Here is a 56288-nt window from a genome sequence, read left to right as displayed (position 1 = left end):
GCCGTGCTCGACGCATTCGCCGCGCCGCCCGCTCCGCCCGAACCGCTCGACCCGGCGTCGCGATAGATCGGAATCGCCGGAGCAGGCAGGCCGCCGGCGCCGCCGTTCCCGCCGGTCGCGGCGGCGTCGGCCGCCGCTCCGCCGAAAAACGTGACGGTCGTCGCCCTTGCGGAGGCGGCCCCGCCGGCGCCGGCCGCGCCGGCCGTCCCATTCGTGGCGGCATTGCCGCCCGCGCCGCCGTTCCCGCCGGTCGCCGTCGCGGAATTGGTCGTCGCGTGGCCGCTCGGGAAGCGACCGCCGGCGAGGGCGGTCGCCGGCCCTCCGGGACCGCCCGGCTGTCCATCGGGGTTGCCCGGAGACGGAACGCCATTCGCGCCGTTCGCGCCATTGGCGCCGCTCACGATGACGACCTCCGCCCGGACCCCGACCTGGGGCCAGACCAGGACGAGCGGCAGCGCGGCGGTCGCCGCGAGATGCACGAGGAACGAACGGGAGCGCGTCTTGGTCATGGCGGCCTCCTCATCGGAACCCGGTCGTGAACCGATCGCGGGCCGAGCATGCGGGCGTCGGCGGGCGAACGGCCGCGCCGGCGCCGTCGTTCGGCGCGGCCCTCGTGACGGCGACCGGGCGATCAGTCGCCCGGCGTGGACAGAACGAACACATTCGACCGGCGAAGGGTCGACGATCTCAGGTATCCGGCATAGCCGAGCGCGGCGAACCCGAGCAGCATCATCGCCCAGGTCGCGGGTTCCGGGACGGGGGGATCCCGCACCGTGAAATCGAAGCCGAAGCCGTTGAGCGTGTCGTTGAAGGCGCCCGTGGTGATCGCGTACGCTACGTCGACCGTCTGGCTTCCGCGTCCAACGACGCCGAGATTGAGCGTGCGCGGCGAGAAGAAGCGCTCCGCCGCGCTCAGCGAGGTGAATGTTTCCGCCACCGCGACGCGCCCGTCGACCGTGACCTCGAAGCTCATGGCGCCGAGTCCGGTTCCGGCGACGGTCTGGCCGAGAATCGCCAGCGACAGCCTTTCCCGCGCGGCGGTGGTAAACGTGAAGTCCGCCGCGTCGGTGAAGGTCTGGTTCTCGCAGCACGCGGCCGCGCCCGACATCGCGCCGCCCCCGATGGCCGGACCGCCCGGCGTCAGCGCGGCGTTGGCGACCGCCTGACCGGCCACGAGCGGCGGGACGAGCGCCGCGGAGCCGCCGCCCGCCGTCGCGCCGGCCTCGGCGATGGGGTCGTCGGCGCCGGTCTCCGACACTCCCGCCTCGGCGGTGGCGGCGACGGAACCGTCGACGTTAGCCGCCGCGCCTTGCGCGGAGGCGACTCCAGACGGTCCGGCGGCAAGGAATTGGCCGCCGGATGCGCCGGCGGTCGCGGTCGCGGTCGACGACACCCGGCCTGAGCCATTCAAGGCGCCGTCGCTGACAGCGCTCGCGTTTCCGGCCGCGCCCGCGCTCCCTCCACCACCCCCGTCGCCGCCCGCGCCCCCGGTCGCGACCGTGGTCAGGACGAGCCGCGCCGCCGAACCGCCGCGAAGGGTCAGGGTCGAGGACGCCGCGCCGCCTGCGCCGGCATTGGCCATGTCGGCGCTGCCGCCTGCGCCTGCGATCGCCGTCTGCGTGAGAGACAACGTTCCCCGGGTCGATCCAGTCGCGGCGTTGTCGAGATCCGCCGCCGCGCCCGGGCCGCCAGGGGCGCCGTTACCAGCGCCGCCGGCCCCGCCCGTGAGGGACGCCGAAACCGCGACCGCGCCCGTTCCGGAGCTTCCCGACGCGACGGCCGTGCCCGACCCGCCCGCGCCGCCCGGAACCGAGGCGCTGGAATTTGCGCCGCCCGCGCCGCCCGTGGCGCTGGCGGACGACGTCACGGCGCCATTGCCGAGCGAGGACGCCGCGCTCGACGCATCGGCCGCGCCGCCTGCGCCACCCCCGCTGCCCCCGCTGAGCGCCGGAGGCGGCCCCCCGGTTGACGGAGCAGGCAGGCCGCCGGCGCCGCCGTTCCCGCCGGCCGCGGCTGCGTCGGCCGCCGCTCCGCCGAAAAACGTGACGGTCGTCGCGCTTGCGGAGGCGGCCCCGCCGGCGCCGCCCGCCCCGCCGGTTCCGTTCGTGGCGGCATTGCCGCCTGCGCCGCCGTTTCCGCCTGTCGCCGTGGCGGAATTGGTCGTCGCGCGGCCGGTCGGGAAGCGACCGCCTGCGAGGGCGGTCGCCGGCCCTCCGGGGCCGCCCGGCTGTCCGTCGGGGTTGCCCGGAGACGGAACGCCGTTTGCGCCGTTCGAGCCGTTGACGCCGTTCATAATGACGACCTCCGCCCGGAGCCCGACCTGGGGCCAGACGAGGACGAGCGGCAGCGCGGCGGTCGTCGCGAGTTGCACGAGGAACGAACCGGAGCGCGTCTTCGTCATGGCGGCCTCCTGATCGGAACCGGTCGTGAACCGATCGCGGGCCGAACAGGCGGGCGTCGGCGGGCGAACGCCGGCGCGGTCGTTCGGCGCGGCCCTGATGACGGCGGCCGGGCGATCAGTCGTTCGGCGTGGACGGAGCGAACGAATTCGACCGGCGAACGGTCGACGATCTCAGATAACCGGCGTAGCCGAGACCGGCGAACCCGAGCAGCATCATCGCCCAGGTCGCGGGTTCCGGGACGGGGGGATCCTGGACTCGGAAATCGAAGCCGAAGCCATTGAGATCGCTGTCGGCGCCGGTCGTGATGGCGTAGCTGACGTCGACCGTCTGGCTGCCGCGTCCGACGACGCCGAGTCCGAGCGTGCGCGGCGAGAAGAAGCGCTCCGCCGCGGTCAGCGACGTGAACGTTTCGTCGACCGCCACGCGCCCGTCGACCGTGACCTCGAAGCTCATGGCGCCGAGGCCGGTCCCGGCGGCGGTGTTGCCGAGAATCGCCAGCGACAGCCCTTCCCGGGCGCCGGTGGTGAAGGTGAAGTCCGCGGTGTCGGTGAAGGTCTGGTTCTGGCAGCACGCGGCCGCGCCCGACATTGCGCCGACCCCGATGGCCGGACCGCCCGGCGTCAGCATGGCGTTGGTGATCGCCTGACCGGCCACGAGCGGGACGAGCGCCGCGGAACCGGCGCCCACCGCCGCGCCCGCCTTGGCGACCGGGTCGTCGGCGCCGATCACGGACACGGAGGCTTGCGCCGCGGTGGCGACGGAACCAGCGGCGTTTCCCGCCCGGCTGTGCGCCGAGGCGGCGCCCGACGCTCCGCCGACCAGGGCCTGATAACCGGATGCGCCCGCGGTCGCGGTCGCGGTCGACGACACCTGGCCCGAGCCGCTCAGGGTCGCGTCGCTGTCGGCGCTCGCGTTTCCGGCCGCGCCCGCCGCCGATCCGGCCAGGCCCCATCCCGCCGCGCCGCCGGTCGCAGCCGTGACCACGGCGAGGCTCGCCGCCGGACTGCCGAGCACGCTCAGAGTCGAGGACGCCGCGCCGCCGGCGCCGCCTTTGCTCGCATAGGTGGCGTTGCCGCCCGCGCCTCCGATGGCCGTCTGCATGAGGGCCAACGCTCCCCGCGTGGATCCGCTCGCGGCGTTGACGAGCGTGGCCGCCGCGCCCCGGCCGCCGTTCGTCCCAAACCCGGCGCCGCCGGCGCCGCCCGTGAGGGACGCCGAAACCGCGACCGCGCCGGTTCCGGAGCGTCCCGAAGCGACGACCTTTCCCGACCCGCCCGCGCCGCCCGGAACCGAGGCGCGGCTGCTCGCGCCGCCCGCGCCGCCCGTGGCGTTGGCGGACGACGCGACGGCGCCCGCGCTCAGCGAGGACGCCGCAGCGGTCGCGTTCGCCGCCCCGCCTGCGCCGCCCGGGCCGCCGAGGCCGCTGAGGCTCGGGGGCTTCCCCTCGGGGTTGTGCGGCGGCGGCGCGCCGCCCGCGCCGCCCGCCCCGCCCGTGGCGGCGGCGGCCGCCACCGCTGGGGCGGAAACCGTGACGGCCTCCGCCGTCGCGTTCGCCGCGCCGCCCGCGCCGCCGGCGCCGCCGGTTCCGGTGTCGGCGGCGGCGCCGCCCTTCCCGCCGTTCCCGCCCGCAGCCGTCGCGGTGTTGGTCGCCGCGCCCAGGGTCGGCGACCGACTGCCGGCGCTCGCCGACGCCGCCCGGCCGGGTCCACCCGGCCGCCCGTCGGGGCGGCCCGGCGGGGCGACGCCATTGGCGCCGTTGGCGCCGTTCGCGCCGTGAACGGTGACCATGGCCGCCCGCGCCTCGGCTTGCGCGGCGACGAGGATCAGCGGCAGCGCAGCGGCCGCGGCGCAATGCGCCAGCAACGAACGGGAAAGCGCCTTCGACATGGCAGCCACCTCAACGGGAAGCGGTCTCTGGAAACCCGGGGCGGGCCGCCCGGCCCGTCGTCAAGCGCGAAGACAAGAATCCGCAGGGCCGGCTCCACGGAGCAGGCCACAGTCCCTTCCCGCTGGAAGGGGCGGTCAAAACGGCTTTGGGGCGTCGAAATCCGCGGGGTCTCGTGGGGACCGCCTGCCCGAATGGTCGCACGCGGGCTCGGGGCGGCCAATCCTCATACCGGCTAAAAAGACGGCGGCGGCCGACGCCCAAACGGGCGGGACCGCCCGAAAGGCGTATTCGGCCGCGCCGGCGCGCTCTGGTCGCCGACCGCGCCGGTTATGTCTTCTTCGCCCGGGCCTTGGGCGCGGTCCCGGCGGCCGGCGGCTTTGCCGCCTTCGCCTTGGCCGGGGCGGCCGGCTTGGCGGCGGCGGTCTTCGTCGCCGGCTTCGCCCCGGCCTTCGTCGTCTCCGCCTTCTTTTCCGGCGCCTTGCGCGCGACGGGCGCAGGCTTGCCCTCGCGCTCTGCGAGCAGTTCGAGCGCCTCGTCGAGCGCAATCGAGTCCGGCGACATCGACTTCGGGATGGTGGCGTTGACCTTGCCCCAGTTGACATAGGGGCCGAACCGGCCCTCGCGCACGGTCACCGGCCCGCCGCCCGGATGGTCGCCGACGAGGCGGCCCGACACGCCGCCGCCAGCGGCCTTGGCCTTGAGGTGGGCGATCGCTTCGTCCAGCGTCACGCTCGCGGGGTCGGTTCCCTTCGGCAAGGTGGCGTTGACCTTGCCGTGGCTGACGTAGGCGCCGTAGCGGCCCTGCCTGACGCTGACCGCGCCGCCGTCCGGGTGATCGCCGAGCGCGCGCCCGGCGCCCGCGCCGAAGCGCGACGCGCCGGCGCCGCTCTCCTTGGCGACGATGAGGTCGATGGCGCGGTTCGCGCCGATCTCCAGCACGTCGTCGTCGCGGCCGAGATTGGCGTAGGTCTTGCCATGCTGCACGTAGGCGCCGTAGCGGCCGATGCCGGCGAGGATCGGATCGCCGCTGGTGGGATGCTTCGCCACCTCGCGCGGCAGCGACAGGAGCTTGAGCGCCTTTTCGAGCGTCACGTCGTCGGGCTTCAGGCCCTTCGGCAGCGACGAGCGCTTCGGCTTCTCGCCCTCGCCCTGCTGCACGTATTCGCCGAAGCGGCCGTTGCGCAGGCTGATCTCGTCGCCGCTGTCGGGGTCCTGTCCGAGCACGCGCACGCCCGGCCGCTCGCCCTCGCCGCTCTCGGCGCCGGTCGGCGACAGCACGCGGGTGTACTTGCATTCGGGATAGTTGGCGCAGCCGATGAAGGCGCCGAACTTGCCGAGCTTCAATGACAATTGCCCCTTGCCGCACGACGGGCAGAGGCGCGGATCGACGCCCGCGCCCTTGTCGGGGAAGATGTGCGGGCCGAGAAGGGTGTTGAGGCTGTCGAGCACCTGGGTGGTGCGCAGGTCCTTGGTCTCGTCCACCGCTCCGGAAAAATCCTTCCAGAAGGCGCGCAACAGCTCCTTCCAGTCCATCTCGTGGTTCGACACCTGGTCGAGCTGCTCCTCGAGGCCGGCGGTGAAATCGTATTCGACATATTTGGAAAAGAACGATTCGAGGAAGGCCGTCACCAGCCGGCCCTTGTCCTCCGGGATCAGCCGTTTCTTCTCCAGCCGCACGTAGTCGCGGTCGCGCAGCGTCGCGAGCGTCGAGGCGTAGGTGGAGGGGCGGCCGATGCCGAGCTCCTCCATGCGCTTGATCAGCGTCGCCTCGGTGTAGCGCGGCGGCGGCTCGGTGAAGTGCTGGCTGGTGTCGATCCGGTCCTTTTCCAGTCGCTCGCCCTGGCGCATCGGCGGCAGGCGGGCGGAGTCCTCGTCCTCCTCGTCGTCGCGGCCCTCTTGATAGAGCGCGAGAAAGCCGGGGAAGCGGACGACCTGGCCGGTGGCGCGGAAGTCGAGCTTTCGCCCCGCCGCCTCGGCGAGGATGTCGACGGTGGTGCGTTCCAGTTCGGCGCTCTCCATCTGGCAGGCGATGGTGCGGGTCCAGATCAGTTCGTAGAGCTTCGCCTGCTCGGGCTCGAGATGACGGGCGACGTCGCGCGGGCGCCGCGTCATCTCGGTCGGGCGGATCGCCTCGTGCGCCTCCTGCGCGTTCTTGGCCTTGGCGGTGTATTTTCGCGGCGCGGAGGGGACGTAATTGTCGCCGAACTCCTTGGCGATCACCTTGCGCGCCGCCGCGACCGCCTCGGGGGCGAGGTCGACGCCGTCGGTGCGCATGTAGGTGATGAGGCCGACCGGGCCGTCGCCGACGTCGACGCCTTCATAGAGCCGCTGGGCGATCTGCATGGTGCGGGCCGGCGCCATGCCGAGCTTGCGCGAGGCCTCCTGCTGCAGGGTCGAGGTGGTGAACGGCGGCCAGGGGTGGCGCTTGAGCGGCTTCGATTCGATCGCGGCGACCGAGAACTTCGCCTGTTCGAGCGCGGCTTCGAAGGCGCGCGCCTCTTCGCCCGAGCCGATGTCGAGGCGGCTGATCTTCTTGCCGTCGGCGCCGACGAGGCGGGCCGAGAAAGCGGCCTGGGCCTCGGTCCTCAGATGGGCGACGATCGACCAGTATTCGCGCGCCACGAACTTCTCGATCTCGACCTCGCGGTCGCACACGAGGCGCAGCGCGACCGACTGCACACGGCCCGCCGAGCGGGCGCCGGGGAGCTTTCGCCATAGCACCGGAGACAACGTGAAGCCGACGAGATAGTCGAGCGCGCGGCGGGCGCGGTAGGCGTCGACCAGCGCCCCATCGATTTCGCGCGGGTTGCGCATCGCCTCCTGCACCGCGTCCTTGGTCACGGCGTTGAACACCACCCGGTCGACGCGCTTGTCCTTGAGCAGCCGCTTGTTCTTGAGGATCTCGTGGATATGCCACGAGATCGCCTCGCCCTCGCGGTCAGGGTCGGTGGCCAGGATCACCCGCTCGGCGTCCTTCACCGCGGCGCCGATGTCGCTCATCCGCTTGGCCGACTTGGCGTCGACTTCCCAGCGCATGGCGAAATCGTCTTCCGGGTCGACTGAGCCGTCCTTGGCCGTGAGGTCGCGCACGTGGCCATAGGAGGCGTAGACCCCGTAATCCTTGCCCAGGTATTTGTTGATGGTCTTCGCCTTGGCGGGCGATTCGACGATCACGACTTTCATTCAGGCGTCCTTCGGCGGCGCCGCCCATGCGGTCCGCCTTGTCGGTTCGGGCGCGGGATATGGAGAGGCGAGGGCGCCTTTGTCAAATGGGGGGAGGCGGCGAGGCGGCAATCCGGAACAGAATTGCTATGACGCCATCGGAATATCCGTCCGGGCGAAGTCCTCCCCCTTGAACAGCAACGGAGCGCCGAGCGTCTTGGCCTGCGCGTACGCGAAGCAATCGCCGAGGTTCAACGGCGCGGGATGACCGGTTCCCTTGCCAAATCGTGAAAAGCATCCAGCGCCGCATGCGCGGCGTTCCGATCGAGCGGCGACGCCTCGGCGCCGACCAACGCGATAAACTCCATGACGTCGGCTTCGGCCTCCGCGACGGAACAGAACCGTTTGCGCCGCAGCCCCGGCGCAGCCTCGTAGACCGCGATCGGCGATGTGACGGCCGAGTCGGCCTATTCCAGGGCCGCGATCAAGGCGCCGCACTCCGGCTCGCGAGACAGAATTGCGACGATCGCCGAAGCGTCGATAACGATCATCAATCCCCACTCAGATCGTCGGAGAACGCCTTGTCCGCCTCGAGTCCGGTCGGAGGGCGGCGGGCGATCCGCTCGAGAAGCGGGCGGAGACGTTCGGCGAGCGGCGCTTCGCTTTCGCTGCGGGCGATCTCGTTTTCCAACGCCCGCCGCACGGCGTCGGTCTTCGAGGTTTTCCGAAGGGCTGCGAGCTTGGTCGCCAGGTCGGCCACGCGCTGGTTGCGAATCTGAAGGGTCGGGGTGGATCTGCCCATGACGGATTGGAGATAGTGTCACGCTCTCAATACCGCAACAGGTTCGAATTGCGCGCCCTCGGCGGGCATGCGACACTCGCGCATCCCCACACATTCGCGAGATCGCCATGGCCCAGTCTTCCGACAAACCCGTCTGGCTCATCACCGGCTGCTCGACCGGCTTCGGCCGCGAATTGGCGACGATCCTGATCGGCCGCGGCTACCGCGTCGCGGCGACCGCGCGCGATCCCGAAAGGATCGCCGACCTCGTCGCCGGCCACGAGGCGAATGCGCTGGCGCTCAAGCTCGATGTCGACAACGCTACGGAAATCGCCGCCGCCGTCGCGGCGACGGCGCAAACATTCGGGCGGATCGACGTGCTCGTCAACAACGCCGGCTACGGCTACCTGTCGGCGGTCGAGGAGGGCGACGACGCGGACATCCGCGCCATGTTCGAGACCAACGTCTTCGGGCTGGCCGCCATCACCCGCGCCGTGCTGCCGCACATGCGGGCGCAGAAGTCGGGCGCGATCGTCAACGTCTCCTCGCAGGGCGGCTTCATCGGCTTCGCCGGGGTCGGCTATTACAACGCCACCAAATTCGCGGTCGAGGGCCTGTCGGAAGCGCTCGCCAAGGAGGTCGCGCCGTTCGGGATCAAGGTCCTGATCGTCGAGCCCGGGCCGTTCCGCACCGACTGGGCGGGCCGCTCGCTGAAAGTCCCCAAGGCGCCGATCGAGGCCTATGCGGAAACCGCGGTGGCGCGGCGCAACATGATCCGCGGCTACACCGGCTCGCAGCCGGGCGACCCGGTGCGGGCGGCCGAGGCGATCATCGCCACCGTCGAAAGCGCCGATCCGCCGCTCAGGCTGCCGCTCGGGTCGATCGCCTTCGAGGGCATGACGGCCGAGATCGAGTCGGTGCGGCGGGAGATCGCTTCCGTCGAGGCGATCGCCCGCGGCGCCGACTATCCGAAGGGCGCCTGAGCCCGCGCGCGCGATGCCCGACCCGTTCAATCTTCAGCGCTTCGTCGACGCGCAGGCGCCGGTCCACCAGACGGTTCTGCGCGAGCTGGCGGACGGCGAGAAGCGGTCGCACTGGATGTGGTTCGTGTTCCCGCAGATCGCGGGCCTGGGGTTCAGCCCGATGTCCGTCTTCTACGCGATTTCGTCGCTCGACGAGGCGAAGGCCTATCTCGCGCACCCCGTGCTCGGACCGCGGCTGGCGGAATGCGCCCGCCTCGTCCTCGGCGCCGAAGGCCGCAGCGCGCGGCGAATTTTCGGCGCCGTGGACGAGGCGAAGTTCCGCTCGTCGATGACGCTGTTCGCCCGCGCCGCGCCCGACGAGCCGGCGTTCGCGGCCTGCCTGCAAAAATACTTTTCCGGCGCGCCCGACGGGGCGACGGTGGAAAAACTGCAGGCCGACTGAGTGGCGCCGCGCGGACGGGGGCGGCGCGACGCCGCCTCTCCCGTCCTTGACCCGGTCAGGCGGCGCGGAGCCGAGCCCGCCCGCGCAGGACCTGTCCGCCGAAGCCGAGAAGGCCGGCGCCGAGGATCATCATCGCCCAGGTCGGGGCTTCCGGCGCGACCGCGTAGCCGCCGGTCACGTAGCGGATTGTTCCGCTGCCCGGGCAGGAGTAGCCCGCGCATTCCCAACTGCTGGCGCCGATGATGTCGTTTTCGTCGATCGCCGTCGTCAACGGATGCGCGAACGTCAGCGCCATCCCGCGGGCGTACTCATAGGGGCCCGCCAGCTGGAAGTACATCGTGTCGTCGGTCGGGTTGTTCGTGGTCACATAGTCGTACGTGTAGCCGCCGAGCGTCGCTCCAGCGGTTGTCGCCGCCTGTCCCCCGCCGCTGTAGTCATCCACATTGATCATGAAGCTGCCGGTCGCGGTCCCGCCGTCGTCGAAGGTGACGTTCTCGAGCGTCCACCAGACGTCGGCCCTGGCCTGCGAAGCCGCTCCGAACGCGAAGGCGGCCAGCGCGATCGTCGGCATGATCGTTGAATTCATGGATTTCCCCAGACGTCTCTCGCGTCGATCCCTCATCGACCGCGGGACATTGAGGCATCTTTATAACGTCGTCAACTTATCATACGCGCGGCCGTGGGGTTCAGAAGCCGGGAACCCCGCCGGGAGGAGATCCGGGTCCGGCCACGGGCCGCGACCGGTGCGCCCGTCCGCTTACATCCAGCGCCGGCTGCCCGGCGCCGGGCGTCTTTCCCGCCCGAGTTCGCGGCGCCGCCCGAGTTCGCCGCAGAGGGCGACCCACTCGCGCCGGATGAACACCGTCTCCGGGCTGGCCGGAGCGTTCGAGGCCCGCAAGTCCGGGGACTGTGCGAGGCGCGCGCGAGCAAGGACGCGGCGGGCCTGCCGACGCGGCGACGCCGGCGAGCGCGCATGGGGCGAGCGGATGGGCAGCCGCGGTGGCTGACCAACGCGCTGACTGCGGCGCCGGGATCAACGACCGCGGCCACAGCGCTCAGCGCGGCGATGCGGTCAGCGATCGCGTCGCCCGTGGCGGCGGTCGTTCAGGCCGCGAGCAATCGGAGCCGCCCCCGCATGGCCGTCCCGCCGAGCCCGAGCAAGCCCGCGCCGAGGATCATCATCGCCCAGGTCGGCGCCTCCGGCGCGGCGGCGTAGGGGCTGGACGACAGGTTCACGTAACGGATCGATGTCGGGTTGCCGGGGCAATTGTCGGCCGCGCTGACGCACTCCCAACCGCCGATGATCGGATCGTCGGCTGTCGCGGTGGTCAGGGCGTACTGGAACTGCAGCTCGAACACGCGCCCGTACGGATTGGCCGGGTTCGAGAACGACACCGTGTCGTCCGTGGGGTAGTTGACGCCGCCTCCCACATAGGTCACGCCGGACGTTATGGTTGATCCGGCGGTGGTCGTGACCGACACCGAACTCGCCGGCCAGTTCAGGATGTAGCCATAGATGTTGATGGCGAACTGGCCGCTGGACACCGTGCCGCCGTCGTCGAAAACGACATTGTCGAGCTGCCACCAGACGTCCGCCTCGGCCTGCGTCGACAGTCCCGCGGCGAGCGCCGCCAGCGCGCACGCCCCAATCAGCTTGGATTTCATGTCCCATCCCCTCGCGCGTTCCCTTTGCCGACCGTCTCGCAGGCAATCTCGGGTTGCAGTTACAAGTTGTATCAAGTTGCATACATAGTCAACTGGGAACACCCGAAATTCGACGCATTCGCCGACCGCGGGGGCGCGCGAGCGCACAGCGCCGCAGGGTCGGCGTCGCGACGCTCCGCCGCGCCCGGGATCGAGGCGCGGCTCGACCCCGCCGACATGACGCGGCGGGACATCGCGCAAGGTCGGCAAGAAGCGCACCGCCTTGTCGCGGGCGCACCCGGGTCAATCTGGCCTTCGGGCCTCGACCCGCACGCTCGAACGCGCCGGCGAGCGGCTCGGGGCGGACGCGACGCACATGGGTTGTCGCCCGCGGCGGCGAGGCGCTGATGCGGTCGCGCTGGATGGGGCAGGGTCCGTCTCGCCGCGGATCGCCCGGCTCGGCCTCGGTTCGACCGTTTCGTGCGGGCGGGCCGCAGCGCCGGGTCGCCTTCGCCGCAGGCAAAGACAATGAGCCGCCCGCGAACGGACGGCTTTGGAGTGGTGGAGCGCGAGGGCTTACAAGGCGGCGACCGCCGACCGGCGGGCGCGAGCGCCGGCGAACCCGAGGCCGGCGAAGCCGAGCGCCATCATCGCCCAGGTCGACGGTTCCGGCGCTCCCAGCGCCAGATCGTCGATCCCCAGGTTGCCGACCGGCCCGGTGAACACCACGGATTCGGCCACGCCGGAGAAGCGCAGGGAGACCGGGGCAAAAGCGTTGGGGTCGCTCGCCGGCAGGTCCAGCGACCCGAGAAGACTTCCCGTTCCATCGAGGCCCGCATAGACGCCGACATGTCCGGGGACATAGAGCCCCTGGGTGAAGGCCAGCCCGGCCGAAAATCCCGCGGCCACATCGATCGTCGCCGGGTCGGCGCTGTTGTAGGCCAGATTCGGCTGCGACGTCGCGCCGAAGCCTGAAGCTGTGGTCCAGCCGACGAAATCGACTCCCAGGTTCGGGCCGCTGGCGCCGGCGCTGTCCGTGCCGCCGTCATAGAAGTTGTCGACGTTCGCGTAGCTCGTGACGGCATCGAAGTTGATGAAAATCGAAGCCTGCGATGTTCCAGCGTAGACAATCGATGCAGCGATGGTCGACGCGGCGAAAATATGCTTCATCATTGTTGACTCCGTCCACGGCGAGGGCCGCTTTGCAAGCATGCACAAAAGAAATCCGCATGTAAAGAGCTGGTATACGCTGTCAGGAATCTTGCCGACTGATGGCGATCGCCACCCGCACCTGGCCGCCGCGACGCAATACCGTCGGCAGTCGGTGTGGACGGGAAAGGCGTGCGGTTCCTCGGTTGCCGCAGAGCTCATCGCCGCCTATAGGCTGGGGCTCCATGACCTCGACGCTTCCCGTCTTCACCCAGCGCCACCTGCTCGGCATCGAGCCGCTCTCTCGCCCCGAGATCGAGGCGCTGCTCGACCTCGCCGACGAGGCGGTGGCGATCTCGCGCCAGATCGAGAAGAAGCGCTCGACCTTGCGCGGCCGCACCCAGATCAACCTGTTCTTCGAGGCTTCGACCCGCACCCAGTCGTCGTTCGAACTCGCGGGCAAGCGGCTCGGGGCGGACGTGATGAACATGGCGGTCGCCGCCTCCAGCGTGAAAAAGGGCGAGACGCTGATCGACACGGCGATGACGCTCAACGCCATGCGCCCCGACATTCTGGTGGTCCGCCATCACGCCGCCGGCGCGGTCTCCCTGCTCGCGCGCAAGGTCGACTGCTCGGTGATCAACGCCGGCGACGGCGCGCACGAGCACCCGACCCAGGCGCTGCTCGACGCGCTCACCATCCGGCGCAACCTCGGGCGGATCGAGGGGCTGACGGTCGCCATCTGCGGCGACATCCTCCACTCGCGGGTCGCCCGCTCCAACATCCTGCTGCTCGGCAAGCTCGGCGCCCGCGTACGCGTCGTCGGCCCATCGACGCTGCTTCCGGCGGGGGTCGAGGCGATGGGCGTCGAGGTTTTCCGCGACATGCGCGCAGGCCTCGCGGACGCCGACGTCGTGATGATGCTGCGCCTGCAGCGCGAGCGCATGGCCGGCGCGTTCGTGCCGAGCGCCAAGGAATATTTCCGCTTCTTCGGCCTCGATCAGGAGAAGCTGTCGCGCGCCCGGCCCGGCGCGCTGGTCATGCATCCCGGGCCGATGAACCGCGGCGTCGAGATCGACACGGCCGTCGCCGACGGCGCCCAGTCGCTGATCCGCGAGCAGGTCGAGATGGGGGTCGCGGTGCGCATGGCCGTGCTCGAGGCGCTGGCCCGCAACCTGCCGAACGCCTGAGCGGGCCTATTCCACGGCTTCTGGCGCGCAGGGCCGCCGCCGGGGACGAACAGGTCGAACAGGACGGACTTCCCCGACCGGCGGGGCGTTTCCGCCACGGGAGCCGCCGCGGTTTCGACGGAATTCGCCTCGATCGGCTGCAGACCGGGAAGAGACAGTCGTCGGGTCGCGCGTATGGCTGAACGGGATGTTGGTTGGATCGGCGCCGCTGCGCCGTTCCCGATCCATAGGGACAGAAACCGGGCCGGACCAACGCCGGACCGCGCGAAAGCGCCCGCCGGGTCATCCGATCGCGCGGGCGGCGACGAAGCGGGCGATCGCCGGACCGAGAAACAAGACGAACAGGAATCGAGCCATTTGCATCGCCATGATGAACGGCATGTCGACCCGGGTCGATGCGGCGATGATGGCGACCGAATCGGCGCCGCCCGGGCTCATCGCCAGATAGGCGGTCAAGGCGTCGACATGAGCGGCATAGGCCAGCGGCGCAGCGAGCGCGGCGCAAATCGCGATCAGGCAGGCGATCGAGGCCGCCAGCGCCGGCAGAATCCTGGCCGCGTGGGCGAGCGCCGGCCTGTTGAAGCGCGCGCCGATGCTCCAGCCGATGCACAGATAGGCCGGCGCGAGGAGCCAGGGCGGCAGTTCGACGGCCATCACGCCGAGGCTCTGCAGCGCCGCCCCCGCGGCGAAGGCGACCAGCATCGGTCCGGCGGGTATCCGGAACGCCGCCCCCGCCGCCGCCGACAGCGCGGCGAGCGCGACGGTCGCGGCGAGCGAGGGCCAGGCGACCGGCGGGAACCAGACGACCGGCGCGGGCGCATGCGGCGTCGCGGCCGTCCACACGCCGGCGACCGCGGTCGCCGCCGCGGCGACCATGACCACGCGCAGATACTGCATCAGCGCGACGAGCCGCACGTCGGCTCCATAACCCTCGGCCATCAGCGTCATCGCGGTGGCGGCGCCGGGAAAGGCGCCCCACACCGCGGTCGTTCCCGGAAGCACCTTCAGGCGCGCGAGCAGCCATCCCAGTCCGGCGCTGGCCGCGATCACGGACAGGACTCCGGCGAGGAACAGCGGCCAGTCGCGCGCCATCTCCGTCACTGTCGAGGGCTCGATGACGCGCGCGATCAGGCAGCCGACGACCGCCTGCGCCGCGACGAACAGCGGCGCCGGGACAATCGCCTCGATGGCGAAGCCGCTCAGGAGGGCGGCGGCGGCGAGCGAGCCGAGCAGCAGCGCCGCCGGCAGGCGCAGGAGCTCCAGTCCGCCGACCAGAACCGCCGACAGCGCGACCAGCGCGGCCCAGTGCGCGGCCCGTCTCGCGCGCTGTCTCATGCGCCGTCTGCGCCGGCGCGCGGTCCGGTCATTGCGGCGCCGCGCCGAGGAGCGCCAGAATCTCGTCGGTCGTCGCGGTTTCGCCGAGCCGGGGGAAGATGCGCTGGACGCTGTTGTCGTGCGCTTCCGCCCGCATGTCGGTCATCGCGTCGGTCGCGAGCGTGACGTTGAAGCCCAGTTCGTAGGCCTGGCGGGCGGTCGATTCGACGCCGATGCTGGTGGAGACGCCGGCGATCACGACCTGGGTCACGCCCTCGCCGCGCAAGCGATCGAGAAGGTCGGTGTTGGTGAACGCGCCCCAGGTCCGCTTGGTCACCAGATGGTCCTGCGGCTGCCGGTTCAGTTCGGGAACGAGTTCCGTCCAATCGGCCGGGAGCGTCCCGGCGCGAAAACCCTGTTCCGTGCGGCCGGGCGCGGCGCCGGCCACGGTGACGAGCACGACCGGCGCCCTGCGGCTGCGGAACGCCTCGGCGAGGCGCGCCGCGCGCGCCACGACCGCGCCCGCCGCGGGCGCCATGGCGACGATGCCCTTTTGCAGGTCGATGACGATGAGCGCAGTCCTGGGGTCGAGCGTCGTTGCGGGCATGACGGTCTCCTTGTTTCGGAATGAGGGGGGCGCCCCGGCGTCGCGCCGGCGGGCGAGATCAGTCGTCGGCGATGATGTCCATCAGGGCGAGCGCGCGGGTCAGCGCCGCTCGCTCCTCGGCCGTGAGCGTGGCGCGCATGCGTTCGGCGAGCCAGTCTTCGCGGATGCGGCGGTTCGCCAGAACCTTATCCCGGCCCTTCGCGGTGACGGACAGAAGCGTCTGCCTGCCATCGCTCGGATCGGGCGCGCCGACGATCAATCCCGCCTCGGCCAGCGGTCCCACGATCGCGCCCATCGATTGCGACCGCATGTTTTCTTCGCGCGCGAGCGCCGTCAGGGTCGTCGGACCCTCGCGTTCGAGGCGCCCGAGCACACGCGCCTGCGACCAGCTCAAGCCGCCGGGCGGAGCCTTGCCGCGCAGCCTGCGCGTCAGCTTGCCCACGACGGCGCGAATCTGGCCTGCAAGGGCGGCGGCGTCGTCGAGGGGCTCGACTGTCGACGTGTGCGCGCGCATGGCGACGGAAAGCGTCCCGGGTTCAAATGGTAAGTGCAACTACGTAGGTAGACTACAGATATCGCCGCTGTCAAGCCGGCGACGCCGATCGTCACGAAGCCGAGGTCGCGATCTCGATTGCGTACTCGAGGGTCGACGACACGGCGGCGCCGTAGTAGCCGCCCTCGACCGGCATGGTCGCCGCCTGATCGGGCGCCGCGGCGAGGGCGAGGTGGCCGTCGGAGACCGTCACGCCATGCGTCGGATCGTAGGCGCGCCAGCCGAGGCCGGGCACGAACGCTTCCGGCCAGGCGTGCAGGTGGCGCCGCCCGTCGGGGGTGTCGGCGTGGGCCTGATAGCCGCTGACGAACCGGGCCGGGACGCCGAGGCTGCGACAGGCGGCGAGGAAGAGAAGCGTCACGTCCCGGCAGGCGCCGTGGCCGAGCGCCAAAGTCTCCTCCGGCGGCCGCGCCGCGCCGTCGGGCCGGATGTCGTGTCGGATGTCGCGGTAGAGCGCGCGGTTCAGCCGGTCGAGGAAGACAAGCGGATCGGCGCCGCTCTCGACCGCCAGCTTGCGGGCGAAGGCGCGCACCGCCCCGTCCGCTTCGCCCTCGAGGTAGGCGGCGTTGGGGTCGCCGGCCCCGGCGAGCCAGGGCAGCGGGGCGGGCGCGGCGCTCCGGTCCGGCGCGGGCGCAAACTCCACTTCGAACCGGCTGTCGATGCGGAAGACGTCGGTGGTCCCGGCGAAGTCGACCCTGGTCACGAGGTTGCCGAAGGCGTCGAGCCCGTCCTCGCGGGCGATCGGGCGCGGCTCCACCACGAGCGAGCGCGACCGCAGCGCGCCGGCGTCCGGCCGCGGATTGAGCCGGAGCGCGTGCGCGGCGAGCCGCACCGGCGATGCGTAGCGGTAGATCGTCTGATGCCGAACGGAAAAACGCATGGGGGCGCCCGAGGGAGCGCCCAGCCCGCGCGCCCGAGATAACGAGCATAGCCGCGCCTGGATCGACCGCCATGCGTCTTCCGTATAGCGCCCGCTTCTCCGTCGCCCCGATGACGGACTGGCTGGGTCGGTTAATTGCGGCCAGGTCCGCAATCCGTCGACTCCAGCCGTTGCATTTGCTCGCGTCCGCTTCCGGCGGGTGAGCGCGACGGAACGCGACCGAACCCAACGTTGCCGCCCACGACCAAAAGCGACGACGGCGCCAAGCGCCGCCTTCAGCCCCGGGCGGCCGATCCGGGCGGCGGCTCGGCGCGGCTCGGGCTCGCCAGCGACAGATGGTCGAGCGCGCCGCGCACGCCGAGGTCCTCGATCGCGGCGATCGCCGTCTCGACCTTGGCGGCGAGATCGCCAACCGTCGTCAGGTCCTTGCCCCAGAGCCTCGTGTCGGCCAGCAGGCGCCTCGCGACCGCCGGCGCGTCTCCGGGCGCGGCGCCCGCCCAGGCCGCGGTCATCAGGTCGAGCGCGCGCGCGTCGTCGCGGATCGGATAGGGACCGCGCTCGCGACGGCCGTAGACGCCGTCGGCCTGCCGCTCGCCGCGATAGAACGCCAGGAGCGCGGCGAGCGAGAAGGCGAGACCCTGCGGAACGGGCTCGCCTTCGGCCACCCAGTCCTCGACGGTCGGCAGCACCCTCACCACCCACTTCGACACCGAGTTGAGGGCGATCGAGATCAGCTCGTGGCGAAGGAAAGGATTGGCGAAGCGCTCGAGGACGGTCGCCGCGTAGGCGCGGCGCTCGACATCGGGCAGCCGAATTCGCGGCGCGATCTCGTCGAACAGCATGCGGCGCAGGAAGGCCGACATCTGCGCATCCCTGGTGATCGCCTCGACCGTGTCCAGGCCGGCGAGGAAGGCGGCGAGCACGGTCGATGTATGGCCGCCGTTCAGCAGGCGCACCTTGCGGGCGCGGTACGGCCTGAGATCGTCGGTCCAGACGACGTCGAGGCCGGCTTCGGCCAGCGGCAGTTCGGCGGCGATCGCCTTCGGCCCCTCGATCACCCAGACGTGGAAAGGCTCGGCCGCGACCGCGAGCGGGTCCTCGTAGCCCCATTCGCGAAACAGCGCTTCCTTCTCTGCGCCCGGGAAGCCCGGGACGATGCGGTCGACGAGCGTGTCGAGAAACACGGTCTTCCCTTCGATCCAGGCGACGAAGGCGGGGTCGAGGCCCCAGCGGCGGGCGTGGCCGAGAACGACGCGGCGGAGCGTCGCGCCGTTCGCCTCGATCAGCTCGCAGGGCAGGACGACGAGCCCCGGGGCGTCGGGGCCGAGGGTCGACCAACGCGCCCACAGGAGCGCTGCGACCTTGGCTGGGAAGCTCTCCGGGCAGACGTCGGGATCGAACGGCTCTTCGACGTCGACGATGCCGGCCTCCGTCGTGTTGGAGACCACGAAGCGCAAATCCCGGCCGGCGCCGATCTCCAGGAATCGGCGCCACTGCGTGTGGGGATCGAGCGCCAGCTGCACGGTCGAGACGATGCGGCGGTCGATCGCCTCGCGGCCGTCGACGCGGCCGCGCAGGAGGACGGTGTAGAGGGTCTCCTGCGCTTCGAGCTGGTGGCCAAGGCCCCCCGGTCGCGCCTTGGCGATCGCGACGCCGCCGTCGAAAATCCCCTTCTCGTTGGCGACGTCGATCATCCAGTCGACGAAGCCGCGCAAGAAGACGCCGTCGCCGATCTGGAGAATCTTGACGGGGCGCGGCGCGGGGTCGGCGTGGGCGACCGCCTCGAGGCTCGTCGAGAGCGCGCGGCGCGTCAGAAGAGCCATGACTTCGCCCCCGGTCAGAGTTTGTAGGCGGCCTTGACGAGGCGGTAAGCGAGATCCTGGGCGACCTCGAAGGCCTCGTCCTCCTCGAGCCGGTGTTCGGCGACGAGGCGGGCGAGAAAGGCGCAGTCGCAGCGCCGCGCGACGTCGTGGCGCGCCGGGATCGACAGGAACGCGCGGGTGTCGTCGTTGAAACCCACGGTGTTGTAGAAGCCGGCGGTTTCGGTCACCGCCTCGCGGTAGCGTTTCATGCCCTCGGGGCTGTCGAAGAACCACCAGGCCGGCCCGAGCTTCAGCGCCGGATAGCAGCCGGCGAGCGGCGCGAGCTCGCGCGAATACGCGGTTTCGTCGAGGGTGAAGAGGATGATCGTGAGATCGCGCGCGTTGCCGAACCGGTCGAGCAGCGGCTTCAGGGCCGAGACATAGTCGGTCGGGCCTGGGATATCGCACCCCTTGTCCTTGCCGAAGGTCTTGAAGATCCACGGATTATGGTCCCGGCGGGAGCCCGGATGGATCTGCATGACGAGCCCGTCCGCAAGGCTCAGGCGCGCCATCTCGGTCAGCATCTGGGCGCGGAAGAGTTCGGCGTCCGCGGGCGCCGCCTGTCCGCCTTTGACCCGGTCGAACAGCGCCTCCGCCTCGGAGGCCGGGAGGTCGGCGGTGCGGGCGGAGGGGTGGCCGTGGTCGGTCGAGGTGGCGCCCATCGTCTTGAAGTAGGCGCGGCGGTCGGCCAGCGCGGCGAGGTAGCCCCTCCACGAGGCGACGTCGCAGCCGGTGATACGGCCGAGCTCGGCGAGATTCGCGGAGAAATTCGGGAAGTCGGGATCGACCACCGGATCGGGGCGGAACGCGGTGACGACGCGGCCCTTCCAGCCGCTGTCGCGGATCGCCCGGTGGTGGCGGAGGTCGTCGAGCGGGCTCTCGGTGGTGGCGAGCGCCTCGATGTTGAAGCGCTCGAACAGGGCGCGCGGCCGGAATTCGGGTCTCGCGAGCGCCTCGGCGATGATGTCGTAGAGCCGGTCGGCGTTGTCCGCCGAGGGTTGCTCCTCGACGCCGAAGACGGTGGTGAAGGCGTGGTTCAGCCACAGCCACGACGGCGTGCCCCGGAACAGAAAGAAGTTCGAGGCGAACAGCCGCCAGATCGCGCGCGGGTCCTGCTCGACCGGACCGCCGTCGAGTCGCGGCACGCCGACCGTCTCCGGCGCAATGCCCTGACTGTAGAGCATGCGGTGCACGTAATGGTCGGGGACGATGAACAGCCGCGCCGGATCGGGGAACGGCCGGTCCTCGGCGAACCAGGCCGCGTCGGTGTGGCCGTGCGGACTGACGATCGGCAGGTCGGCGACCGCCGAATAGAGGCGTCGCGCGATGGCGCGCGTGACCGGGTCGGCGGGGAAGAGCCGGTCCGGGTGCAAGGCGAAAGGCTTCGCCTCGGCCGGGGTGAAACGTGCGGTCATGGGATCGAACCTCCGAGGGGGCGATGTCGGATCGGGCGCAGTCCGACTTGACAATCTCATATATCTAGTATATCAGAAGCAATGTCAAGTGGTAAAACCGGAAAGCAGCCCAGGAACCAACCCTGGTCCTGACCGGGAAAGACGGCGGCGGCGCCCCGGGACACTTTTTTCAAAGTTCCGCGGCCTTTCGTCAGCTTTTCACGGATCAAAGAAGGGCGACTTCCGAGGAGCCACGCAAAACAAACGCGATCGGTCGTGCGACCAGTTCGCGATAACCCGTCAGGGGGAAACCATGCGCTATATCTCAGGGTTGAGGTGGAGGATCCTGGCGTTGATGCTGGTCGGAACGATCATCGTCTACGTCGACCGCAACGTGCTGGGCGTTCTGGCCCCGATCCTGAAGAAGGAGCTGAACTTCACCACGGAGCAGTACTCCTACGTGGTCTCGTCCTTCCAGATCGTTTACTCTTTCTCCCAGCCGGTCGCGGGCTATTTGACCGATCTGATCGGTCCGCGCATCGGCTACGCGGTCGCCGCCCTGGTCTGGGGCACGGCGTGCGCCCTGCACGCCTTCTCGACCGGATGGGTTTCTATGGCCGGCTTCCGCGCGATGCTCGGCGTGTCCGAGGCGGTCGCCATCCCGACCGGAACGAAAACCTCGACCATATGGTTTCCTTCGGCCGAGCGCTCGATCGCCACCGGCTGGTTCAACTCCGGTTCGTCGCTCGGCGCCGCGATCACGCCGCCCCTGGTCGTCTGGCTCTCGACCGCCTACGGCTGGCAGTCCGCCTTCATCATGACGGGCGGTCTGGCGGTCGTCTTCTCAGTCCTGTGGTTCTCCCTCTATCGCGACCCGCAAAATCATCCGCGCCTGTCGCCGGAAGAGTTCAATCTGATCGAGGGCGGCCAGGAGAAGGTCGTCGCGGAAAAGCCGGCGCTCAAGAAGATCTTCGCTCAGAAGCGCTTCATCGGCCTGATCATCGCCCGCTTCCTGACCGAGCCGGCGTGGCAGACCTTCGCCTTCTGGATCCCGCTCTACATGGTCTCGGTGCGCGGCATGGACATCAAGCAGTTCGCTCTGTTCGCCTGGCTGCCGTTCGTGGCCTCCGATCTCGGCTGTCTGGTCGGCGGCTATCTGGCCCCCTTTCTGCACAAGCGCTTGGGCATGGCGCTCGTCCCGTCGCGGCTCACCGTCATCACCATCGGCGCGTTCTGCATGGTCGGCCCCGCCCTGATCAGCTTCGTCGTCAACCCGATCGTCGCGATCCTGTGCTTCTCGCTCGGCGGCTTTGCCCACCAGATGCTGTCGTCGATGATGTACGCGGTGGTCGGCGACGTATTCGAGAAGCCTGAGATCGGCACCGCCACCGGCATCGCCGGCATGTTCGGCTACCTCGGCGGCGCGATCTTCACCCTGGCGCTCGGCCAGCTCGCCAACACCGTCGGCTACGAGCCGTTGTTCGCCATGCTGTTCCTGTTCGACCTGATCGCGGCGGCCGTGCTGTGGATCTTCATCGGTCGGTCGCCCGGACCGATCCCCGCGGCCGCGCCGGCCGTGTGAGGATCGAACCGGGACCAGTCCGGCGGGCGTCTCCCGCCGGCTCCCTTCCGACGGCGAGCGTCGACATCGCCGCTCACTGCCGCATGGCCTCTGGAGATTTCGCGCCATGACCGCCTCTCCTCCACCCTTCCGCGTCGCGCTGATCGGCGAATGCATGATCGAACTCAAGGAGACCGCGGCCGGCGCGCTCTCGCGCGGCTTCGGCGGCGACACCTTCAACACCGCAGCCTATATGGCGCGGCTCGGCGCCCGGCTCGGCCCCTTCGTCGACTATGTGAGCGCCGTGGGCGACGATCGCTTCAGCAGCGAAATGGTCGCCTACTGGAACGCGAACGGGGTCGGCTCGCGGCTGACCGCGGCGCTGCCCAATCGCCGCCCTGGCCTCTACTTCATCACGGTCGACGCGAGCGGCGAGCGCCGCTTCACCTATTGGCGCGGCGAGGCGGCCGTGCGCGACGCCTTCGAGACGGACGGCGCCGCCGCCGTGCTCGCCGCCCTCGGCGGCTACGATCTCGTCTATCTGAGCGGCGTCAGCCTCGCGGTGTTGAAGCCCGGCTCGCGCGAACGCCTGCTCGCCCGCCTCGAGGCGATCGCCGCGACCGGCGTCGCCATCGGCTTCGACTGCAACCATCGGCCTGCCCTGTGGGAGAGCGAAGCCGAAGCGCGCGCCGTGTGGGAGCGCGTGTTCGGCTTCGCGCGCTTCGTCCTGACGACGGTCGACGAGCTCGCGACGCTCGACGTGGACAGCGTCGAAGACGGGCTCGCCCGTTTCGCCGCCTGGCCGCAGATCGAACTGGTGATCAAGGACGGCGCCGCGCCCTGCGTCCTTCGCGCTGAGGGCGAGGTCCTGCGCGTGCCGGCGATCCCGGTCGAGCGGGTGGTCGACACCACGGCGGCCGGCGACAGTTTTTCCGCCGCCTACCTGCTCGGCCGCCTCCTCGGCGCGCCCGCAGAGGCGAGCGCCCGCGCCGCGCACGCCGTGGCCGGCGCCGTCGTCCAGCACCCGGGCGCCATCGCGCCCGCGGACGCCACGCCCGACGTGTTCGCGGAATGGATCGCCGAAGGCCGCGGCCTTCGCCGGGCGGCCGGATTTCGACCCCGCACAAGCTCTGACCGGGAGACCTGACATGAGGTCCTCTCGCGACGCGATCGCCGCCGGCGACCGAGACCGCATCGAACGCCCCGCCCGCGAGGCCGCCGCCCTGGCGCGCCGTGCGGCGCCCTGACCCGCGCGGGCGCGCGCGTCCGCCCCTCACTTCCCCTTCGGAGCCTTCAATGACCCTCGCCCTCAAGATCCACGATCTCGACACGGTTGCGGTGGCGCTCGAGCCGCTTTCGGCCAGCGCGGCGCTTCCCGCCTGCGGCGTCACTCTCCTCGACGACATCCCGCGCGGGCACAAGTTCGCGCTGCGCGACATCGCCGAAGGGGAAACGGTGTTGAAGTACGGCGCCGTCGTCGGCGTCGCCACCCAGTCGATCGCGCGCGGCGCCCACATTCACACCCACAATATGCGGACCGCGCTGGGCGCGATCCTCGACTACGCCTATTCCGGCGGCGTCGAGGCGCCGGCGCCGGCGGCGACCGCTCCGACCATCCGCGCCTTCGAGCGGGCGAACGGCGACATCGGCGTGCGCAACGATCTCTGGATCATTCCGCTCGTCGGCTGCGTGAACGGCCTCGCGCGCGCCATCGCCAGGCGGGTCGATGCGAACGGCGTCCTGCCCGAGGGCTCCCGCGTTCGGATCCTTTCCCACCCCTACGGCTGCTCGCAACTCGGCGACGATCTCGCCGACACGCGCGCGATCCTGCAGAATTATGCGCTCCATCCCAACGCCGGCGGCGTTCTGATCCTCGGCCTCGGCTGCGAAAACAACACCCGCGCCGCCTTCGAGGCGGGCCTTGCCCCAGCCGATCCCGAGCGCGTGCGTTTTCTCGTCGCCCAGGACGCCCAGGATGAGAAGGAGGAGGGTTTCGTCATCGCCCGGGCGCTGGCCGAGCGCATGCGCGGCGACCGCCGGGTCGAGGTGAGCGCCGCGCGCCTGCGGGTCGGGCTCAAGTGCGGCGGTTCCGACGGACTCTCCGGCATCACCGCCAATCCGCTGCTCGGCGCCTTCTCCGACTGGCTCTGCGGCATCGGCGGAACAACGGTGCTGACCGAGGTCCCGGAAATGTTCGGCGCCGAGACGCTGCTGATGGCGCGGGCGGAAAACCGCGAGGTTTTCGACAAGACCGTCGCCCTCGTCAACGACTTCAAGGCCTATTACGTCGCCAACCGTCAGCCGATCTACGAGAACCCCTCCCCAGGCAACAAGGCCGGCGGCATCACCACGCTCGAGGAGAAGTCGCTCGGCTGCACCCAGAAGGCGGGTCGTTCGGTCGTGCGCGACGTGCTCGGCTACCGCGATCGCCTTCGGGTCGCAGGCCTGAACCTCCTGTCCGCCCCCGGCAACGACGGCGTCGCGGTGACGGCGCTGGGGGCGGCGGGCTGCCACATGGTGCTCTTCACCACCGGTCGCGGCACGCCGCTCGGCGGCGTGATTCCGACCATGAAGATCGCGAGCAACACGCCGCTCGCCGAACAGAAGAAGCACTGGATCGACTTCGACGCCGGACCGATCGCCGCCGGCGCCGTGTCGGTCGCCGATCTCCGCGCCCCCTTCGTCGAGGCGGCGCTCGCGGTGGCGAGCGGCCGGCCGACCCGAAACGAGGACAACGAAATCGGCGAGATCGTCATCTTCAAGACCGGCGTCACGCTGTGAGGCGGCGGGCGATGCGGCTGCAGCTCGCGTTCCGCTGCTCGCGCCGCCGACGATCGTCGGCGCCGCGGCGCCGGCCGCTCGGACTCGTCAGTCCGAGTAACTGCCAAGGTGGGGTCCTTACACCTCGTCATCGCGAGGAGCCCGAAGGGCGACGCGGCGATCCAGGAGCCGTCTGCGCTGCGGCTGCCGAAGCGCTGGACTCCACTGGCGGCAGGCGTCGGCGTCCCGGACTCCTGGATCGCCACGTCGCTTCGCTCCTCGCGATGACGGCTTTGAAGCGAGCCGCCGCCTTGGGAGATACGCTCGCCCGTTCTCCCAGGGTGGCTGTCCGCGAGGAGCTGGACCGGGCGCGCGCTGGGAGGGTGCGCGTCTCGCGCACCCCGGCGGCGAGACGCCGCCGCTCCCGGTGAGCGCCGTGACCGCCGCTCGTACGCTGGGCTTGGGAGTTACCAGTCCGACCGCCGTATAGGAGAAGTCCTTGAACTCCCTATATTCCGAGAGGGACTGATTCGTTGGGCGCGATCCGCATATCGGGAATGAGCATGCTGCACGAACCGCGACGCCGTCCATCCGCAAGCGGACCCGAAAGGCGCCGCTCGGCGGCAACCGCCGCGGACATCGTCCACCGCCGGCTGCGCCAGGAGATCGTCACCCTGGCCTCATCTCCCGGCGCGTCCATCTCCGAGAAGGAAATCGCCGCCGCCCACGGCGTCAGCCGGACGCCCGTCCGCGAGGCCCTGCTGCGCCTCGCTGAAGAGGGCCTCGTCGAGATCACCCCGAAGTCAGGCACTCGTGTCGCTCGAATCCCCGTCGTCGCCCTCGGCGACGCGATCTGCGCACGCGAGGCGCTCGAACTGATGCTGGCGCGCAAGGCGGCCGTCCGCGCCCGCCCGAGCGACGTCACCGCCATGCGCGCGATCGTCCAGCGCCAGCGCGAATGCGTCGACGCCCGCGACGCCGACGGCTTCCACGAGAACGACGAGGCGCTGCATTTCGCCATCGCCGAAGCCGCCGGCCATCCGGGCGTCTGGGCCATGGTGCTGCAGATCAAGGTCCAGCTCGATCGTCTGCGCCGCCTGACGCTGCCGAACTTCGACTGGCTCACCCACGTCATCCACGAGCACGAGGGCGTGGTCGAGGCGATCGCCTCCGGCGATCCGGACCGCGCCGCCGCCGCTATGCAGACCCACTTCCACAGCCTCGAGGGCGTGCTCGGCGAGGTCCGCAACATGAACCCCGCCTACTTCGACGGCGGCGTCGACGAATTCGCGCCCTGATCATCCCGGTCTTCCGGGTGGAACGATGCCAACTCTGCTTCTGTTTTCAAAGCCGTCTCGCTGCATTTGGGGTTGGCGCCGCGCCGTCCGGGTTGGTAGAGCGGCCGTTGTTGAAGCTTCGAGATCGCCGCGAAGGTCCGTCCCGGAGTTCCCTTGCCGCGACGACCCGTCTGGAACGCTTCGTCTCCGAGGACGCGCGGGGCGTGCTGCGGGACGTGAGATGGCGCAGGGTTGTCGTCGAGCCTCCGGCGTTCGATGACGGCCCTCGCCCCGGCGAGCAAGGCGAAGACTACCTCGTTCGGGCGCCCGGCGCGCAACCGGCGGTCGAAGCTTTCGACGAAGCCGTTCCGCCGGGGCTCGCCGGGGCGATGCAACGCCGCCCGAGTCCGGCGTAGAAGAGAATGCCTGCCACCTGACGAATTGAGACGACAAAAAGCGTGCTTCCAGATCAATCCTTTCGATTCTCCGTCGCCCCGATGATGGATTGGACCGACCGTCGCTGCCGGGCGTTCCACCGCGCCCTCACGCGCCGCGCCCGGCTCTATACCGAGATGGTGACCGCCGACGCGGTTGTGTTCGGCCCGCGCGAGCGGCTGATCGGCTTCGATCCGGCCGAGCATCCGGTCGCGCTGCAACTCGGCGGGTCGGCGCCGGGACGGCTCGCCGAGGCCGCGCGGATCGGCGCCGACTTCGGCTACGACGAGATCAACCTCAATTGCGGCTGCCCGTCCGACCGGGTGCAGAGCGGACAATTCGGCGCCTGCCTGATGCGCGAGCCGGCGCTGGTCGCCGAAGGCGTCGCGGCGATGAAGGCGGCGGTCGCGGTTCCGGTGACGGTCAAGTGCCGGATCGGCGTCGACGACCAGGAGCCGAGCGAGGCGCTGCCCGCTTTCGCCGAGGCGGTGAAGGCCGCCGGCGCGGACGCGCTGATCGTCCACGCCCGAAAGGCGTGGCTCGACGGCCTCAGCCCCAAGGACAACCGCACCGTGCCGCCGCTCGACTACGGGCTCGTCTATGCGCTGAAAGCGGCGCATCCCGATTGGCCGATCGTGCTCAACGGCGGCCTCGCCGATCTCGCCGCCGTGCGGGAAAGCCTCGCCCGGGTCGATGGCGCGATGCTCGGCCGCGCCGCCTACCAGAACCCGGAGCTCTTGCTCGGCGTCGATCCGGAGCTGTTCGGCGAGCCGGCGCCGGTCGGCGACGCCTTCGAGGCGCTGGAGGCGTTCTGCCCCGTGATCGCGGCGGGGCTCGCGCGCGGCGAGCGCCTGCACGACTTCACCCGCCACCTGCTCGGCCTGTTCGCCGGGCGGCGCGGGGCGCGGGCGTTTCGTCAGATTCTGGCGACGGAAGCGGTGAAGCGCGGCGCGGGCCTCGACGTGCTGCGCGCCGCGATGGCGCGGGTGGAGCGGGGGCCGGCGCCGCAGGACGGGGGTCTTCCCGGCTGGGACGAGGCCCGCGCCGAGCCCGTCACTTCGCCGTCATGACCAGCTTGCCGCGCTCGACCGAATAGCTCTTCAGCCGTTCGAGAAAACTCATGCCGAGCAGGCTTTCCTCGAGCGCGCCTGGCCTCGCGACCAGCGCCGAGACCTTGCGCATCACGATCGGCCCGACCGAAATCTGGTCGAGGCGCGTTTCCGCCGCCATCGCCGCGCCGTTGGCCGTCGTCACCGGCACGTCGTAGACGAGCTCGGCGGTATTGATGCCGGCCCGGCGGGCGTCGGCCGCGGTCAGCACCACCATCGAGGCGCCGGTGTCGAACAGCAGCGTCGCCCGCGCGCCGTTGATGTGCGTCGTCACCGCGAACGCGCCGCCGAGGCGGCGGCCGACGATCGCCTCGCCTCCCTGACCGGTCACCGGCTCCGAGGGCATCAGCTCCTGCGTCATCCGGTCGATGAAGTCGGACGCATCGTAGCGATAGGCGTAGAGGCCGGCGACGAGGGCGAACAGCAGCGCCCAGACCGCGATCGAGCCGACCATCCGGGGGAGGTGCGCAAGGCGCGCGCTGGCGAGATAATAGGCGAGCATCGCCACGAGACCGGAGGCGGCGGCGATCGTCCGGTGGTCGAGGCCGGCGATCTTCGCCTCCGCCGGCGTCAGCATCAGCACGGCTGCGGCGACGGCGAGAATCGCGAGCGGGAGAACGATCCGCATCAGCCGCTCCGTCCGCGCCCGCCCGTTCGTCCGCGGGCCGACCGGGCGCGCATCGCGACGAGACGCGCCGCGAGGCCCGCCATGATATCGAGCCGCTCCGCTTCGCCCATCGCGCGCCAGCCGCCGATTTCCGCGACCGTGCGGCCGCAGCCGACGCAGAAGCCGGAGACGGGATCGACGACGCAGATCTTGACGCAAGGGGTGGAGATCGTCTCGGCGGTCATGAGCGTTACTTAGGCGTCCGACCAGCCGATGAGAAGGCCGCACCACGCGGCGATCTCGGCGGCCTGCTGCGCCGCGCCGGCGACGTCGCCGGTCTGGCCGCCGATCTGGCGTTGCGCCAGCGCCGTCATCGCCGCCGCCCCCAGCGCCGCCGCGACCAGGGCGGCGAGCGCGAGCCCGAGCCCGAGCGCGGCGAGGCCGAGGCCGAGCGCGATCGCCGCCGCGACGCCGCAGCAGGCCGCGAAACCCGGCGGCGCGAGGCCCTTGGCGGCGGCGGCGCCGGCGCCGTCCGGGCGAGCCGGGGCGAGCGTGGCGAGCGGCGCGAGCGCGCCCGCGCGCGAGACGGCGGCGGCCAGGACGAGGGCGGCGGCCGCGCCCCAGACGCCGTGCGCCAGCGCCGCCGACAGCGCGCCCGCTCTCAGCATGAGCGAGAGCATGAGCGCCGCGGCGCCGAACGAGCCGATGCGGCTGTCGCGCATGATGGCGAGCTTGCGCTCGCGGGTCGCGCCGCCGCCGAAGCCGTCGGCGACGTCGGCGAGCCCGTCCTCGTGCAGCGCGCCGGTCACCCCGACCATCGCCGCGATCGCGAGCGCGGCGGCGACGAACGGCGGCAGGCCGAGGGCCGCCGCCGCCGCGAGCGCGACGGCGCCGATCAGCCCGACCGCGGCGCCCGCGACCGGCGCGGCCCAGGCGATGCGGGCGAAGTCGAAACCGCGCGACGCCGGCAGGGGCAGGCGGGTGAAGAAGCGCAGCGCGTCGACGACGTCCTCGGCCCGCGCCGCGACGCCGCTCACAAAATCCACACGAACACCGCGACCGCCAGCACCCCGAGGCCGGCGAAGCCCGCCTCGATGAAGCCCCACTGGCGCACCAGCGCCCGGGCGGCGTCGACGTCCTTGCCGCGCAAGCCGAGAATCTGGTTGTTGAGCGGGGCCATGACGAAGAACGCGTAGGGCCAGCTCGCCACCGCGACCAGGGCGCCGTAGACGTAGCGGACGTCCTGCGTCTCGAAAAACGCGGCGAAGCCGGCGACGGTCGAGGCGAGCGCGAAGGCCAGAAGCAGCGCCACGCCGCGGCTGTCGCTCGGCCCCCATTCCGACAGCAGCGCCTCGCCGTCGAGGGCGGCGAGCCGGGCCGGCTGCTCGACCCAGTTGACATAGACGGCCGCGCCCGCGAACGCGGCGGCGAAACTCAGCGCGATCAAACCTGCGATCATAACGGCTCCTGGAGTCGCGCCTGTCTAGCATGACGAAGAAGCCGACGGGAATGCGTGAGGGCGCGGGCCCGGGGGCCGCCGGAACATTTCGCGCCGCGCTGCTTGCCGAGGTCGCCGGCGCGGACAGCGGGGATCGGTCTCTCTGGTCGCGTCCGGGCTGACGCTCACCCTGTCCGCCGAACAGGACCTGCTGGCGAGCGGTTCCGAAACCTTCCCGCTCGCCCACCACGCGACCGAGAGCGTCGCGCTCGGCGGAAGCGGCGAGGTGGTCGCTTTCGGCCCGCAGTTCGGTCACGATCAACTGTCGGGCTTCGCCGCCGCCGGGCCGGCCCACGACACGCTGAGCTTCAGCCGTTCGGATTTCGCCTATCTCGCGTCCAGCGCGACCGCCGCCGCCGGCGTTCAGGCCTTGCTGTCGCACGGCGCCTTCAGCGAAAGCGGCGGCGCGACCACGATCACCGACAGCTTTGGCGACACGGCGACGGTGGCCGGGATCGATATCGCAACGCTGACCCAGAGTTCGGGCGCAATCGCCTTTCGATGACGGGAGCGAGCGGCCTTGGGCCTCGGGCCTCGGGTCCGGCCGCGCGCTCGAGCCGGGCTGACGCGCAGCTTGGGGCGCGCGACGTCGCAGGTCGCGTTCCTCGTCGTCTCGCGCCGCAATCCGCCTGGAGAACAAAAAAGCCCGGCCGCCGGCCGCGCCCTCAGCCGACCGCCGGCGCCTTCGCCTCGGATCCGGCCGGCAGCCGGCGCGCGGTCGCGAGGTCGTCATGGGCCCTCAGCGCGGCCGCAGCGCCGCGGGCGGCGGCGACTCCTTGCGGGAACCCGCTGCGGTCGCGATAGTTGCGGCGCCGGTTCGGCGCGCGGGCGTGGACGGCGGTCGCCGACCCGGCCGCCACGACATCGATCAGCGCGACGCCGGCGACCAGGGTGAACGCCAGCGCCGCCGCCCGGCGCTTCGGGTTGTCGCGGCCCAGCGCCGGCGCCAGAGTCGCGAGGTCGAGGGCGTCGCCGGCGACGCGGCTCCACAGGCCCAGCGAGCGTTCGGTCGACAGCGAGACCACTCCGGCCCCGATCTCGCGGGCGCCGTAGGCGCGCACGAGGCCCTTGCGTCCGTCGAGGCCGAGGGTGCGCGCGATCGCGCCGGGGGCGAAGAGTTCGGTGAGGCCCAGCGCGATGCTGAACCAGCCGAGGCTGCGCGCGACCCGGTCGGCGGTCGGCAGCGAACTGCGGCCGGTCTGCAGCACCTTGGGGTCGCCCTCGGCGCGAGCGATTCGGGAGAGGTTGGCGAGGCTCATGGGAAGCATGTCTCCGCTATCGGTTCGGGTTGGGTCGGGCGAACGCCCCGCTCAGGGCTGCAGGAAAACCTTGACGCAGCCGTCCTGCTTGTCGCGGAAGACCCGGTACATGTCGGGGCCGTCCTCGAGCCGGGCCTTGTGGGTGATGACGAAGGAAGGATCGATCTGCCCGTCCTCGATCCGGCGCAGCAGGTCGTCGCTCCAGCGGGCGACGTGAGTCTGTCCGGTGCGGACGGTCAGGCCCTTGTTCATCAGCATGCCCATCGGAATGCCGTCGTCGATTCCGGCGTAGACGCCCGGGATCGAGAGCACCCCGGCCGGCCGGCAGACGTAGATCATCTCGCGCAGGACATGGGGGCGGTCGGTCTCGAGCCCGATCATCTGCTTCATGCGGTCGATCAGCGTGTCGGGCTGCGCGGCCGAGACGTGCGATTCGAGGCCGGTGGCGTCGATGCACTTGTGCGGGCCCTCGCCGCCGGTCAGGTCGTTCAGGCGATCGATCACGCTTTCCGTCTCGAAGTTGATCGGGATGGCGCCGCCGGCTTCCGCCATGTCGAGGCGCTCGGGCAGGCGGTCGATCGCCACCACCCGCTCGGCGCCGAGCAGGACGGCGCTGCGGATCGCCATCTGCCCGACCGGGCCGCAGCCCCAGATCGCGACCGTGTCGGTCGGCTCGATCTCGGCCTGGACCGCCGCCTGCCAACCGGTCGGCAGAATGTCGCTGAGGAACAGCAGCTTCTCGTCCGGGATGCCGTCGGGAACCTTGATGTGGGTCGTGTCGGCGAACGGCACCCGCAGGTATTCGGCCTGGCCGCCCGGATAGCCGCCGGTGAGATGGGTGTAGCCGAACAGCCCCGCGGTCGCGTGGCCGAACGCCTTGTCCGCCAGCGCCTTGTTGCGGTTGCTGCGCTGGCAGACGGAGAAGTTGCCGGCCCGGCACTGGTCGCATTCACCGCAGGTGATGGTGAATGGGATGACGACCCGGTCGCCGACCGCGAGGCGGCCGTCGACGCCGCTCCCCACCTCCACCACCTCCCCCATGGTCTCGTGGCCCATGATGTCGCCGGGCAGCATGGCGGGAATGAAATTGTGGAAGAGGTGCAGGTCCGAGCCGCAGATGGCGCAGCTCGTCACCTTGATGATGGCGTCGCGCGGGTGCTCGATTTGCGGATCGGAGACGGAATCGCAGCGGATGTCTTCCTTGCCGTGCCAAACAAGAGCGCGCATGTCCTGATGCTCCTCGTGGGTTCGTCCCGCGGCCGGGGCGGCTCGACGGCCGGACAAAAATGCTCGAGGGGCGAAAACGTTGCCGGGGGAGGGCCGTTTTTGCGGGCGGGGCCGCAAGGTCCGGCCGGCGTTCGCTTTTCCCCTCGCCATTCCTGTTGCGCCTTTGTCGGCGAGAACAAAAAAAGAACTTGCATTCGAGAACAAACCATGCACAATTGCCGTCAGGGAGGCGTGGAGACCGCTGTTGCGGACGGGACCCCGCCCATGAGAGAAGGAGACGGATCGATGAGCCAGCCGATTCTTCGCGTAGTGGAAGGGACTCAGGTGGACAAGACCAAGGCGCTCGACGCCGCGTTGTCGCAGATCGAACGCGCTTTCGGCAAAGGCTCGATCATGCGGCTGGGCAAGAACCAGCAGGCGGTCGAGATCGAGACCGTGTCCACCGGCTCGCTCGGGCTCGACATCGCGCTCGGCGTCGGCGGCCTGCCGCGCGGCCGGGTGATCGAGATCTACGGGCCCGAATCCTCGGGCAAGACCACGCTGACCTTGCACGTGATCGCGGAAGCGCAGAAGCTGGGCGGCGTCTGCGCCTTCGTCGACGCCGAGCACGCGCTCGACCCGGTCTACGCCAAAAAACTCGGCGTCAATCTCAACGACCTCTTGATCTCTCAGCCCGACACCGGCGAGCAGGCGCTCGAGATCACCGACACGCTGGTGCGCTCCGGCGCGATCGACGTGCTGGTCATCGACTCGGTCGCGGCGCTGACGCCCCGGGCCGAGATCGAGGGCGAGATGGGCGAGTCGCAGCCGGGCCTGCAGGCGCGGCTGATGAGCCAGGCTTTGCGCAAGCTCACCGCGTCGATCTCGCGCTCCAACACCATGGTCATCTTCATCAACCAGATCCGCATGAAGATCGGCGTCATGTACGGCTCGCCCGAGACCACCACGGGCGGCAACGCGCTGAAGTTCTACGCCTCCGTCCGCCTCGACATCCGCCGCATCGGCGCGATCAAGGACCGCGACCAGGTGGTGGGCAACCAGACCCGGGTCAAGGTGGTCAAGAACAAGGTCGCCCCGCCGTTCAAGCAGGTCGAGTTCGACATCATGTACGGCGAGGGGATCTCGAAGACCGGCGAACTCGTCGACCTCGGCGTCCGCGCCGGCGTGGTCGAGAAGTCCGGCGCCTGGTTCTCCTACGACAGCGTCCGCCTCGGCCAGGGCCGCGAGAACGCCAAGGCCTACCTCAAGGCCAACCCGGAAGCGGCCGACAAGATCGAGCGCACCATCCGCGAGAACGCCGGCCTGATCGCCGAGCGCATCCTCGAAAACGCCGGTCCTTCCGACGGCGAAGGAGACGACGCCGAGGGCTGACGGCTCCTTCGGGCGCTGCCCGCGTCCCGCCTCCTCGACCAGCGGCGCGCCCGTCCGCCAGGGAAACCGTCCGTCCGAAGCGTGCGTCGGGCGCGTGGGAGCGGCTCCTGTCGCCGCTCTCGCGCGCCCGGCGGTTTCACCACGAAGGACACCAAGGACACGAAGGTCGCCTTCGTGTCCTTGGTGGTGAAATCACCCCGCATTCCCCTTCCGATTCCCGTTGGCGCTCCGCGCCGCCTTGATTTAGAAAGCCTCCTTGAAAATTCCTGTCGAGGCAACGTGTTCATGAGCGGCGTCAACGAGATCCGGTCGAGCTTCCTGCATTACTTCGCCGGCCGGGGCCACGAGGTCGTGCCGTCGAGTTCGCTCGTTCCGCGCAACGACCCGACGCTGATGTTCACCAACGCCGGCATGGTGCAGTTCAAGAACGTCTTCACCGGAATCGAGAAGCGCGCTTACGTCCGCGCCGCGACCGCCCAGAAATGCGTGCGCGCCGGCGGCAAGCACAACGACCTCGACAACGTCGGCTACACCGCCCGCCACCACACCTTCTTCGAGATGCTCGGCAACTTCTCCTTCGGCGACTATTTCAAGGAGAACGCCATCGAATTCGCCTGGACGCTGCTCACCCGCGACTTCGGCCTGAACAAACAGCGCCTCACCGTCACCGTCTATCACGACGACGACGAAGCGTTCGACCTGTGGAAGCGGATCGCCGGCCTGCCCGACGAGCGGATCATCCGCATCGCCACCAGCGACAATTTCTGGGCGATGGGCGAAACCGGCCCCTGCGGCCCGTGCTCGGAAATCTTCTACGACCACGGCGACCACATCCCCGGCGGGCCGCCCGGCTCGCCCGACCAGGACGGCGACCGGTTCGTCGAGATCTGGAACCTCGTCTTCATGCAGTACGAGGCGCTGCCCGGCGGCGAGCGCGTCGCCCTGCCGCGTCCCTCGATCGACACCGGCATGGGCCTCGAGCGCATCGCCGCGGTGCTGCAGGGGGTGAACGACAACTACGACATCGACCTCTTCCGCGCGCTGATCCGGGCAAGCGCCGACCTGACCGGCGTCGATCCCGACGGGGCCCACCGCGCCTCGCACCGCGTCATCGCCGATCATCTGCGCGCCTCCGCCTTCCTCGTCGCCGACGGCGTGCTGCCCTCGAACGAGGGCCGCGGCTACGTGCTGCGCCGGATCATGCGCCGCGCCATGCGCCACGCCCAGATCCTCGGCGCGCGCGACCCGCTGATGTGGCGTCTCGTCCCGGCGCTGACGCGCGAGATGGGCCTCGCCTACCCGGAGCTGACCCGCGCCGAGGCGCTGATCACCGAGACTCTCCGGCTCGAGGAGACGCGCTTCCGCACCACGCTGGCGCGCGGCCTCGCCATTCTCGAGGAGGAAACCCGGCCGCTCGCCGCCGGCGGCGTGCTCAACGGCGAAACCGCGTTCAAGCTCTACGATACGTTCGGCTTCCCGCTCGATCTCACCCAGGACGCCCTGCGCGCCCGCGGCCTGGCGGTCGATGTGCAGGGCTTCAACGCCGCGATGGAGCGGCAGCGCGCCGAGGCGCGGCGCGCCTGGGCGGGCTCCGGCGAGGCCGCGACCGAGACCGTCTGGTACGGCCTGCGCGAGCGGGTCGGCGCCACCGACTTCCTCGGCTACGAGACCGAGACGGCCGAGGGCGTCGTGGCCGCGATCGTCAAGGACGGGGTCGAGGTCGAGCGGATCGAGGCCGGCGACAAGGGCTCGCTGATCCTCAACCAGACGCCGTTCTACGGCGAGTCGGGCGGTCAGGTCGGCGACGTCGGCGAGATCACCGGGCCGGGTTTCCGCGCGGTCGTCTCCGACACGCGCAAGAAGCTCGGCGACCTGATCGTTCACGACGTCGCGGTGATCGAGGGGAGCGCGCGCGCCGGCCAGGCCGTCGAGCTCGCCGTCGATCACGCGGCGCGCGCCGCCACCCGCGCCAACCATTCCGCGACCCACATCCTGCACGAGGCCCTGCGGCTCGTGCTCGGCGACCATGTCGCGCAGAAGGGCTCGCTCGTCTCGCCCGAACGCCTGCGCTTCGACTTCGCCCATCCGAAGCCGATCACCCCCGAGGAGCTCGCCGCGGTCGAGGACATCGCCAACCGGGTGGTGCTCGAGAACGCCGAGGTGACGACGCGGCTGATGAGCATCGACGACGCGCGCCAGTCGGGCGCCCGGGCGCTGTTCGGCGAGAAATACGGCGACGAGGTGCGCGTCGTCAGCATGGGCGCGATCGAGGACGACGCGGCGCACGAGCGCCCCTATTCGGTGGAATTGTGCGGCGGCACGCACGTCGGCCGCACCGGCGACATCGGCCTGATCACGGTGGTGGGCGAGAGCGCGGTCGCGGCCGGGGTGCGCCGCCTCGAGGCCAAGACCCGCGATGAGGCGCGCAAGAAACTCGCCGCCGATTCCAACGCCTTCGCCGCGCTCGCGGCCCTCCTGCGCGCGCCTGCGGACGAAGCGCCGAAGCGGCTCGAAAGCCTGATCGACGACAAGCGCAAGCTCGAGCGCGAGCTCGCCGACGCGCGGCGGAAGCTGGCGATGGGCGGCGGAGGCGCCGGCGCGGTCGACGCGGTGCGCGACGTCGCCGGCGTCAAGTTCTACGCCCGCGCCGTCACCGGCGTCGAGATGAAGGACCTGAAGTCGCTCGCCGACGAGGCCAAGCAAACCATCGGCTCGGGCGTGGTGGCGATCGCGGCGGCGTCCGAGGACGGCAAGGCGAGCCTCGTCGTCGCCGTCACCGCCGACCAGACCGCCCGATTCAACGCCGTCGACCTCGTGCGGCTCGGCTCCGCGGCGCTCGGCGGCAAGGGCGGGGGCGGGCGGCCGGACATGGCCCAGGCCGGCGGCCCGGAGGGCGAAAACGCCGGCAAGGCGCTCGAGGCGGTGGAGGAGGGGATCCGCGCGCGCGCCTGAGGCCTCCCGCCATACCTGGCACAGGCCGGAATGCGACTTCGACGACGCCATTCTCGCCGTCGGCGCGGCCTATCGGGTGCGCCTCGTCGCCGGAGCGCTTGCGCTGACTTCGTAGCCGTGCTGGTCGTCGCCGCGCTCGGCGAGGGTCGGCGACGCGCCTATGGGGATGGCGCAGCCGCGCTCGCGCGCTCAGAACCGAACCGCTCCCGGCAACAGCAACAGCGGACGCGCGCTCAGTTCCGTTTGCAGGACGTCGCGAAGGGCGGCGGAGACGGACGCGGCCGGCGACGTCGCCTCCTCTCCGAGCCATCGCGCCAGCCTGCCGGGCTTCCTCACCTTGAAGACCTCCGGCTCGTCGCCCAGTCCGGTCATCTGCCCGAGCGCGCGGCGGGCGTCGTCCCAGGTCCCGACCGAATCGGCGAAGCCCAGCTTCACCGCCTGGGCGCCGGTGAACACCCTGCCGTCGGCATATTGGTCGACGACTTCGGGCGCCATCTTGCGGCCCTCGGCGACAGCCGCCTTGAACTGGGCCAGCACGTCGTTCAGCAGGTCCTGGAACAGCGCCCGCTGCGTGTCGGTCAGAGGCTTGTAATCGGCGCCGGCGTCCTTGAACTGGCCGGTCGTGATCGCGTAGCGGTCGATCCGCGCCCAATCGTACAGCTTGGCCAGATTGACGAATTCCATCAGCGCGCCGATCGAGCCGATCATGCAGCCCGGGGTGGTGACGATCCGGTCGGCGGCGACGGCGGCGTAATAGGCGCCGCTGGCCGCGACCGCGCCGCAGAAGGCGATCACCGGCTTCTTGTACTGTTCGCGCGTCCGCTTGATCTCGGCCCAGAGTTCCTGGCTCGGCCCGACCACGCCGCCCGGCGAGTCGATGCGCAGCAGGACGCCCTTGATATGGTTGTCTTTGCGGTACTTGCGCAGGGCTTCGACGATGTCGCGGGTGTCGACGATGATCCCGTCGAGGTCGAGCGCCAGGATCGAGGGCTTTTCCGCGGGTTCCGCCGGCGAGCGAAACTCGGCGACGAGGGCGCCGACACCGAACACAACGGCGCCCATGACGACCAGGGCCGCGAGAAGAAAGACGATCTGGACGAGGCGTTTCAGGAATTCGACGATCGAACCCATTCCAGGAGCTTTCTGCCGCCAGGCGGCGCGAGGTCGCGCCGCCGCCGGTGACGAAACGCGCGTGCGCCCGTTTCGGCGCCGCGCCTGACCCCCGGCCCTACGCCGCCATCGCCTTCCGGAGGTTCTGGTCCACCTTGTCGAGGAAGCCGGTGGTCGACAGCCACTTCTGGTTCGGGCCGACGAGCAGCGCGAGGTCCTTGGTCATGTCGCCCGCCTCGACCGTGTCGACGCACACCCGCTCGAGGGTCGCCGCGAATTTGGCCAGCGCCTCGTTGCCGTCGAGCTTGGCGCGATGCGCGAGGCCCCGCGTCCAGGCGAAGATCGAGGCGATCGAGTTGGTCGAGGTCTCGCGGCCCTTCTGGTGCTCGCGGTAGTGGCGGGTGACCGTGCCGTGCGCGGCCTCGGCCTCCACCGTCTGGCCGTCCGGGGTCATCAGCACGCTGGTCATGAGGCCGAGCGAGCCGTACCCCTGCGCCACCGTGTCGGACTGCACGTCGCCGTCGTAGTTCTTGCACGCCCACACGTAGCCGCCCGACCACTTGAGCGCGGAGGCGACCATGTCGTCGATCAGGCGATGCTCGTAGGTGATGCCGAGGCTCTTGAACTTGCCGGCGAACTCGGCCTCGTACACCTCCTGGAAGAGGTCCTTGAACCGGCCGTCGTAGGCCTTGAGAATCGTGTTCTTGGTCGAGAGGTAGACGGGATACTTGCGCAAGATGCCGTAGTTCAGCGACGCGCGGGCGAAGTCGCGGATCGAATCGTCGAGGTTGTACATCGCCATCGCGACGCCGGCGCCGGGGAACTTGAACACTTCCTTCTCGATCACCGTGCCGTCGTCGCCCTCGAACTTGATGGTGAGCCGGCCCTTGCCGGGAACCTTGAAGTCGGTGGCGCGGTACTGGTCGCCGTAGGCGTGACGGCCGACCACGATCGGCAGGGTCCAGCCGGGCACGAGGCGCGGCACGTTCTTGCAGATGATCGGCTCGCGGAAGATGACGCCGCCCAGAATGTTGCGGATCGTGCCGTTCGGGCTCTTCCACATCTCCTTCAGCTTGAACTCCTCGACGCGCGCCTCGTCGGGGGTGATTGTGGCGCATTTGACGCCGACGCCCGCCGCCTTGATCGCGTGCGCCGCGTCGATGGTGACCTGGTCGCCGGTCGCGTCGCGATGCTCGACCGACAGGTCGAAGTACTGGAGGTCGATGTCGAGATAGGGGTGGACGAGCTTGTCGCGGATGAGTTGCCAGATGATTCGGGTCATCTCGTCGCCGTCGAGTTCGACGACCGGATTTGCGACCTTGATCTTGGACATCGGCAAAAGATCCTCGTAGAATTGGGCAAGCCGGGAGGGCGAGTTCGGCCCTATAGCATCGCGCCGGAGACCGTCATAGTTCTGCTTTAGGCGGGACGTTTCGTCCGCGTCGCGGTCGCCTGGACCGGGCGCTTTGGACTCGCGTCCGGGGGCCGGACGGGATAACCGGTTTTGCGGCGTTGGATGCGGCGGCCGAGGGGCCCGTCGTCGCGCCGGCGTGGGGGAAGGGGCGAAGGACATGCGTTTCCTGCCGGCGACCGGATGTCGAGCCGCGCCCGCGCGGCCTGCCGCGCGGCGACATGCCCGCCGCCTTCGCCGCGCTGGCGCGCTCGCGCTCCTTCTCGTTCTCGCCGCGCGCGCGCCGGCGCGCGCCGAGCCGCACGAACCGGCCGCCGACGACGCGGTCGCGGTCCTGTGCGGCATCGTCGAGGATTCGGCCAAGGGCGCCGGCCTGCCGGTCCCGTATTTCACCCGGCTGATCTGGCGCGAGAGCGCGTTTCAGCCGCACGCCGTCAGCCCCGCCGGGGCGTTGGGAGTCGCCCAGTTCATGCCGGGCACGGCGTCGGAGCGCGGACTCGCCGATCCGTTCGATCCGGCGGCGGCGATCCCGGCCTCGGCGAAGCTCCTCGCCGATCTCGCCCGGCGCTTCGGCAACCTCGGGCTCGCGGCCGCCGCCTACAACGCCGGGCCGACCCGGACCCAGAAATGGCTCGACGGCCAGGGCGACATGCCGTTCGAGACCCAGAGCTACGTGCTGGCGATCACCGGTCACGACGTCGAGGAGTGGCGCGCCGCGACCCCGCCCGACTCCGCCGCCCCGGGCCCGGTCGAGCCGTGCGTCGTCGCGATCGGCAAGCTGCGCCTCGCCCGCGGGCCCTCGGGCGAGCCTGCCGTCTCGGGCCTGTTCGCGCCCTGGGGCGTGCAGCTCGCCGCGAGCTTCTCCAAGGGCTCGGCGTTGCGCGCCTTCGCCCGCGCGCGCCACGACTACGCCGCCGTCATCGGCGACCGGCAGCCCTTCGTCCTGGGCTCGGTCCTGCGCAGCCGCGGCTGGCGGCCGTTCTATCGCGTGCGCCTGCCGGCGCAGACCGGGGGCGAGGCGAAGCGGTTGTGCGACCGCATCCAGGCCGTCGGCGGCGCCTGCGCCGTGTTGAGGAGCTGAAGCGCCCCGGCGCCTGCGTCGCCATGGCGCGTCGACACACGTGTCCGGCTCGCCATATTGGTCGCGACATGAAAGATAAATGACAACGGCCGCCGTTCCCGATGCGCCGGCGCCGCCGGCGGGCGGGTCGGGATTGACCACGATCAAACGCCATGGCGATGCTTGCGACTAGCATGCACCGATTGGCCGCATGAAGCGGGGGTGGAGGGTGAGCGAGAACAGCTTCGACGTGGTCGTGATCGGCTCCGGCCTCGGCGGCCTGACGGCCGCGGCGCTGCTCGCCAGGAGCGGACGCAAGGTCTGCGTCATCGAGCGCAACCACAGCGTCGGCGGCGCCGCCTCCTCGTTCCGGAAAGGCGCGCTGACCATCGAGCCGGCGCTGCACCAGACCGCCGATCCGCATTGGCCGGGCGATCCGAAACATGCGATCCTGACCGAACTCGGCATTCTCGACGAGATCGAGTGGGTTCCGGTCACGCCGTTCTATTCGGTGGCGGGCGGCCCGATCGGCGAGGTGTTCGACATGCCGGCCAGCTTCGACGCCGCGCACCAGGCGCTGAGCGAGCGGTTCCCCAGGAGCCGTGAGGGCTTCGCCCAGTTTCTCGGCGCGATCGAGCGCATCGTCGACAACGCCGGCGAACTGATCGAGGCGCAGGCGACCCGATCGATCCGCAGGTTGGTTCACGGCGTGATCGAGGCGCGCCGCCTGATCCAGGACTGGCACATGTCGACCGCCGACATCCTCGACCGGCACTTCGGCCGCGACGAACAGGCCAAGATCGCGGTGGCGGCCAACGTCGGCTATTACGCCAACAACCCGCGGGATCTGGCCTGGCCGATGTTCGCGATCGCGCAGGGCGGCTTCCTCAAGTCCGGAGGCCGGTTCGTCAAGGGCGGCTCGCGCGTGCTGTCGATGAAGCTCGCCAAATGCGTGATGAACAGCGGCGGGACGGTGCTGCTCGGACGCGAGGCGACCGAGGTGGATCTCGACGCGTCCGGCGCGCCGTCCGCCGTGCGCCACGTCGACACGCGCTCCAGGGCGGACGAGCAGCGGGTCGAGGCCCGACAGATCCTGGCCAATTGCGCTCCGCACGTTCTCGCGCCGATGCTCCCGGACGCCGAGCGCGCGAAGCTCGAGGCGGCCTATGGCGGCCGGCCGCTATCGACGTCGCTGTTCACCGCGCACTACGGGCTCAGCGTCGACCCCGCGACCATCGGGATGACCCGCTATGGCGTGATGATCATCCCGGACTGGATGACGTCGATGGTGACCTACGGCGAAAGCTCGCGGTTCATGGCGCATGATCCAGCCGACGGGGCCATTCCGGGCTACGGATTCGTCAATTACGCCGCGATCGACAGCGGGCTCGCCGGCGATGGCCCGGTTCTCGTCACCGTGACCGGACTCGACCGGCTGGAGAACTGGCAGCACCTGTCGCCGCAAGAGGACAAGGACCGTCGCGAGCGCTGGCTCGACGCGTTCCAGGCCGACCTCGACCGCCAGTATCCGGGCTTCAGCGCGGCGGTCGGGGAGCGCATGTTCCTCAACGCCCGCTCGATGGCCAATTTCATGAACACGCCGGGCGGGGCGATCTACGGTTTCGCCCCGCTGCCGTTCGAGCGCAGGTTCTGGCGCGGCGAGCCGCTGGAAGCGAAAACCCCGCTGAAGTCGATCTATCTCGCCTCGTCGTTCACCGGCGGCTTCGGCTTCAGCGGCGCGATGCGGTCGGGCGCGGTCGCCGCGAAGGCGGCGATGGCGGAGCGGGCGCGCTGACCCCGCTTCACCGCGGCTCGCCGTCCTCGTCGAGGCGGCGCCCGGCCATCCACACGCCGGCGAGCGCGAGATCGTCGCCGAAGTGGACGAGATTGGCTTCGTAGCCCGGTCCGAGCCGGCCGATGCGGTCGTCCACCCGCAGCAGCCTCGCCGGCGTCGAGGTCGCCATCGCCAGCGCCGAGGCGAGCGGCGCTCGCAGAATTGTCGCGGCGTACCGCACGGCGTCGGCGAGCGTGATCGCCGAACCCGCCAGCGTGCCGTTCTCGTCGACGAGTTTCATCCCGACCCGCGTCATCCTGCGGCCTTGCAGCGCAAAGGCGTCCGGGCCGCCGGCCGCGGGCGGCATCGCGTCGGACACGAGCGCGATCCCGGCCGCGCCCTTGGCGGCGATCGCCGCCCGGCAGGCGGCGGGGTGGACGTGCTCGCCGTCGGCGATCAGGCCGCAGACGACGCGCGGATCGGCGAGGGCCGCGCCGACGACGCCGGGGGCGCGGGAAGTCATCTGGCTCATGGCGTTGAAGAGGTGGGTCGCGGCGCGGGCGCCGGCGTCGAACACGGCCGCCGCCTCCTCCGCCGTCGCTTCCGTATGGCCGAGGCTGACCACGATCCCTGCGTTCGCGAGGCGCTCGACCAGCGCGAGCGGAACCGAGGCCGGGGCGAGCGTCACCAGGGTGACGGCGGCGCGCCCGGCGATCAGCGCCTCGGCGTCCTCTTCCCGCATCGGCCGGATCCATTGCTTCGGATGTATGCCCGGACGGCGCGGGTCGATGAACGGCCCCTCGACATGGACGCCGAGGGCGCCGGGAACACGGCCCCCGGCGGCGCGCGCGGCGGCGAGCGCGGCGGCGAGAACCTCGGGCGCGTCGGTGACGACGGTCGGCAGGAGCCCGGTGACGCCGGCGCGCCGATGGGCGCGGGCGATCGCGGCGATCCCCTCGACCGTCGGCTCGGCGTTGAACAGCACCCCGCCGCCGCCGTTGACCTGCCAGTCGATCAGGCCGGGGGCGAGGATGCCGCCGCCGCAATCGATCTGCTCGCCGCCCCGCGGCCGCTCGTCGACATCGACGACGGCGCGAATGGCGCCGTCCGCGACCACGAGCGCGCGATCGTCGAGGAAGCGGTCGCCGTCGAACAGGCGCGCGCCGAACAACACCTTCATTCCACCTGCTCCCCGCATGTCGCCTCGTTCCGGCCGGTCGCGACCTTGCCGCCCACCATCAAGATCGCCCCGTCGGTCGCGTCGTGGAGCGGGCGGGTCAGAACCGCCGCGGTCCCGGGCGCGAGATGGCGGCGCACGGCGTCGCCGACGCCGCCGACCAGCGCCACCCGCTCGGCGCCGAGCGCCGCGACGCGGCGCACCAGCTGTTCGATTGCGCGCGCGGCCTTCGCCACGATTCTCCGGGCGACCTCGTCGCCCTCGCCCGCCCGCTCGAACACGAGCGGGGCGAAGGCGCCGAAATCGCCGGGGGAGGCGGCGCGCGCCCAGCGCACCAGCGCGACCACGTCGCCGTCGAACCCGCGCAGGATGTCGCGGGTGAGCGCGCTCTCCGGCCCGAGGCCGTCGCCGGCGCGGGTCGCCGCGCGCAGCGCGTCGAGGCCGACATGCGCGCCGGATCCGTCGTCCCCGAGGGTGAACCCGCGTCCGCCGACGATGGTCTCGCGCCCGCCGCCGCGCGCGATCGCGGCCGAGCCGGTCCCGGCGATGACCAGCCCGCCCTCCGCGCCCGCGTGGGCGCCGATGCAGGCGGTGACGGCGTCGTTCGCGGCGAGCGCGCGGGCGTAGCCGGGAAAGGCGGCGGCCGCACGGTCCGCGTCGCGGGCGTCGTTGACGCCGGCGAGGCCCAGTCCGAGCGCCGTGCGGGAAGGGTCGGCCGTCGGCGCGCCGGCCCTGCCGAGCGCCTCGACGACGAGGGCGCGGATGACAGCGACGGCCGCGGCGAAATCGACATGGACGTTGGCGGCGGCGCCCGCGGCCTCGGCGAGCTTTGCGCCGCTGGCGTCGCGGACGCGCGCGCGACACCGGGTCGCCCCGCCGTCGACGCCCACGAACCAGAGCGGCGCCCCGGTCACGAGGCGCCTCCCGGCGGGCTCGTCGACACGACTCGGGTCGACAGGACTCGGGCCTGCATGCGTGGCCTCTCCCTCAGCGCCTGATCCGTCAAGACGGGACTCCATCCGACATTTCGCCGCCGATGGCCAGCGCGTTCGCGGCCGGTTGGGCCCGCGGCCATGTCCTGGCCAAGATCCAGGGGTTTCCATGGAACGCGCGCCGCCCTAGCGTCGCGTCCGATGATTCGGCGCCGTGTTCCCGGCGCGACCTGGAACACGAGCGAGCCCGAGCGGCATGAAGCGCCCGGTGGTGCACGTGATCGGCGCGGGAGCGGGCGGCCTGTCCGCGGCGCGGGCGCTCCTCGACGGAGGCGCCTGCGACGTCGTGGTCCACGAGGCGCAGTCGCATCCCGGCGGACGGCGGCGCACGTTTTCCGACGCCGAGCTCGGCCGCGACTTCGACACCGGCGCGTTCGCCATTCTCTCGTGCTGGACCGCGACGCTCGCCGTGATCGACGCGGTCGGGGCGCGGGCGGAATGGCGCGCCGACCTGCGGCCGGGGGTCGCGTTCGCCGACTTCGCCACCGGAGCGCGCTGGCGGGTGACGCCCAACGCCGGCCGCTGGCCCTGGTGGCTGCTCGATCCGCGCAGGCGGGGGACGAATCTGCGTTTCGCCGACTACTGGAGCGGGCGCCGGCTGCTCGCCGCCGCTCCGGAAGCGACCGTCGCCAGCCTCGCGCCGGGCGGGCCGGGGATGGAGCGGCTGTGGCGTCCGCTGACGCTCGCCGCCCTCAACTGCCCGCCCGAGACGGCGTCCGCGCAGCTCCTCGGCGGCGTCCTGCGCCAGATCGTCGCGGCCGGCGGGGCGGGCCTGAAGGTTCTCGCGCCGGCCCGGGGAATCGGCCGCGCGCTGGTCGAGCCGCTGGCGCGCAGTCTCGAGCGGGACGGCGCCGCCCTGCGCTTCGGCCGGCGGCTGATCGGCCTCGGACGGGAGGGCGACCGCGTCGCTTCGCTCGACTTCGAGCACGACCGCCTCGATCTCGGGCCGCGCGACGCGGCGATCCTGGCGACGCCGTGGGCCGCGACCGCGGCGCTCCTCGGGACGCCGCCGCCGCAGGCGGCGTCGGCGGCGCTGACGATCCATTTCGCCGCGCCGCCGCCGCCGGCCGCGCCGCCCGTCGTCGGCGCGCTCAACGGCCCGTTCGACTGGCTGTTCGCCCATCCCGGAGGCATGTCGGTGGCGGTGAAGGACGCCGGCGCCCGCCTCGACACGCCTCGCGACGAACTCGCGGCGGCCTGCTGGCGCGGGGTCGCGGCGCTCACGGGCCTCTCGGACGCCCCTCCCGCCTGGCGCATGGCCCCGTCGCGCCGGGCGGCGGCGCTGGCGACGCCAGCCGAGACCGCCCGCCGGCCGCTGACCGGCACGGAGTTCGGCAACCTGTTCCTGGCCGGCGGCCATGTCGGGCGGGATTTTCCCGACGGTCTGGAAAACGCCGTCCGCTCGGGCGCGGCCGCAGCGCGCGCGTTTCACGGGTTTTAGCGGCGTGGAACGAAAACCCCGTTCACCATGTTGTCATCTGCCGCGCCAACGTGCGCCCTTGTCACGCAATGAGCCGTCGCGTAATTGCTATTGTGCAGTGCACAAAATCTGGTATACTGTGTTTCGAGGACGTTTTGGAGGGCCCCATGGGCGCCACTTGGAAGACCAAATGGGGCATGCGCCGAGTTCGGCAGGATACCCCGACGATCGAAGAAGCGCTGATCGCCGCCGAGAGCCTGGCCGACGATGCGGCGTCGCGCGCCCAGATCGCGGCGCAGCTGATGGGCGTGCCGGTGGAAGAGGTGCAGGCGCTGGCGGCCAAGCAGGCGGCGAGAACGCGTGGCCGCGCGAGCCTGGTGGCAGGGCGCACCCGCGCGGTGGTGGTCGAGTACAAGCGACCGCGGACCATGCGGCCCACCATCAACCTCAGCCACAAGCGCTGAGCCGTCGGCGCCCCCAGGGGCGCCGACCAACACCTCATCCGACACAGCGGCGGAATCTCGAGGGGGTTGGAGGCGGGCGCGCCTCCTCCGGTAACTCCCAACCCCGTCATTGCGAGGAGCAACCCCCGGGTCGAAGAGCCCGGGGGGACGAAGCAATCCATGCCGCCGCTTGCTTCCTGCGGAAAGAATCGCTCCGTCTTCTGCTCGCAACGAAGGGCGGCGGGACGACCAGAGGGCGCGACAGCGGCCCAGCGGCCCTGGATCGCTTCCCCCCGGGCTCTTCGACCCCGGGGTCGCCCGCGATGACGGCGCTGTTCGCTGCCGGCTTGGGAGTTACCTCCTCCGCCTGATTCGTCCGTGGCCCGCTCACAGGCTTCGCGTTGTCGCGCAGGGGCGGGATTCGGCGTCGCCGCGCTGCCCGAACCGCGGCGAAACGACGGCCGGGATCGGCAGGAATCACAGATTGGCGAGGCTCGCCGCCGAAGGCCGCGTGGTGCGGTACTGGCTGCGGGCGGCGACGTCGGTCGAGATGATCGCCGCGCCGATCAGGGTCAGCGCCGTCATGTCGTCGAAGTCGACGTTGGAGAAGGCGAGCGCGACGATCGCAGCGAGCCCGGCGATCATGAAGGGGGCAAGCCGGGGCGGCGCCTTGCCGATGTCGCGAAAGGCGCACCAGACGCCCGCCGCGGCGATCACGGCGCCGACCACGCCGAGCTCGTACCAGACCGTGAACGCGAACGAGCGCGGGGTGTAGAGCGGCAGGATCTGGTCGTGCACGCCCCGGGCCACGGTGGCGAAGCCGTGTCCGATCAAGAGCCTGAGCTTGTCGTGGGTGAAGATGTCGGCCGCGACCGACAGGATCGCGTAGGGCGGCGGCAGCGTCGCCAGCTTGACGTTGAAGATCCACGCCGCGACCGTCGGCGCGAACGCCGGGATGAGCGGGGACAGCAGCACCAGCGCCGCGGCCCCCCAGGCCAGCTCGCGCGTCGTGCGGGCGAGGTCCGAGATGGCGAACGACATCGCCAGATAGCCGGCGAACAGCGCGATCGTCAGCGGCGCGTTGCCCGCGGTGTAGGCGAAGGCCAGCGCCAGGATCAGCAGGATGCGGGCGTAGCCGTTGCGCCCGCGCGCGGTCAGCCCGCCGAGCGCGGGAAACAGCAGCACCGCGAGCGCGATCTCGCCGGCGGCGAGGCCGCCGTCGTCGGGAAGATGATCGACCACGCCGGCGAGCCCCTTGGCCGCCATCGCGATCATGCCGACCACGACGCCGATCGGGAACAGGTAGAGGTCGGTGGCGCGCGCGTTTTCGCGCGGGGCGGCGACCGCGAACAGGGTCGCCAGAATGAGCAGGGCGAGCTTGAGCGCATGCTGGAGCGCCGAAACCGGATAGGGCGTCCACAGAATCGACAGCGTCGCCCAGCCGAGGCCGGCGGCGAGCGCGAGAAACGGCGCCGTCATGACGTCGCGCGCCAGACGGTCGGAGAAGCCCGGCTTCGCCTCGAGCGCCGCGGCCATCAGGATCATGGCGACGCCGATCGGGAAGACGATGAACAGCGCCAGCGGATGGACGATGACCGCCAGCGGCGCGCCGATCGCCAGCGCCGCATAGCCGACGCGGGAAAAGAACCGCGACGCGTCCGCCGCGTCGTCGCGGCGGCCGGGTCGGGCCGACCGCCTCTCCTCTGCCCTCAGGGCCATGTCCGACGTCCTGGCGCGCGCCGCAAGCTGGAAAACCTTTGATTTGACGGTTATACGACGCTGTCGCGGCGAGGGCTGTGTGAAGGGCGCCACACTTGCGCGGCAATTGACGGATCGAGGGGGGATGGCGGCCGGGGAATTGACCCTTCGGGCGGCGGCGTGCGACTGGGCGGCCGCTGGAGCAGGGTCCGCGAGGAGTGGCGACGACGTGACGGAAGCTTCCATCGTCGCCGGGGCGCGGCCGCGGATCGATCGTCGTCCCGGACGGCTCGTCGCCTGCGCCGCCGGCGGCGCGCTCCTGCTGCTCGCGTTGCAGACGCTGGCCGCTTCGCGGCTCGAGCTCAGCTTCGACGAGGCCTATTACACGCTGTGGTCGCGGGATCTCGCCTTCGGCTACCTCGACCATCCGCCGATGGTGGCGGTTCTGATCCGCGCCTCGACCGCGCTGTTCGGCGATTCGGACCTCGGAATCCGCGCGCTGTCGCTCGCCCTCGTCGGCGCGCTGCCCGGGCTCGTCGCCCTGATCGCCTGGCGGCTGTTCGGCTCGCTGGACACCGCCGCGCTCGCCGTCCTGATGTGGATCGCCGCGCCGCTGGTGATCGCGGGCGCGGTGTTCGTGACGCCGGACGCGCCGCTCGTCCTGTTCTGGATGCTGGGGCTCGCGGCGCTGGTCGAACTCTGGCGGACGGGCAGGGCGCGCTGGATCATCGCCATGGGCCTCGCCCTCGGCCTGATGCTGATGTCGAAATTCACCGCGGCCTTCTTCGCCGCCGGCGCCGCGCTCGCCGTCGTGGCGACGCCCTCGCTCCGGCGCTGGCTCCGCTCGCCCCTCCCCTGGCTGGCGCTGGCGCTCGCCGCGGCGGTGTTTTCGCCTTTCGTCGCCTGGAACGCGGCGCATGGCTGGGCGACGTTCCTGAAGCAGGGCGGGCGGGCCGCGGCGGCCGGGTTCACGCCGTTCTATCTGGTCGAATTCGCGCTCTCCCAGATCCTGCTGATCAACCCGCTGGTGTTCGCGGCGCTCGCGGCGGCGATCGCGGGCGTGTCGTGGCGCAAGTCCGTCGCGCCGGGGTCGCCCGAGGAAGCGCGCCGGCTGCTCGTCGCCACGATCGCGCCGGCGGCGGTCTACTTCCTCGTCCACGCGGCGCACGACCGGGTGCAGGGCAACTGGCTCGCGCCGCTGTTCCCGGCCTGCGCCATCCTCGCCGGCGAGTGGGTCGCGCGCGCCCGCCGGGCCGCGGGCGCGGCCGGACGGGTCGCCCGCGCCGCGCTGTGGGCGGCGCCGCTCGCGCTCGCCGTCATGCTCGCGGGCTTCGTCCAGGCGCTGACGGGCGTTCTTCCGCTCGGCGCCGCCGACCCGACCGCCCGCCTCGAAGGGTTTCGCGAGCTGGCGCGCGACGTCGACGCCCGCGCGCGCGCCGAGGGCGCGCCCTACGTCCTGACCCAAGGCTACGCGCTCGCCTCCCTCCTGACGGTCTACGGCGACCCGGGCCTCGCCGTCGTCCAGCCGGAGCAGCGGATCCGCTGGATTTTCGCGCCCTCGCCCCCGGAAAGCCTGTTCGACAGGCGGGGCCTCGCCATCGCCGAGGCCGGGCGGCGCTACGACCTCGTGCTCGGGATGCGGTTCCGCAGCGTCGAGCCGGCCGGAACGATCGAGCGCCGGCGCGCCGGCCGCGTCCTCCAGGCGTACGAGCTGTTCCGTGTCGCCGAGCCCTATGCGCCGGTCCTCGATCCGCCCTGCCCGAGCGCCGAGGTCGATCTCGCGCGGACGTGCCGGCGATGACCGGGGCGCCGCCGGACCCGGGCGCCCGCCAGCGCGCGGTGGCGGAAGCGCGGGCGACGTTCGTGCGCGGCCGGCGCGGCGCCGAGCCGATGCGCCTCTACGAGACCGGAGGCCTGCGCTGGCGCTTTCCCCGCGCCACCGATGTTTGCGAGGCGGCGCTGGTCAACACCGGCGGCGGCGTCGCCGGCGGCGACAGCTACCGCGTGGCGCTCGCCCTCGGCGCCGGCGCGGCGGTGGAGGCGACGACGGTCGCGGCGGAAAAGATCTACCGCAGCGACGGCCCGCCGGCGCGGATCGCGACCGCCCTCGAACTCGGCGACGGCGCGCGCCTGCGCTGGCTGCCGCAGGAGACGCTGGTGTTCGAGGGCGCGCGGCTCGAGCGCAGCCTCGCCATCGACATGGCCGCCGACGCGGACCTGCTCGCCGTCGAGACGCTGGTGTTCGGCCGCCTCGCCGCGGGCGAGACGCGCATCGACGCGTCGCTCAGCGACAGCTGGCGGCTGCGCCGCGCCGGCCGCCTCGTGTTCGCCGACGAAACCCGGCTCGACCGCGCCGGAGCGACGCTCGACCGCCCGGCGTGCGGCGCGGGCGCGCGGGCGATCGCCACCCTTCTGGCCGCGGCGCCCGGCGTCGAGGCGCGGCTGCCCGACGTGCGGGCGGCGCTCGAGGGCCATGAGGCGGAGGTGGAAGCGGGCGCGAGCGCCTTCGACGGCCTCATCGTGGCGCGCCTGGTTTCGGCGAGCCCGAGCCGATTGCGCAAAGCCGCGATCGCCGCCATTGTGGCGTTGAGCGGACGCGAGCCGCCGCGCCTGTGGCAATAGGCGCCGGACCAGCGAGCCCGTGGGGAAAACGCCGTCATCGGACGGACAAACAGCGCCCTCGCGGGCGGGGGGCGTCGGCCTCCCGTCGCGCCGGCGGCGCCGGACGTCGCGATCCGAAACGAGGGGCACGAGAGGGAAGCCATGAATCTGACGCCGCGCGAAAAGGACAAGCTGTTGATCGCCATGGCCGCCGTCGTGGCGAGGCGACGGCTCGAGCGGGGCGTGAAGCTGAACCACCCGGAGGCGGTGGCGCTGATCACCGATTTCGTCGTCGAGGGCGCGCGCGACGGCCGCTCGGTGGCGGAGCTGATGGAGGCCGGCGCCCACGTGGTGACCGCCGACCAGGTCATGGAGGGCGTCGCCTCGATGATCCACGACGTCCAGGTCGAGGCGACCTTCCCCGACGGCACGAAGCTCGTGACCGTGCATCACCCGATCCGCGGCGGTCACGACGGACAGGTTCCGGGCGAAGTGCTGGCCGAGCCCGGCGAGATCGTCATGAACGAGGGGCGCGAGACGGTCGAGCTCGAGGTGTCCAACGCCGGCGACCGGCCGATCCAGGTCGGCTCGCACTACCATTTCTTCGAGACCAATCCGGCGCTGAAGTTCGATCGCAAGAAAACGAAGGGGTTTCGGCTCGACATTCCGGCTGGAACGGCGGTGCGCTTCGAGCCGGGGCAGAGCCGCGCCGTCCGCCTCGTCGCGCTCGCCGGCAAACGCGAGGTGTTCGGCTTCCGCCAGGAGGTGATGGGGAAGGTGTAGACTTGCAAGGGGAAGCCCATTGCCTTACATTTTCCTAGTAAGGAATGCGGGAGCGTGGCCGTGACGAACGAAGCGGATGCCCTCGAGAAAGACTTCGGCGAGTCGACGTTGACGACGAAGGGGCAAATCACTTTGCCGAGCGCACTGCGCCAAGCCTTCAGCCTCGATGTCGGCGATCGGCTGCACTGGTTCCGGCGAGGCGACGGGGCGCTGGTGGTCGAGCCGCGAAAGCGGCGGAGCATTGTGGACTTTGCACGCGCCAACCCCATTCACTTGGGCGAGAAGGGACGAGACCTGGACGCCCTGATCGACGAAGCCGTCACCGAGGCCATGGCGGATAGGATGCGTCGGGCTCGAATGCGCGAGACCTAGATGATCGGCCTCGACACCAACGTCCTGCTTCGATTGTTCATCGACGATGACCGCGAACAATGTGGACGCGCGAGGTCGTTCGTCGAGCAGGCGGGACGTGGCGGACCGTGTATGGTGAACGTCATCGTGCTTGCTGAATTCGCTTGGGTGCTCGGTAAGTCGCTCGACAAGCCGAAAGTCGAAGTCATCAAGTATCTCGACGGCGTGCTGCAATCGGATGACCTCGAATTCGAACGGCGGACGGCGGTGGTTTCGGCGCTGGAGGCCTACCGAAACGGTCCAGCCGAATTCGCGGATTACTTGCTCGCTCAGATCAACGTCGAACTCGGCTGCGCCTCGACGGCGACATTCGATGCCAAAGCGCTGAAATCAAGTCAGTTTTCCCTCGTCCCGTAGAGACCTGTCCATGACTCGCACAGCCGTCGCCGCCCTCCCCGCGCCGCCTGCGCCGGCATGTTCCTCCCCAGGACAGTCGACCGCCGATCCAGGTCGGCTGTTACGATCCTGTCTTCGAGACCAACCCCACGCTGAAATTCGACCGCCTGACGGCGACGGGCTTTCGGCTCGACATCTCTGAAGGCGCGGCCGCCCGTTTCGAGCCGGGCCAGACCCGCCCGCGTCGTCGCGCTCGCCAATCCTACGAATACCAATCCAACGACTCAGGTGAACCGATGACGACCTCCCTTCCCCGCGCCGCCTACGCCGACATGTTCGGCCCGACCACCGGCGACCGTGTCCGCCTCGCCGACACCGAGCTCATCATCGAGATCGAGAAGGATTTCACCACTTACGGCGAGGAGGTGAAGTTCGGCGGCGGCAAGGTCATTCGCGACGGCATGGGCCAGGCGCAGACCACGCGCGCCCGCGGCGCCGTGGATACGGTGATCACCAACGCGGTGATTCTCGACCATTGGGGGATCGTCAAGGCCGACGTCGGCATCCGCGACGGGTTGATCGCGGCCATCGGCAAGGCGGGAAACCCGGACATCCAGCCGGGCGTGACCATCGTCGTCGGGCCGGGCACCGAGGTGATCGCGGGCGAGGGCAAGATTCTCACCGCCGGCGGCTTCGACACCCACATTCACTTCATCTGCCCGCAGCAGATCGAGGAGGCGCTGATGTCGGGCGTCACCTCGATGCTGGGAGGCGGCACCGGGCCCGCCACCGGCACCTTCGCCACCACCTGCACGCCGGGGCCGTGGCACATCGCCCGGATGATCGAGGCGGCCGACGAATTCCCGATGAACCTCGGCTTCGCCGGCAAGGGCAACGCCTCGAAGCCGGCGGCGCTGGTCGAGCAGATCAAGGCCGGCGCCTGCGCCTTGAAGCTGCACGAGGACTGGGGCACCACCCCGGCCGCGATCGACTGCTGCCTCTCGGTCGCCGACGACCACGACGTGCAGGTGATGATCCACTCCGACACGCTCAACGAATCCGGGTTCGTCGAGGACACCATCAAGGCGTTCAAGGGCCGCACCATCCACGCCTTCCACACCGAGGGCGCGGGCGGCGGCCACGCGCCCGACATCATGAAGGTCGCCGGCCTCGACAACGTGCTGCCGTCGTCGACCAACCCGACCCGGCCCTACACCAGGAACACGCTCGACGAGCACCTCGACATGCTGATGGTCTGCCATCACCTCGATTCCAGCATCCCCGAGGACCTCGCCTTCGCCGAGAGCCGCATCCGCAAGGAGACGATCGCCGCCGAGGACATTCTGCACGACCTCGGCGCGCTCTCGATGATGTCGAGCGACAGCCAGGCGATGGGCCGCGTCGGCGAGGTGGTCACCCGCACCTGGCAGACGGCCGACAAGATGAAGCGCCAGCGCGGGGCCCTCGCCGGCGATTCCGACCGCAACGACAACACGCGGGCGAAGCGCTACGTGGCGAAATACACGATCAACCCCGCCATCGCCCACGGCGTGTCGAAGCACATCGGCTCGATCGAGAAGGGCAAGCTCGCCGACCTCGTGCTGTGGAGCCCCGCCTTCTTCGGGGTGAAGCCCGACTGCGTGATCAAGGGCGGCATGATCGCCGCCGCGCCGATGGGCGATCCCAACGCCTCGATCCCGACCCCGCAGCCGGTCCACTACCGGCCGATGTTCGGGGCCTACGGCCGGGCGAAAACCTCGACCTCGCTCACCTTCGTCTCCGACGCCGCGCTCGAGGGCGGGATCGGGCGCAAGCTCAAGGTGCAGAAGACGCTGGTGGCGGTGCGCAACACCCGCGGGTCCTTGCGCAAGGCGAGCATGATCCACAATGGCGCGACGCCCAACATCGAGATCGACCCGGAGACCTATGCGGTGCGGGCCGACGGCGAGTTGTTGGTGTGCGAGCCGGCGGACAGCCTGCCGATGGCGCAGAGGTACTTTTTGTTTTGAAATTTGGCGGGACGGTTGGTCGACCGCACCCCGTCGTCATGGCCGGGCTCGTCCCGGCCATCCACGCGGCTCCGCGCCGCGGACGGTCGGGACCAATTGCGAGCACGGGCTCGAACACCAGCCTGCGGGCGAGGCGTAGATGGCGGAAGACCAGCGCGCCATGACGGAGAACTTCAGGGGATCGATGATTCCCATTCAAGCGCAACACCGTGAAGACGAGGCGACTGCCCTCAGCGCCCTCGCCCTGCTGCGCGACCTTCCTGAACACGGCCTCGTTCGCGGCCAGGTCGGGACGATCCTCGAGGCGCTCGACGAGGCGACGGCCCTCGTCGAGTTCAGCGACGATGAAGGCCGCGCCTACGCTGTCGTTCCTTGTCGGGACGATGCGCTGCTCGTGCTGCGGACCGTTCCGCGCGCGGCGTGACCGGCGGCCCGAATCCCCCGCTCAGCCTTCCACCACAAGCCCCTCCTTCTCGCACCACTCCCGGAGCGCCTTTTCCTTCGCCTCGCCCTCGAAGGCGTACCAGTCGTCCAGCGCCCGGACGCGGAGGAGAAGGTCCCTGAAACGGCGGTAGGCGCCTTTTCGATGAAACATGTCGTCGATCTCGTCGTAGTGCCTGTCCAGGCGCTCGGCCGCGAAGCGCATGACCAGCGGCCTGCCGAGGTCGAGGTCGCGCGCAGTCGGCACGGAGACGTATTTGGCGTCGTCCTCGACGTCGTCGGGCTGGGGAAAGAGCGAGGGGTCCATCTCGCTACTCCAGTGAATCTCGCCCGTCTCGCGATTGACCCGGGCGGAGTTCTCGTACTCCCGACCCGCGCTTACGAACTCGAAGGCGTCGAGGAGGTCGCTGAAGACGATCGGCAAGGATGCTTTCTCCCGGGAGGTTCCTCCCCGCCCCGACGTACAATATCACGCCCCCGCGGCTGCTGTCGCCAGCCGGGGAAACTGGCGGCGCGCGATGCCCTCTCGGCGCGCCGGGACGAGCGTCGGGAGGCTCGCTGCGAGCCCCCTTGCCCGATCGAGCCCGCGGGTCGATCCTGGGCCCGTGGCGCAGAACCCGTTCTTCACCATCGGCCATTCCACGCGCTCGACCGAAGCGTTTGTCGCGCTGTTGCAGCAAGCGGACGTCGGGCTGGTCGTCGACGTGAGAACCGTGCCGCGGTCGCGCGCCAACCCGCAGTTCAACCGCGACGTCCTTCCCGCGGCCCTCGCCCCGTTCCAGATCCGCTATCAGCACCTGGCCTCGCTCGGCGGCCTGCGCAAACTTCAGCGCGACGTTTCGCCCGAGACCAACGCCTTCTGGGAGAACGCCAGCTTTCACAATTTCGCCGACTACGCCATGGGCGCAGACTTCCGCTCCGGGTTCGAAGCCTTGCGCGCAATGGGCCATGCGGCGCGGGCGGCGGTGATGTGCGCCGAGGCGGTGTGGTGGCGGCGCCATCGCCGCATCATTTCGGACTATCTCATGGCCACGGGGGAGGAGGTGTTTCACATCCTCGGCGAAGGCCACATCGAGCCGGCGCGGATGACGCCCGCGGCCGAGCTTCGGCGCGACGGAACGCTGATCTATCCCGCCGCGCCGCCGGTCTCGCCGTAGTGAAGCCGGCGGACCAACAGCGAGACTCGAGCCCCATCGTAGCGGCGCCGAGAGCGTCGTCGCTCAGGCCTACGACGGCGTCGCGGGCGGCTCGATCGAGATCCTGGCCGACGAACAGACGCGCGGCCTCAAGACCCGGATGAGCGCGAAGGCCGAGGAATTCTACCCCTGGGTCCACGAGCAGCTCAAATTCTTCGTGGCCTGATCCGGCGGAGGACGAAGGCGCCCGGCGCCATGGTCGCTTGCCCGTCCGAGGCGCTGCCGGCGCTCGGGACGATTGCGCGCGGCTGAGAGACGGGCAGCCTTTCGGAGACCGCGGACGGCGCCGCTGGCGGCCGAGCGCGCCCTTGTGTAGGCCGGTGGGGCGGCCGGGCGATCCCGCCCGCCCGATCGAGTCCCGTGAACGGAGCCCGAAACCCCATGTCGTCGAGACCGAAAGCCACGCCTCATGTCCACATCTCCGAGCCGCATGTGCGCGTCACCGAGTGGAGATTCGCGCCCGGCGGCGAAACGGGATGGCATCGCCACGAGGCGGACTACGTCGTCGTTCCGCTCGCCGATGGCGAACTCCTGCTGGAGGAGCCCGGAGGCGGCTCGCGAACCGCCCAGCTCAGGCGGCATGCGCCCTACGCGCGTCGCGCCGGCGTCGAACACAATGTCGTCAACGCCAACCCCTATGACTTCGCCTTCATCGAGATCGAGCACTTGAAGCCGTGAGCCGACGCGGCGGGTGCGCAGGGAGCGGACGGAATTGTTCGAGATGTCGAACCCGTTCTTCACCATCGGCCATTCCACCCGCTCGATCGAAGCGTTCGTCGCGCTGTTGCAGCAAGCAGACGTCAGGCTCGTCGTCGACGTGAGAACCGTGCCGGGCTCGCGCGCCAACCCGCAGTTCAATCGCGACGTCCTTCCCGCCTCGCTCGCCCGATTCCAGATCGGCTATCAGCACATGGCGTCGCTCGGGGGCTTGCGCGCCCTTCAGCGCGACGTATCGCCCGAGACCAACGCCTTCTGGGAAAACGCCAGCTTCCACAATTACGCCGATTACGCGATGGGCGAAGGCTTTCGCTCTGGCCTCGAAAAGCTGCGCGAGATGGGGCATGGGGCGCGTTCGGCGGTCATGTGCGCCGAAGCGGTCTGGTGGCGATGCCATCGCCG

Annotated in this window: 50 protein-coding genes and 3 pseudogenes (1 of these 53 running past the window's edge); 26 read left to right on the top strand and 27 right to left on the bottom strand. The window is 70.7% G+C overall.

What is annotated here, in order from left to right; all coding sequences use genetic code 11:
• The 5 genes and pseudogenes from DFR50_RS11990 to DFR50_RS11965 form a co-directional block, all read right to left on the bottom strand.
• Positions 1-509: pseudogene (locus DFR50_RS11990) on the bottom strand (hypothetical protein); the annotation flags it as partial.
• 122 nt (positions 510-631) lie between these two features.
• Positions 632-2401, bottom strand: coding sequence for a PEPxxWA-CTERM sorting domain-containing protein (locus DFR50_RS11985; protein ID WP_113889437.1), 1770 nt, complete (start codon positions 2399-2401; stop codon positions 632-634).
• 115 nt (positions 2402-2516) lie between these two features.
• A complete protein-coding gene (locus DFR50_RS33305) occupies positions 2517-4289 on the bottom strand; it encodes a PEPxxWA-CTERM sorting domain-containing protein (protein ID WP_113889436.1) in 1773 nt (590 codons plus the stop codon).
• A 328-nt stretch (positions 4290-4617) separates the two neighbouring features.
• The gene (topA, locus tag DFR50_RS11975) at positions 4618-7473 is read right to left on the bottom strand and encodes a type I DNA topoisomerase (RefSeq protein ID WP_113889435.1); all 2856 of its coding nucleotides are present in this window, start codon (positions 7471-7473) and stop codon (positions 4618-4620) included.
• Positions 7474-8002: 529 nt separating this feature from the next.
• Entirely contained in the window at positions 8003-8254 is a 252-nt protein-coding gene (locus tag DFR50_RS11965) for a type II toxin-antitoxin system VapB family antitoxin (protein WP_113889434.1), read from the bottom strand.
• A 107-nt stretch (positions 8255-8361) separates the two neighbouring features.
• Here DFR50_RS11965 and DFR50_RS11960 point away from each other — a divergent pair, with 107 nt between their 5' ends.
• Both DFR50_RS11960 and DFR50_RS11955 read left to right on the top strand, forming a co-directional pair.
• Entirely contained in the window at positions 8362-9216 is an 855-nt protein-coding gene (locus DFR50_RS11960; RefSeq protein WP_113889433.1) for an oxidoreductase, read from the top strand.
• 13 nt (positions 9217-9229) lie between these two features.
• Complete coding sequence (locus DFR50_RS11955; protein ID WP_113889432.1) at positions 9230-9658, top strand: DUF1810 domain-containing protein; 429 nt, start codon at positions 9230-9232, stop codon at positions 9656-9658.
• A 55-nt stretch (positions 9659-9713) separates the two neighbouring features.
• Here DFR50_RS11955 and DFR50_RS11950 read toward each other — a convergent pair whose 3' ends face one another.
• The 3 genes and pseudogenes from DFR50_RS11950 to DFR50_RS33580 form a co-directional block, all read right to left on the bottom strand.
• On the bottom strand, positions 9714-10244 hold the full coding sequence (locus DFR50_RS11950; protein WP_113889431.1) for a hypothetical protein: 531 nt from the start codon (positions 10242-10244) through the stop codon (positions 9714-9716).
• Between the two features lie 518 nt (positions 10245-10762).
• Positions 10763-11323, bottom strand: coding sequence for a hypothetical protein (locus DFR50_RS11945; RefSeq protein WP_113889430.1), 561 nt, complete (start codon positions 11321-11323; stop codon positions 10763-10765).
• A 555-nt stretch (positions 11324-11878) separates the two neighbouring features.
• Positions 11879-11974 (bottom strand): annotated as a pseudogene (locus DFR50_RS33580) (PEP-CTERM sorting domain-containing protein); the annotation flags it as partial.
• A 722-nt stretch (positions 11975-12696) separates the two neighbouring features.
• Here DFR50_RS33580 and DFR50_RS11935 point away from each other — a divergent pair.
• Positions 12697-13641: an aspartate carbamoyltransferase catalytic subunit gene (locus DFR50_RS11935; RefSeq protein ID WP_113889428.1), complete on the top strand. Its 945-nt coding sequence runs from the start codon at positions 12697-12699 to the stop codon at positions 13639-13641.
• A gap of 282 nt (positions 13642-13923) precedes the next feature.
• Here DFR50_RS11935 and DFR50_RS11930 read toward each other — a convergent pair whose 3' ends face one another.
• From DFR50_RS11930 to uxaC, 6 genes are all read right to left on the bottom strand, one after another.
• On the bottom strand, positions 13924-14976 hold the full coding sequence (locus tag DFR50_RS11930) for an AbrB family transcriptional regulator (protein ID WP_113889427.1): 1053 nt from the start codon (positions 14974-14976) through the stop codon (positions 13924-13926).
• A 28-nt stretch (positions 14977-15004) separates the two neighbouring features.
• Complete coding sequence (locus DFR50_RS11925) at positions 15005-15562, bottom strand: isochorismatase family protein (protein WP_113889426.1); 558 nt, start codon at positions 15560-15562, stop codon at positions 15005-15007.
• Between the two features lie 58 nt (positions 15563-15620).
• Positions 15621-16076: a MarR family winged helix-turn-helix transcriptional regulator gene (locus DFR50_RS11920; RefSeq protein ID WP_113889425.1), complete on the bottom strand. Its 456-nt coding sequence runs from the start codon at positions 16074-16076 to the stop codon at positions 15621-15623.
• Positions 16077-16167: 91 nt separating this feature from the next.
• Entirely contained in the window at positions 16168-16995 is an 828-nt protein-coding gene (locus tag DFR50_RS11915) for a transglutaminase family protein (RefSeq protein WP_113889424.1), read from the bottom strand.
• 275 nt (positions 16996-17270) lie between these two features.
• The gene (locus DFR50_RS11910; RefSeq protein WP_113889423.1) at positions 17271-18818 is read right to left on the bottom strand and encodes a tagaturonate reductase; all 1548 of its coding nucleotides are present in this window, start codon (positions 18816-18818) and stop codon (positions 17271-17273) included.
• 14 nt (positions 18819-18832) lie between these two features.
• Positions 18833-20272 carry a glucuronate isomerase gene (gene uxaC / locus DFR50_RS11905; protein ID WP_113889422.1) on the bottom strand — a complete coding sequence of 480 codons (1440 nt, stop codon included), beginning with the start codon at positions 20270-20272 and terminating at the stop codon, positions 18833-18835.
• 292 nt (positions 20273-20564) lie between these two features.
• On the opposite strand from uxaC, the gene DFR50_RS11900 reads away from it, so the two are divergent.
• From DFR50_RS11900 to DFR50_RS11885, 4 genes are all read left to right on the top strand, one after another.
• On the top strand, positions 20565-21833 hold the full coding sequence (locus DFR50_RS11900; RefSeq protein ID WP_113889421.1) for an MFS transporter: 1269 nt from the start codon (positions 20565-20567) through the stop codon (positions 21831-21833).
• 106 nt (positions 21834-21939) lie between these two features.
• Positions 21940-22959: a sugar kinase gene (locus DFR50_RS11895; protein ID WP_113889420.1), complete on the top strand. Its 1020-nt coding sequence runs from the start codon at positions 21940-21942 to the stop codon at positions 22957-22959.
• Positions 22960-23108: 149 nt separating this feature from the next.
• Positions 23109-24593, top strand: a complete 1485-nt coding sequence (locus tag DFR50_RS11890) for a UxaA family hydrolase (protein WP_113889419.1) — start codon at positions 23109-23111, stop codon at positions 24591-24593.
• Between the two features lie 542 nt (positions 24594-25135).
• The gene (locus DFR50_RS11885) at positions 25136-25870 is read left to right on the top strand and encodes a GntR family transcriptional regulator (protein WP_113889456.1); all 735 of its coding nucleotides are present in this window, start codon (positions 25136-25138) and stop codon (positions 25868-25870) included.
• Here DFR50_RS11885 and DFR50_RS31360 read toward each other — a convergent pair.
• Positions 25834-26322 (bottom strand): transposase, encoded by a 489-nt coding sequence (locus DFR50_RS31360; RefSeq protein WP_147262736.1) that lies wholly within the window; start codon positions 26320-26322, stop codon positions 25834-25836. The genes DFR50_RS11885 and DFR50_RS31360 overlap by 37 nt on opposite strands.
• A 24-nt stretch (positions 26323-26346) precedes the next feature.
• Between DFR50_RS31360 and dusA the strand changes: the two genes are divergently transcribed.
• Positions 26347-27354 (top strand): tRNA dihydrouridine(20/20a) synthase DusA, encoded by a 1008-nt coding sequence (dusA, locus tag DFR50_RS11875; RefSeq protein ID WP_113889455.1) that lies wholly within the window; start codon positions 26347-26349, stop codon positions 27352-27354.
• Here dusA and DFR50_RS11870 read toward each other — a convergent pair.
• From DFR50_RS11870 to DFR50_RS11855, 4 genes are read right to left on the bottom strand one after another with little or no spacing between them, the layout of a single operon-like run.
• The gene (locus DFR50_RS11870; protein ID WP_113889417.1) at positions 27338-28021 is read right to left on the bottom strand and encodes a retropepsin-like aspartic protease family protein; all 684 of its coding nucleotides are present in this window, start codon (positions 28019-28021) and stop codon (positions 27338-27340) included. The genes dusA and DFR50_RS11870 overlap by 17 nt on opposite strands.
• Positions 28021-28245, bottom strand: coding sequence for a DUF1289 domain-containing protein (locus DFR50_RS11865; RefSeq protein WP_113889416.1), 225 nt, complete (start codon positions 28243-28245; stop codon positions 28021-28023). The genes DFR50_RS11870 and DFR50_RS11865 overlap by 1 nt, the downstream gene beginning before the upstream one ends.
• A 9-nt stretch (positions 28246-28254) precedes the next feature.
• Positions 28255-29046 (bottom strand): adenosylcobinamide-GDP ribazoletransferase, encoded by a 792-nt coding sequence (gene cobS / locus DFR50_RS11860; protein ID WP_113889415.1) that lies wholly within the window; start codon positions 29044-29046, stop codon positions 28255-28257.
• Positions 29034-29459: an anthrone oxygenase family protein gene (locus tag DFR50_RS11855; RefSeq protein WP_113889414.1), complete on the bottom strand. Its 426-nt coding sequence runs from the start codon at positions 29457-29459 to the stop codon at positions 29034-29036. Before DFR50_RS11855 ends, cobS begins: the two co-directional genes overlap by 13 nt.
• A gap of 265 nt (positions 29460-29724) precedes the next feature.
• On the opposite strand from DFR50_RS11855, the gene DFR50_RS11850 reads away from it, so the two are divergent.
• Positions 29725-30003, top strand: a complete 279-nt coding sequence (locus DFR50_RS11850) for a hypothetical protein (RefSeq protein WP_113889413.1) — start codon at positions 29725-29727, stop codon at positions 30001-30003.
• 160 nt (positions 30004-30163) lie between these two features.
• Here the strand turns inward: DFR50_RS11850 and DFR50_RS11845 are convergent, their stop codons facing one another.
• Together DFR50_RS11845 and DFR50_RS11840 are read right to left on the bottom strand one after the other, a co-directional pair.
• On the bottom strand, positions 30164-30757 hold the full coding sequence (locus tag DFR50_RS11845) for a hypothetical protein (RefSeq protein ID WP_113889412.1): 594 nt from the start codon (positions 30755-30757) through the stop codon (positions 30164-30166).
• Between the two features lie 51 nt (positions 30758-30808).
• Complete coding sequence (locus DFR50_RS11840; RefSeq protein WP_113889411.1) at positions 30809-31984, bottom strand: zinc-dependent alcohol dehydrogenase; 1176 nt, start codon at positions 31982-31984, stop codon at positions 30809-30811.
• Between the two features lie 285 nt (positions 31985-32269).
• On the opposite strand from DFR50_RS11840, the gene recA reads away from it, so the two are divergent.
• Both recA and alaS read left to right on the top strand, forming a co-directional pair.
• A complete protein-coding gene (gene recA / locus DFR50_RS11835; RefSeq protein WP_113889410.1) occupies positions 32270-33355 on the top strand; it encodes a recombinase RecA in 1086 nt (361 codons plus the stop codon).
• A 285-nt stretch (positions 33356-33640) separates the two neighbouring features.
• Complete coding sequence (alaS, locus tag DFR50_RS11830; RefSeq protein ID WP_113889409.1) at positions 33641-36307, top strand: alanine--tRNA ligase; 2667 nt, start codon at positions 33641-33643, stop codon at positions 36305-36307.
• A 189-nt stretch (positions 36308-36496) separates the two neighbouring features.
• Here the strand turns inward: alaS and sppA are convergent, their stop codons facing one another.
• Both sppA and DFR50_RS11820 read right to left on the bottom strand, forming a co-directional pair.
• Positions 36497-37438 (bottom strand): signal peptide peptidase SppA, encoded by a 942-nt coding sequence (sppA, locus tag DFR50_RS11825; protein WP_113889408.1) that lies wholly within the window; start codon positions 37436-37438, stop codon positions 36497-36499.
• Between the two features lie 97 nt (positions 37439-37535).
• Entirely contained in the window at positions 37536-38750 is a 1215-nt protein-coding gene (locus DFR50_RS11820; RefSeq protein ID WP_113889407.1) for an NADP-dependent isocitrate dehydrogenase, read from the bottom strand.
• 238 nt (positions 38751-38988) lie between these two features.
• Here DFR50_RS11820 and DFR50_RS11815 point away from each other — a divergent pair, with 238 nt between their 5' ends.
• A complete protein-coding gene (locus tag DFR50_RS11815; protein WP_113889406.1) occupies positions 38989-39909 on the top strand; it encodes a lytic transglycosylase domain-containing protein in 921 nt (306 codons plus the stop codon).
• 208 nt (positions 39910-40117) lie between these two features.
• Positions 40118-41683 carry a phytoene desaturase family protein gene (locus DFR50_RS11810; RefSeq protein ID WP_245427662.1) on the top strand — a complete coding sequence of 522 codons (1566 nt, stop codon included), beginning with the start codon at positions 40118-40120 and terminating at the stop codon, positions 41681-41683.
• A gap of 7 nt (positions 41684-41690) precedes the next feature.
• Here the strand turns inward: DFR50_RS11810 and nagA are convergent, their stop codons facing one another.
• A complete protein-coding gene (gene nagA / locus DFR50_RS11805; RefSeq protein ID WP_113889404.1) occupies positions 41691-42842 on the bottom strand; it encodes an N-acetylglucosamine-6-phosphate deacetylase in 1152 nt (383 codons plus the stop codon).
• A complete protein-coding gene (locus DFR50_RS11800; RefSeq protein WP_170153180.1) occupies positions 42839-43753 on the bottom strand; it encodes a glucosamine kinase nucleotide-binding domain-containing protein in 915 nt (304 codons plus the stop codon). Before DFR50_RS11800 ends, nagA begins: the two co-directional genes overlap by 4 nt.
• A gap of 274 nt (positions 43754-44027) precedes the next feature.
• Here DFR50_RS11800 and DFR50_RS11795 point away from each other — a divergent pair, with 274 nt between their 5' ends.
• On the top strand, positions 44028-45272 hold the full coding sequence (locus DFR50_RS11795; protein WP_113889402.1) for a hydroxysqualene dehydroxylase: 1245 nt from the start codon (positions 44028-44030) through the stop codon (positions 45270-45272).
• A gap of 146 nt (positions 45273-45418) precedes the next feature.
• A complete protein-coding gene (locus DFR50_RS11790) occupies positions 45419-45715 on the top strand; it encodes a hypothetical protein (protein ID WP_113889401.1) in 297 nt (98 codons plus the stop codon).
• 456 nt (positions 45716-46171) lie between these two features.
• Here DFR50_RS11790 and DFR50_RS11785 read toward each other — a convergent pair whose 3' ends face one another.
• Positions 46172-47413, bottom strand: coding sequence for a hypothetical protein (locus tag DFR50_RS11785; RefSeq protein WP_113889400.1), 1242 nt, complete (start codon positions 47411-47413; stop codon positions 46172-46174).
• A 208-nt stretch (positions 47414-47621) separates the two neighbouring features.
• Here DFR50_RS11785 and DFR50_RS11780 point away from each other — a divergent pair, with 208 nt between their 5' ends.
• From DFR50_RS11780 to DFR50_RS11750, 8 genes and pseudogenes are all read left to right on the top strand, one after another.
• Positions 47622-49193, top strand: a complete 1572-nt coding sequence (locus DFR50_RS11780) for a glycosyltransferase family 39 protein (protein ID WP_170153179.1) — start codon at positions 47622-47624, stop codon at positions 49191-49193.
• A complete protein-coding gene (locus DFR50_RS11775; RefSeq protein ID WP_147262735.1) occupies positions 49190-50014 on the top strand; it encodes an urease accessory protein UreD in 825 nt (274 codons plus the stop codon). The genes DFR50_RS11780 and DFR50_RS11775 overlap by 4 nt, the downstream gene beginning before the upstream one ends.
• 141 nt (positions 50015-50155) lie before the next feature.
• Entirely contained in the window at positions 50156-50776 is a 621-nt protein-coding gene (locus tag DFR50_RS11770; RefSeq protein WP_113889397.1) for an urease subunit gamma, read from the top strand.
• Positions 50777-50830: 54 nt separating this feature from the next.
• The gene (locus tag DFR50_RS11765) at positions 50831-51148 is read left to right on the top strand and encodes an AbrB/MazE/SpoVT family DNA-binding domain-containing protein (RefSeq protein WP_170153178.1); all 318 of its coding nucleotides are present in this window, start codon (positions 50831-50833) and stop codon (positions 51146-51148) included.
• Positions 51149-51544 carry a type II toxin-antitoxin system VapC family toxin gene (locus DFR50_RS11760; RefSeq protein WP_113889395.1) on the top strand — a complete coding sequence of 132 codons (396 nt, stop codon included), beginning with the start codon at positions 51149-51151 and terminating at the stop codon, positions 51542-51544.
• A gap of 47 nt (positions 51545-51591) precedes the next feature.
• Positions 51592-51750 (top strand): annotated as a pseudogene (locus DFR50_RS33575) (urease subunit beta); the annotation flags it as partial.
• Between the two features lie 69 nt (positions 51751-51819).
• Positions 51820-53532: an urease subunit alpha gene (gene ureC, locus DFR50_RS11755; RefSeq protein ID WP_210208869.1), complete on the top strand. Its 1713-nt coding sequence runs from the start codon at positions 51820-51822 to the stop codon at positions 53530-53532.
• A gap of 139 nt (positions 53533-53671) precedes the next feature.
• Positions 53672-53956: a DUF4926 domain-containing protein gene (locus tag DFR50_RS11750; RefSeq protein ID WP_210208868.1), complete on the top strand. Its 285-nt coding sequence runs from the start codon at positions 53672-53674 to the stop codon at positions 53954-53956.
• 21 nt (positions 53957-53977) lie between these two features.
• Here the strand turns inward: DFR50_RS11750 and DFR50_RS11745 are convergent, their stop codons facing one another.
• Positions 53978-54397: a hypothetical protein gene (locus DFR50_RS11745; protein ID WP_113889393.1), complete on the bottom strand. Its 420-nt coding sequence runs from the start codon at positions 54395-54397 to the stop codon at positions 53978-53980.
• A gap of 181 nt (positions 54398-54578) precedes the next feature.
• On the opposite strand from DFR50_RS11745, the gene DFR50_RS11740 reads away from it, so the two are divergent.
• From DFR50_RS11740 to DFR50_RS11730, 3 genes are all read left to right on the top strand, one after another.
• A complete protein-coding gene (locus DFR50_RS11740) occupies positions 54579-55130 on the top strand; it encodes a DUF488 domain-containing protein (RefSeq protein WP_245427659.1) in 552 nt (183 codons plus the stop codon).
• Positions 55131-55550: 420 nt separating this feature from the next.
• Entirely contained in the window at positions 55551-55847 is a 297-nt protein-coding gene (locus DFR50_RS11735) for a cupin domain-containing protein (protein WP_113889391.1), read from the top strand.
• Positions 55848-55890: 43 nt separating this feature from the next.
• Positions 55891-56288, top strand: the 5' portion of a protein-coding gene (locus DFR50_RS11730; RefSeq protein ID WP_113889453.1) for a DUF488 domain-containing protein. Its footprint extends 139 nt past the window's final position; only the first 398 of its 537 coding nucleotides appear in the window; the start codon lies at positions 55891-55893; its stop codon lies beyond the right edge, outside the window.

The sequence above is a fragment of the Roseiarcus fermentans genome (genome assembly GCF_003315135.1).
In the GTDB taxonomy this organism is placed as follows: domain Bacteria; phylum Pseudomonadota; class Alphaproteobacteria; order Rhizobiales; family Beijerinckiaceae; genus Roseiarcus; species Roseiarcus fermentans.
Note: the sequence above shows the minus strand (reverse complement) of the source record. Positions and strands in the feature narration are given on the sequence as shown.

What these genes read in the sequence shown, in the direction of transcription:
- DFR50_RS11775 (WP_147262735.1), top strand. Translation starts at nt 49,190, where the DNA reads ATGACCGGGGCGCCGCCGGACCCGGGCGCCCGCCAGCGCGCGGTGGCG.
- topA (WP_113889435.1), bottom strand. Translation starts at nt 7,473, where the DNA reads ATGAAAGTCGTGATCGTCGAATCGCCCGCCAAGGCGAAGACCATCAAC.
- DFR50_RS11890 (WP_113889419.1), top strand. Translation starts at nt 23,109, where the DNA reads ATGACCCTCGCCCTCAAGATCCACGATCTCGACACGGTTGCGGTGGCG.
- DFR50_RS11920 (WP_113889425.1), bottom strand. Translation starts at nt 16,076, where the DNA reads ATGCGCGCGCACACGTCGACAGTCGAGCCCCTCGACGACGCCGCCGCC.
- DFR50_RS11935 (WP_113889428.1), top strand. Translation starts at nt 12,697, where the DNA reads ATGACCTCGACGCTTCCCGTCTTCACCCAGCGCCACCTGCTCGGCATC.
- nagA (WP_113889404.1), bottom strand. Translation starts at nt 42,842, where the DNA reads ATGAAGGTGTTGTTCGGCGCGCGCCTGTTCGACGGCGACCGCTTCCTC.
- DFR50_RS11735 (WP_113889391.1), top strand. Translation starts at nt 55,551, where the DNA reads ATGTCGTCGAGACCGAAAGCCACGCCTCATGTCCACATCTCCGAGCCG.
- DFR50_RS11985 (WP_113889437.1), bottom strand. Translation starts at nt 2,401, where the DNA reads ATGACGAAGACGCGCTCCGGTTCGTTCCTCGTGCAACTCGCGACGACC.
- DFR50_RS11960 (WP_113889433.1), top strand. Translation starts at nt 8,362, where the DNA reads ATGGCCCAGTCTTCCGACAAACCCGTCTGGCTCATCACCGGCTGCTCG.
- DFR50_RS11785 (WP_113889400.1), bottom strand. Translation starts at nt 47,413, where the DNA reads ATGGCCCTGAGGGCAGAGGAGAGGCGGTCGGCCCGACCCGGCCGCCGC.
- sppA (WP_113889408.1), bottom strand. Translation starts at nt 37,438, where the DNA reads ATGGGTTCGATCGTCGAATTCCTGAAACGCCTCGTCCAGATCGTCTTT.
- DFR50_RS11925 (WP_113889426.1), bottom strand. Translation starts at nt 15,562, where the DNA reads ATGCCCGCAACGACGCTCGACCCCAGGACTGCGCTCATCGTCATCGAC.
- DFR50_RS11950 (WP_113889431.1), bottom strand. Translation starts at nt 10,244, where the DNA reads ATGAATTCAACGATCATGCCGACGATCGCGCTGGCCGCCTTCGCGTTC.
- uxaC (WP_113889422.1), bottom strand. Translation starts at nt 20,272, where the DNA reads ATGACCGCACGTTTCACCCCGGCCGAGGCGAAGCCTTTCGCCTTGCAC.
- DFR50_RS11870 (WP_113889417.1), bottom strand. Translation starts at nt 28,021, where the DNA reads ATGCGGATCGTTCTCCCGCTCGCGATTCTCGCCGTCGCCGCAGCCGTG.
- DFR50_RS11855 (WP_113889414.1), bottom strand. Translation starts at nt 29,459, where the DNA reads ATGATCGCAGGTTTGATCGCGCTGAGTTTCGCCGCCGCGTTCGCGGGC.
- DFR50_RS11815 (WP_113889406.1), top strand. Translation starts at nt 38,989, where the DNA reads ATGCGTTTCCTGCCGGCGACCGGATGTCGAGCCGCGCCCGCGCGGCCT.
- DFR50_RS11965 (WP_113889434.1), bottom strand. Translation starts at nt 8,254, where the DNA reads ATGGGCAGATCCACCCCGACCCTTCAGATTCGCAACCAGCGCGTGGCC.
- recA (WP_113889410.1), top strand. Translation starts at nt 32,270, where the DNA reads ATGAGCCAGCCGATTCTTCGCGTAGTGGAAGGGACTCAGGTGGACAAG.
- DFR50_RS11760 (WP_113889395.1), top strand. Translation starts at nt 51,149, where the DNA reads ATGATCGGCCTCGACACCAACGTCCTGCTTCGATTGTTCATCGACGAT.
- DFR50_RS11895 (WP_113889420.1), top strand. Translation starts at nt 21,940, where the DNA reads ATGACCGCCTCTCCTCCACCCTTCCGCGTCGCGCTGATCGGCGAATGC.
- dusA (WP_113889455.1), top strand. Translation starts at nt 26,347, where the DNA reads ATGATGGATTGGACCGACCGTCGCTGCCGGGCGTTCCACCGCGCCCTC.
- DFR50_RS11915 (WP_113889424.1), bottom strand. Translation starts at nt 16,995, where the DNA reads ATGCGTTTTTCCGTTCGGCATCAGACGATCTACCGCTACGCATCGCCG.
- DFR50_RS11865 (WP_113889416.1), bottom strand. Translation starts at nt 28,245, where the DNA reads ATGACCGCCGAGACGATCTCCACCCCTTGCGTCAAGATCTGCGTCGTC.
- DFR50_RS33305 (WP_113889436.1), bottom strand. Translation starts at nt 4,289, where the DNA reads ATGTCGAAGGCGCTTTCCCGTTCGTTGCTGGCGCATTGCGCCGCGGCC.
- ureC (WP_210208869.1), top strand. Translation starts at nt 51,820, where the DNA reads ATGACGACCTCCCTTCCCCGCGCCGCCTACGCCGACATGTTCGGCCCG.
- DFR50_RS11900 (WP_113889421.1), top strand. Translation starts at nt 20,565, where the DNA reads ATGCGCTATATCTCAGGGTTGAGGTGGAGGATCCTGGCGTTGATGCTG.
- DFR50_RS11795 (WP_113889402.1), top strand. Translation starts at nt 44,028, where the DNA reads ATGAAGCGCCCGGTGGTGCACGTGATCGGCGCGGGAGCGGGCGGCCTG.
- DFR50_RS11910 (WP_113889423.1), bottom strand. Translation starts at nt 18,818, where the DNA reads ATGGCTCTTCTGACGCGCCGCGCGCTCTCGACGAGCCTCGAGGCGGTC.
- DFR50_RS11885 (WP_113889456.1), top strand. Translation starts at nt 25,136, where the DNA reads ATGCTGCACGAACCGCGACGCCGTCCATCCGCAAGCGGACCCGAAAGG.
- DFR50_RS11820 (WP_113889407.1), bottom strand. Translation starts at nt 38,750, where the DNA reads ATGTCCAAGATCAAGGTCGCAAATCCGGTCGTCGAACTCGACGGCGAC.
- DFR50_RS11930 (WP_113889427.1), bottom strand. Translation starts at nt 14,976, where the DNA reads ATGAGACAGCGCGCGAGACGGGCCGCGCACTGGGCCGCGCTGGTCGCG.
- DFR50_RS11750 (WP_210208868.1), top strand. Translation starts at nt 53,672, where the DNA reads ATGGCGGAAGACCAGCGCGCCATGACGGAGAACTTCAGGGGATCGATG.
- DFR50_RS11790 (WP_113889401.1), top strand. Translation starts at nt 45,419, where the DNA reads ATGGGCGCCACTTGGAAGACCAAATGGGGCATGCGCCGAGTTCGGCAG.
- alaS (WP_113889409.1), top strand. Translation starts at nt 33,641, where the DNA reads ATGAGCGGCGTCAACGAGATCCGGTCGAGCTTCCTGCATTACTTCGCC.
- DFR50_RS11840 (WP_113889411.1), bottom strand. Translation starts at nt 31,984, where the DNA reads ATGCGCGCTCTTGTTTGGCACGGCAAGGAAGACATCCGCTGCGATTCC.
- DFR50_RS11845 (WP_113889412.1), bottom strand. Translation starts at nt 30,757, where the DNA reads ATGAGCCTCGCCAACCTCTCCCGAATCGCTCGCGCCGAGGGCGACCCC.
- DFR50_RS11770 (WP_113889397.1), top strand. Translation starts at nt 50,156, where the DNA reads ATGAATCTGACGCCGCGCGAAAAGGACAAGCTGTTGATCGCCATGGCC.
- DFR50_RS11945 (WP_113889430.1), bottom strand. Translation starts at nt 11,323, where the DNA reads ATGAAATCCAAGCTGATTGGGGCGTGCGCGCTGGCGGCGCTCGCCGCG.
- DFR50_RS11955 (WP_113889432.1), top strand. Translation starts at nt 9,230, where the DNA reads ATGCCCGACCCGTTCAATCTTCAGCGCTTCGTCGACGCGCAGGCGCCG.